At 71.2% G+C, this 56,198-nt stretch carries 55 protein-coding genes (2 of these 55 only partly in view); 18 read left to right on the top strand and 37 right to left on the bottom strand.

Translation table 11 applies throughout. The annotated features are described in order from the left end of the window. The 3 genes from JHN45_RS03655 to JHN45_RS03645 form a co-directional block, all read right to left on the bottom strand. Positions 1 to 116, bottom strand: partial view of a hypothetical protein gene (locus JHN45_RS03655; RefSeq protein ID WP_026178689.1) — the beginning only. It extends 136 nt beyond the left edge of the window; only the first 116 of its 252 coding nucleotides appear in the window; its start codon is at positions 114 to 116; its stop codon lies beyond the left edge, outside the window. Between the two features lie 107 nt (positions 117 to 223). Continuing rightward, positions 224 to 1,438, bottom strand: coding sequence for an ROK family protein (locus JHN45_RS03650; protein ID WP_200713014.1), 1,215 nt, complete (start codon positions 1,436 to 1,438; stop codon positions 224 to 226). Between the two features lie 139 nt (positions 1,439 to 1,577). Next, positions 1,578 to 2,219 carry an alpha-ketoglutarate-dependent dioxygenase AlkB gene (locus tag JHN45_RS03645; RefSeq protein ID WP_201047969.1) on the bottom strand — a complete coding sequence of 214 codons (642 nt, stop codon included), beginning with the start codon at positions 2,217 to 2,219 and terminating at the stop codon, positions 1,578 to 1,580. A gap of 78 nt (positions 2,220 to 2,297) precedes the next feature. Here JHN45_RS03645 and JHN45_RS03640 point away from each other — a divergent pair, with 78 nt between their 5' ends. Further along, a complete protein-coding gene (locus JHN45_RS03640; RefSeq protein ID WP_200713028.1) occupies positions 2,298 to 3,431 on the top strand; it encodes a methyltransferase in 1,134 nt (377 codons plus the stop codon). On the opposite strand, the gene JHN45_RS03635 is transcribed toward JHN45_RS03640, so the two are convergent. Both JHN45_RS03635 and JHN45_RS03630 read right to left on the bottom strand, forming a co-directional pair. After that, complete coding sequence (locus JHN45_RS03635) at positions 3,421 to 4,287, bottom strand: class II fructose-bisphosphate aldolase (protein WP_201047968.1); 867 nt, start codon at positions 4,285 to 4,287, stop codon at positions 3,421 to 3,423. The two genes, JHN45_RS03640 and JHN45_RS03635, sit on opposite strands and share 11 nt — an antisense overlap. A gap of 16 nt (positions 4,288 to 4,303) precedes the next feature. Next, complete coding sequence (locus JHN45_RS03630; protein WP_200713011.1) at positions 4,304 to 5,185, bottom strand: SIS domain-containing protein; 882 nt, start codon at positions 5,183 to 5,185, stop codon at positions 4,304 to 4,306. 123 nt (positions 5,186 to 5,308) lie between these two features. On the opposite strand from JHN45_RS03630, the gene JHN45_RS03625 reads away from it, so the two are divergent. Then, the gene (locus JHN45_RS03625; RefSeq protein ID WP_201047967.1) at positions 5,309 to 6,097 is read left to right on the top strand and encodes a DeoR/GlpR family DNA-binding transcription regulator; all 789 of its coding nucleotides are present in this window, start codon (positions 5,309 to 5,311) and stop codon (positions 6,095 to 6,097) included. A 75-nt stretch (positions 6,098 to 6,172) separates the two neighbouring features. Here the strand turns inward: JHN45_RS03625 and JHN45_RS03620 are convergent, their stop codons facing one another. Beyond that, positions 6,173 to 6,625, bottom strand: a complete 453-nt coding sequence (locus tag JHN45_RS03620) for a phospholipase (protein WP_200713009.1) — start codon at positions 6,623 to 6,625, stop codon at positions 6,173 to 6,175. A 242-nt stretch (positions 6,626 to 6,867) separates the two neighbouring features. Between JHN45_RS03620 and JHN45_RS03615 the strand changes: the two genes are divergently transcribed. Beyond that, positions 6,868 to 7,839 carry an ATP-binding cassette domain-containing protein gene (locus JHN45_RS03615; protein WP_200713008.1) on the top strand — a complete coding sequence of 324 codons (972 nt, stop codon included), beginning with the start codon at positions 6,868 to 6,870 and terminating at the stop codon, positions 7,837 to 7,839. Further along, positions 7,836 to 8,627 (top strand): ABC transporter permease, encoded by a 792-nt coding sequence (locus JHN45_RS03610; protein WP_201047966.1) that lies wholly within the window; start codon positions 7,836 to 7,838, stop codon positions 8,625 to 8,627. The genes JHN45_RS03615 and JHN45_RS03610 overlap by 4 nt, the downstream gene beginning before the upstream one ends. Here JHN45_RS03610 and JHN45_RS03605 read toward each other — a convergent pair. The 3 genes from JHN45_RS03605 to JHN45_RS03595 form a co-directional block, all read right to left on the bottom strand. Then, entirely contained in the window at positions 8,608 to 11,730 is a 3,123-nt protein-coding gene (locus tag JHN45_RS03605) for a BTAD domain-containing putative transcriptional regulator (protein ID WP_201047965.1), read from the bottom strand. The genes JHN45_RS03610 and JHN45_RS03605 overlap by 20 nt on opposite strands. Positions 11,731 to 11,805: 75 nt before the next feature. Continuing rightward, positions 11,806 to 12,531: a TIGR03943 family protein gene (locus JHN45_RS03600; protein ID WP_201047964.1), complete on the bottom strand. Its 726-nt coding sequence runs from the start codon at positions 12,529 to 12,531 to the stop codon at positions 11,806 to 11,808. Continuing rightward, positions 12,528 to 13,574 (bottom strand): permease, encoded by a 1,047-nt coding sequence (locus JHN45_RS03595; protein ID WP_236583267.1) that lies wholly within the window; start codon positions 13,572 to 13,574, stop codon positions 12,528 to 12,530. The genes JHN45_RS03600 and JHN45_RS03595 overlap by 4 nt, the downstream gene beginning before the upstream one ends. Positions 13,575 to 13,623: 49 nt before the next feature. On the opposite strand from JHN45_RS03595, the gene JHN45_RS03590 reads away from it, so the two are divergent. Continuing rightward, entirely contained in the window at positions 13,624 to 14,466 is an 843-nt protein-coding gene (locus tag JHN45_RS03590) for a PhzF family phenazine biosynthesis protein (RefSeq protein ID WP_201047963.1), read from the top strand. On the opposite strand, the gene JHN45_RS03585 is transcribed toward JHN45_RS03590, so the two are convergent. Next, positions 14,463 to 15,143 (bottom strand): FCD domain-containing protein, encoded by a 681-nt coding sequence (locus JHN45_RS03585; protein WP_307783032.1) that lies wholly within the window; start codon positions 15,141 to 15,143, stop codon positions 14,463 to 14,465. The genes JHN45_RS03590 and JHN45_RS03585 overlap by 4 nt on opposite strands. 320 nt (positions 15,144 to 15,463) lie before the next feature. On the opposite strand from JHN45_RS03585, the gene JHN45_RS03580 reads away from it, so the two are divergent. The 7 genes from JHN45_RS03580 to JHN45_RS03550 are packed head-to-tail and all read left to right on the top strand — an operon-like array spanning position 15,464 to position 22,674. After that, positions 15,464 to 16,360, top strand: coding sequence for a proline iminopeptidase-family hydrolase (locus JHN45_RS03580; protein ID WP_201047962.1), 897 nt, complete (start codon positions 15,464 to 15,466; stop codon positions 16,358 to 16,360). 57 nt (positions 16,361 to 16,417) lie between these two features. Then, positions 16,418 to 18,142, top strand: a complete 1,725-nt coding sequence (locus tag JHN45_RS03575; protein ID WP_201047961.1) for an ABC transporter substrate-binding protein — start codon at positions 16,418 to 16,420, stop codon at positions 18,140 to 18,142. Continuing rightward, positions 18,139 to 19,167 (top strand): ABC transporter permease, encoded by a 1,029-nt coding sequence (locus JHN45_RS03570; protein WP_201047960.1) that lies wholly within the window; start codon positions 18,139 to 18,141, stop codon positions 19,165 to 19,167. The genes JHN45_RS03575 and JHN45_RS03570 overlap by 4 nt, the downstream gene beginning before the upstream one ends. Positions 19,168 to 19,172: 5 nt before the next feature. Beyond that, positions 19,173 to 20,138 carry an ABC transporter permease gene (locus JHN45_RS03565; protein WP_201047959.1) on the top strand — a complete coding sequence of 322 codons (966 nt, stop codon included), beginning with the start codon at positions 19,173 to 19,175 and terminating at the stop codon, positions 20,136 to 20,138. Then, positions 20,131 to 21,177 (top strand): ABC transporter ATP-binding protein, encoded by a 1,047-nt coding sequence (locus JHN45_RS03560; RefSeq protein WP_201047958.1) that lies wholly within the window; start codon positions 20,131 to 20,133, stop codon positions 21,175 to 21,177. Before JHN45_RS03565 ends, JHN45_RS03560 begins: the two co-directional genes overlap by 8 nt. Next, entirely contained in the window at positions 21,174 to 22,175 is a 1,002-nt protein-coding gene (locus JHN45_RS03555; RefSeq protein WP_307783031.1) for a dipeptide ABC transporter ATP-binding protein, read from the top strand. The genes JHN45_RS03560 and JHN45_RS03555 overlap by 4 nt, the downstream gene beginning before the upstream one ends. Positions 22,176 to 22,209: 34 nt before the next feature. Continuing rightward, positions 22,210 to 22,674, top strand: a complete 465-nt coding sequence (locus JHN45_RS03550; RefSeq protein ID WP_234467432.1) for a DUF5990 family protein — start codon at positions 22,210 to 22,212, stop codon at positions 22,672 to 22,674. A 7-nt stretch (positions 22,675 to 22,681) separates the two neighbouring features. Here the strand turns inward: JHN45_RS03550 and JHN45_RS03545 are convergent, their stop codons facing one another. The 10 genes from JHN45_RS03545 to JHN45_RS03500 form a co-directional block, all read right to left on the bottom strand. Beyond that, a complete protein-coding gene (locus tag JHN45_RS03545) occupies positions 22,682 to 24,409 on the bottom strand; it encodes an LCP family protein (protein WP_200708611.1) in 1,728 nt (575 codons plus the stop codon). Positions 24,410 to 24,596: 187 nt separating this feature from the next. Beyond that, on the bottom strand, positions 24,597 to 26,351 hold the full coding sequence (locus JHN45_RS03540) for a hypothetical protein (protein WP_201047957.1): 1,755 nt from the start codon (positions 26,349 to 26,351) through the stop codon (positions 24,597 to 24,599). 160 nt (positions 26,352 to 26,511) lie between these two features. Beyond that, positions 26,512 to 28,182, bottom strand: coding sequence for a serine/threonine-protein kinase (locus JHN45_RS03535; RefSeq protein ID WP_236583285.1), 1,671 nt, complete (start codon positions 28,180 to 28,182; stop codon positions 26,512 to 26,514). Positions 28,183 to 28,293: 111 nt separating this feature from the next. Beyond that, positions 28,294 to 29,175: a PhzF family phenazine biosynthesis protein gene (locus JHN45_RS03530; RefSeq protein WP_201047955.1), complete on the bottom strand. Its 882-nt coding sequence runs from the start codon at positions 29,173 to 29,175 to the stop codon at positions 28,294 to 28,296. A gap of 86 nt (positions 29,176 to 29,261) precedes the next feature. Next, positions 29,262 to 29,702, bottom strand: a complete 441-nt coding sequence (locus tag JHN45_RS03525) for a VOC family protein (protein WP_201047954.1) — start codon at positions 29,700 to 29,702, stop codon at positions 29,262 to 29,264. A gap of 132 nt (positions 29,703 to 29,834) precedes the next feature. After that, positions 29,835 to 30,305, bottom strand: a complete 471-nt coding sequence (locus tag JHN45_RS03520) for a VOC family protein (RefSeq protein WP_201047953.1) — start codon at positions 30,303 to 30,305, stop codon at positions 29,835 to 29,837. Positions 30,306 to 30,393: 88 nt separating this feature from the next. After that, on the bottom strand, positions 30,394 to 30,672 hold the full coding sequence (locus tag JHN45_RS03515; RefSeq protein ID WP_201047952.1) for a hypothetical protein: 279 nt from the start codon (positions 30,670 to 30,672) through the stop codon (positions 30,394 to 30,396). After that, positions 30,638 to 31,081 carry an SMI1/KNR4 family protein gene (locus JHN45_RS03510; protein ID WP_236583266.1) on the bottom strand — a complete coding sequence of 148 codons (444 nt, stop codon included), beginning with the start codon at positions 31,079 to 31,081 and terminating at the stop codon, positions 30,638 to 30,640. The genes JHN45_RS03515 and JHN45_RS03510 overlap by 35 nt, the downstream gene beginning before the upstream one ends. A 277-nt stretch (positions 31,082 to 31,358) precedes the next feature. Then, positions 31,359 to 33,125: an esterase gene (locus JHN45_RS03505; protein WP_307783030.1), complete on the bottom strand. Its 1,767-nt coding sequence runs from the start codon at positions 33,123 to 33,125 to the stop codon at positions 31,359 to 31,361. 165 nt (positions 33,126 to 33,290) lie between these two features. Continuing rightward, complete coding sequence (locus JHN45_RS03500) at positions 33,291 to 34,274, bottom strand: hypothetical protein (protein ID WP_201047950.1); 984 nt, start codon at positions 34,272 to 34,274, stop codon at positions 33,291 to 33,293. Between the two features lie 156 nt (positions 34,275 to 34,430). Between JHN45_RS03500 and JHN45_RS03495 the strand changes: the two genes are divergently transcribed. Beyond that, positions 34,431 to 35,234, top strand: a complete 804-nt coding sequence (locus JHN45_RS03495) for an SDR family NAD(P)-dependent oxidoreductase (RefSeq protein ID WP_201047949.1) — start codon at positions 34,431 to 34,433, stop codon at positions 35,232 to 35,234. A gap of 63 nt (positions 35,235 to 35,297) precedes the next feature. Beyond that, positions 35,298 to 36,047, top strand: coding sequence for an SDR family NAD(P)-dependent oxidoreductase (locus JHN45_RS03490; protein ID WP_200708622.1), 750 nt, complete (start codon positions 35,298 to 35,300; stop codon positions 36,045 to 36,047). Between the two features lie 6 nt (positions 36,048 to 36,053). Here JHN45_RS03490 and JHN45_RS03485 read toward each other — a convergent pair whose 3' ends face one another. The 17 genes from JHN45_RS03485 to JHN45_RS03405 all read right to left on the bottom strand — a co-directional run bounded on the left by JHN45_RS03485 (position 36,054) and on the right by JHN45_RS03405 (position 50,802). Continuing rightward, entirely contained in the window at positions 36,054 to 37,106 is a 1,053-nt protein-coding gene (locus JHN45_RS03485; RefSeq protein ID WP_201047948.1) for an MBL fold metallo-hydrolase, read from the bottom strand. After that, positions 37,103 to 38,635, bottom strand: coding sequence for a class I adenylate-forming enzyme family protein (locus JHN45_RS03480; protein ID WP_201047947.1), 1,533 nt, complete (start codon positions 38,633 to 38,635; stop codon positions 37,103 to 37,105). Before JHN45_RS03480 ends, JHN45_RS03485 begins: the two co-directional genes overlap by 4 nt. Before the next feature lie 48 nt (positions 38,636 to 38,683). After that, on the bottom strand, positions 38,684 to 39,034 hold the full coding sequence (locus JHN45_RS03475; RefSeq protein ID WP_201047946.1) for an EthD family reductase: 351 nt from the start codon (positions 39,032 to 39,034) through the stop codon (positions 38,684 to 38,686). 19 nt (positions 39,035 to 39,053) lie between these two features. After that, on the bottom strand, positions 39,054 to 39,434 hold the full coding sequence (locus JHN45_RS03470; protein WP_201047945.1) for a hypothetical protein: 381 nt from the start codon (positions 39,432 to 39,434) through the stop codon (positions 39,054 to 39,056). Beyond that, positions 39,431 to 39,781, bottom strand: coding sequence for a nuclear transport factor 2 family protein (locus JHN45_RS03465; RefSeq protein ID WP_200708627.1), 351 nt, complete (start codon positions 39,779 to 39,781; stop codon positions 39,431 to 39,433). The genes JHN45_RS03470 and JHN45_RS03465 overlap by 4 nt, the downstream gene beginning before the upstream one ends. Before the next feature lie 88 nt (positions 39,782 to 39,869). Further along, entirely contained in the window at positions 39,870 to 40,496 is a 627-nt protein-coding gene (locus JHN45_RS03460; protein ID WP_019069538.1) for a TetR/AcrR family transcriptional regulator, read from the bottom strand. A gap of 123 nt (positions 40,497 to 40,619) precedes the next feature. Next, positions 40,620 to 41,435, bottom strand: a complete 816-nt coding sequence (locus JHN45_RS03455; RefSeq protein WP_201047944.1) for an enoyl-CoA hydratase/isomerase family protein — start codon at positions 41,433 to 41,435, stop codon at positions 40,620 to 40,622. Beyond that, on the bottom strand, positions 41,432 to 42,208 hold the full coding sequence (locus JHN45_RS03450) for an SDR family NAD(P)-dependent oxidoreductase (protein ID WP_201047943.1): 777 nt from the start codon (positions 42,206 to 42,208) through the stop codon (positions 41,432 to 41,434). Before JHN45_RS03450 ends, JHN45_RS03455 begins: the two co-directional genes overlap by 4 nt. Then, positions 42,205 to 42,981, bottom strand: a complete 777-nt coding sequence (locus JHN45_RS03445) for an SDR family oxidoreductase (RefSeq protein WP_200708631.1) — start codon at positions 42,979 to 42,981, stop codon at positions 42,205 to 42,207. The genes JHN45_RS03450 and JHN45_RS03445 overlap by 4 nt, the downstream gene beginning before the upstream one ends. After that, a complete protein-coding gene (locus JHN45_RS03440; RefSeq protein WP_200708632.1) occupies positions 42,978 to 44,192 on the bottom strand; it encodes an acyl-CoA dehydrogenase family protein in 1,215 nt (404 codons plus the stop codon). The genes JHN45_RS03445 and JHN45_RS03440 overlap by 4 nt, the downstream gene beginning before the upstream one ends. Positions 44,193 to 44,204: 12 nt before the next feature. Further along, complete coding sequence (locus JHN45_RS03435; protein WP_201047942.1) at positions 44,205 to 45,176, bottom strand: phosphotransferase family protein; 972 nt, start codon at positions 45,174 to 45,176, stop codon at positions 44,205 to 44,207. Continuing rightward, entirely contained in the window at positions 45,173 to 46,384 is a 1,212-nt protein-coding gene (locus JHN45_RS03430) for an acyl-CoA dehydrogenase family protein (RefSeq protein ID WP_201047941.1), read from the bottom strand. The genes JHN45_RS03435 and JHN45_RS03430 overlap by 4 nt, the downstream gene beginning before the upstream one ends. 35 nt (positions 46,385 to 46,419) lie before the next feature. Beyond that, on the bottom strand, positions 46,420 to 47,568 hold the full coding sequence (locus JHN45_RS03425; RefSeq protein WP_201047940.1) for a thiolase family protein: 1,149 nt from the start codon (positions 47,566 to 47,568) through the stop codon (positions 46,420 to 46,422). Beyond that, the gene (locus JHN45_RS03420; protein ID WP_201047939.1) at positions 47,565 to 47,939 is read right to left on the bottom strand and encodes a Zn-ribbon domain-containing OB-fold protein; all 375 of its coding nucleotides are present in this window, start codon (positions 47,937 to 47,939) and stop codon (positions 47,565 to 47,567) included. The genes JHN45_RS03425 and JHN45_RS03420 overlap by 4 nt, the downstream gene beginning before the upstream one ends. Continuing rightward, positions 47,924 to 48,712 (bottom strand): enoyl-CoA hydratase/isomerase family protein, encoded by a 789-nt coding sequence (locus JHN45_RS03415; RefSeq protein WP_200708637.1) that lies wholly within the window; start codon positions 48,710 to 48,712, stop codon positions 47,924 to 47,926. Before JHN45_RS03415 ends, JHN45_RS03420 begins: the two co-directional genes overlap by 16 nt. A 92-nt stretch (positions 48,713 to 48,804) precedes the next feature. Then, positions 48,805 to 49,812, bottom strand: a complete 1,008-nt coding sequence (locus JHN45_RS03410; protein WP_307783029.1) for an acyl-CoA dehydrogenase family protein — start codon at positions 49,810 to 49,812, stop codon at positions 48,805 to 48,807. Between the two features lie 195 nt (positions 49,813 to 50,007). Beyond that, entirely contained in the window at positions 50,008 to 50,802 is a 795-nt protein-coding gene (locus JHN45_RS03405; RefSeq protein ID WP_201047937.1) for an SDR family NAD(P)-dependent oxidoreductase, read from the bottom strand. A gap of 70 nt (positions 50,803 to 50,872) precedes the next feature. Here JHN45_RS03405 and JHN45_RS03400 point away from each other — a divergent pair, with 70 nt between their 5' ends. The 4 genes from JHN45_RS03400 to JHN45_RS03385 form a co-directional block, all read left to right on the top strand. After that, on the top strand, positions 50,873 to 51,946 hold the full coding sequence (locus tag JHN45_RS03400; RefSeq protein ID WP_201047936.1) for an NAD(P)-dependent alcohol dehydrogenase: 1,074 nt from the start codon (positions 50,873 to 50,875) through the stop codon (positions 51,944 to 51,946). Positions 51,947 to 52,089: 143 nt separating this feature from the next. After that, complete coding sequence (locus tag JHN45_RS03395; protein WP_201047935.1) at positions 52,090 to 53,451, top strand: FAD-dependent oxidoreductase; 1,362 nt, start codon at positions 52,090 to 52,092, stop codon at positions 53,449 to 53,451. A 159-nt stretch (positions 53,452 to 53,610) separates the two neighbouring features. After that, positions 53,611 to 54,480: a branched-chain amino acid ABC transporter permease gene (locus JHN45_RS03390; protein WP_200708642.1), complete on the top strand. Its 870-nt coding sequence runs from the start codon at positions 53,611 to 53,613 to the stop codon at positions 54,478 to 54,480. A 12-nt stretch (positions 54,481 to 54,492) separates the two neighbouring features. Then, positions 54,493 to 56,198, top strand: the 5' portion of a protein-coding gene (locus JHN45_RS03385) for an ATP-binding cassette domain-containing protein (RefSeq protein WP_201047934.1). The gene runs 817 nt beyond the window's last position; the window shows 1,706 of its 2,523 coding nt (coding positions 1-1,706); the start codon lies at positions 54,493 to 54,495; the stop codon falls past the right edge of the window.

Here is a 56,198-nt window from a genome sequence, read left to right as displayed (position 1 = left end):
AGGAAGGTCTCGGAGCCGCCGCGGACGCGCACCAGGATCTCGCCGGGGCCCGCGTTTCCACGGGTTCCGATGATCACCTGCCCCGTGCATCCGATCACGGGCTCATCCTGCGGCATCACCGGCCGCCCTCCATCCTCTGGCCTTAGGTTTCCGACGATAGACCTACTCTGCCCCGGCTCCCAACGGGCTCGTCAATTCCTTGCGTCACGTGCCGTCCGCGCGCTCAGGAAAGGGCCGCCAGCGGGTCGTCCAGCACGGGCTGCCACGCCAACTCGGCGGCGCCCACCAGGCTGTTGTGGTCGAGGGTGCAGGCGAGGATCGGCACGCCCCCGCTCTGCCCCCACAGACTGCGGTCGGCGACGACCGCGCGCAGCCGGTCCGGGTCGGCGTCCAGGAGGGTGCGGTGCAGTCCGCCGAGGATGATCCGGTCGGGATTGAGGATGTTCACCAGCCCCGCGAGACCCAGCCCCAGCCGGTCGATGAGCGTCTCGGCGGCCCTCCGGACGGACGGGTCGTCGGAGTGCCGACGGATCAGGTCGTTGGCCTGCTGGAGCAGGGACACCTCGGGACCGGGCTCCCGACCGGCCGCGGTGAGGAAGGCGAGGGGGTCGGCCTCGACGTCGAGACAGCCGCGGCTGCCGCAGTAGCAGGGGCGGCCCTCGGGGTTGACGGTGAGGTGTCCGACCTCGAGCGCGAGCCCCGAACTCCCCGTGTGCAGACGCCCGTCGAGGACCAGCGCACCACCCACACCCCGGTGCCCGGTCGCCACGCACAGCAGGTCGCGGGCGCCCCGACCCGCGCCGTGCCGGTGCTCGGCGAGCGCGGCGAGGTTGACGTCGTTGCCCGCGAACGCCGGTCCGGCGATGCCGGCCGCGCGCACGCACTCGGCGAAGATCCGCCGCACCGGTGCCCCGGCGGGCCAGGCGAGGTGGAGGGGGTTCAGTGCCAGCCCCTCGGGTTCGGCGACGGCGGACGGCACGGCGAGTCCGGCGCCCACGCAGCGCCGGCCCGTCTCGCGCAGCAGATCCGCGCCCGCCTCCACGACCGAGCCGAGCACCTTCGCCGGGTCGGCGTCCACGGCCTCGCAGCCGGGGGCTGTCACCACGATCTGGCCGCCGAGACCGACCAGCGCGGCGCGGAAGCCGTCGGCGTGCACCTGCGCGGCGAGCACGACGGGTCCGTCCTCGGCGAGGGCCAGCCGGTGGGAGGGGCGGCCCTGCGAGCCTGCCGCCGCGCCGGGCCTCGCGTCGACCCTGATCAGGCCCAGTGCCTCCAGCTCGGCGGCGACCGCGCCGGCCGTCGCGCGGGTCACGCCGAGTTCGGCGGTGAGTACGGCGCGGGTGGGGGCGCGGCCGGTGTGCACGAGCTCCAGTGCGGGGCCGAGGGCTCCGCGTCCTCGGTCCAGCCGCGCTCTTGAGGTTGTCCCTTCGCCGCTCATGAGGGGGAGTCTCCCATGATCCGTATCGAGAGCCGGTGGGGGTTGTGTTCATAGTGCGGGCCGGTGGGGGCTGGTCGCGCCCACGCGGCGGAGCCGCATATCGAAACAGCCCCGCGCCCCTTCAGAGCTTGCCCCCGTCTCAGAAGCCGCTGACCCTCAGCGTCACGTTCAGTCTCCCCCTCAGCCCCAACTCCCCCGGCGCCGTGTCCTCGTACACCCTCGGCACCCCGTGGTACGCCAGCCGCGACGGGCCGCCGAACACGAACAGGTCACCACTCCTCAACTCGACGTCCGTGTACGGCTTTGTACGCGTCTCGGTGTTGCCGAAGCGGAAGACGCAGGTGTCGCCGAGGCTCAGCGACACGACCGGTGCGTCGGACTTCTCGTCGCTGTCGCGGTGCATGCCCATGCGGGCGTCGCCGTCGTAGAAATTGATCAGTGCGATGTCGTACGACGAGGTCGGCGTCCCCAGTGTGTCGGCGACCGCACGCCGCCCCAGCTCGTCGAGCCAAGCGGGGAACGGCTTCACCGGAGTGCCGTCGCCGTCGACGACCGTCTCGGCGTAGGCGTACGGGTACCAGTGCCGGCCCAGGCAGACCTGGCGGGCGGTCATCGTGCCGCCGCTGGGGGTGTGGACCGTGCGCAGGCCGGCGGGTGGGCGGGCCCACTCGCGGCAGGCCGTGAGGAGGTCGCGCTGGCGGGCCGGGTCGAGCCAGTCCGGGACGTGCACCGCGCCGGGCGCGATCTCCGTGCGGGCTCGTGGGAACAGCTCGGCGTCCATGTGCTCCATCCTGCCCCGACCGGCCGTGAGCTGGTACTCGGTTAGCCTTGGCGCACGATGGACGACCATATCGACCGCATGACGACTCCGTGGGGCGACCGCGCCCTGGCCCGCTTCCCCGAGGACCCGCGCGACCGGCTGCGCGCCTGGGACGCCTCCGACGAGTACCTGCTGCGACATCTCGCGGAACAGGACACCCCGCTGTCCGGCACGGTCGTGATCGTGGGCGACCGCTGGGGCGCCCTGGCCACGGCGCTCGCGCAGCACGGCCCGGTTCAGATCACGGACTCGTTCCTCACCCAGGAGGCGACGAGGGCGAACCTGGCCCGGAACGAGGTCGCCGCCGATTCCGTACGGCTGCTCACGACCCAGGATCCGCCGCCCGAGCGCGTCGACGTGCTGCTCGTGCGGGTGCCGAAGAGTCTCGCGCTGCTGGAGGACCAGTTGCTGCGGCTGGCGCCCGCGGTGCACGCCGGCACGGTGGTCGTGGGCACCGGGATGGTGAAGGAGATCCACACCTCGACGCTGAAGCTGTTCGAGCGGATCCTCGGCCCGACCCGGACCTCGCTGGCCGAGAAGAAGGCCCGGTTGATCCACTGCACACCCCGGTCGTCGGGTACGCGTGCCACCAATCCGTGGCCGCACAGCTACGCCCTGCCCGACGGCATCGGTGTGGTGTCGGGGCGGACCGTGGTCAATCACGCGGGCGTGTTCTGCGCCGAGCGCCTCGACATCGGCACCCGTTTCCTGCTCCAGCACCTGCCCTCAAGTCGCGGGCTGCGCCGGGTCGTTGACCTCGGGTGCGGGAACGGTGTCGTCGGTACGGCGGTGTCGCTGGCCGATCCGGAGGCCGAAGTCCTGTTCGTGGACGAGTCGTTCCAGGCTGTCGCCTCCGCCGAGGCCACGTACAAGGCCAACGGGGTGCCGGGGCAGGCCGAGTTCAGAGTCGGGGACGGGCTGACCGGGGTCCCGGCCGAGAGTGTGGACCTCGTGCTGAACAATCCCCCGTTCCACTCCCACCAGGCGACGACCGACGCGACGGCCTGGCGGATGTTCAGCGACGCGAAGCGTGCGCTGCGGCCGGGCGGAGAGCTCCACGTGATCGGCAACCGACATCTCGCCTATCACGTGAAGCTGAAGCGGTTGTTCGGCAACAGTCAACTGGTCGCCAGCGACCCGAAGTTCGTGGTGCTGAAGGCCGTCAAACGCTAGGGCCTCGCGCGGAGAGCACGCCGATGATGCGGGCCACCGCCCCGGTCATCGCCGCCCGCCCCACGCTCAGGTACTTGCGGGGGTCGACCGCCTCGGGGTGCTCGGCGAGGTAGGCGCGGATCGCGCCGGTCATCGCGAGGTTGAGGGCCGTGCCCACGTTGACCTTGGTGATGCCGCCGGCTACGGCCGCGATCAGCTCGTCGTCAGGAACTCCCGAGGAGCCGTGCAGGACGAGGGGGACGTCCAGGGTGGCGGTGAGCCGCTTGAGGAGGTCGTGGTCGAGGGTGGCCGTACGGGTGGTCATGGCGTGGGAGCTGCCTATGGCGACGGCGAGGGCGTCGACGCCGGAGTGGGTGACGAAGGTGCGGGCCTGGGCGGGGTCGGTGCGGGCGCCGGGTGCGTGGGCGTCGAGCGGCGGCTCGCCGTTCTTGCCGCCGACCTCTCCCAACTCGGCCTCGATCCACAGACCTTGGGCGTGTGCCCAGTCGGCGGCGGCGCGGGTCGCGGCGAGGTTGTCGGCGTAGGGCAGGCGGGCGGCGTCGTACATGACGGAGCTGAATCCGGCGCCGGGTGCCTGGCGCAGCAGGTCGTCGTCCTGGACGTGGTCGAGGTGCAACGCGACGGGTACGGAGGCCCGTTCGGCGGCGGCGACGGCCGCGCGGGCGAGCGGGAGGAGCCGGCCGTGGCGGAACTTGACGGCGTTCTCGCTGACTTGGAGGACGACGGGGCTGTCGGTGGACTCGGCGCCTGCGATGACGGCCTCGATGTGTTCCAGCGTGATGATGTTGAAGGCGGCCACGGCGGAGCGGGCCTCGGCGGCGCGGGTGACGAGTTCGCCGGTGGTGACGAGGGGCACGGCCTGTCCTGTCCTTTCAGGGGGCGAGGATCACCGAGCGGGTGAGGTGGCGCGGGCGGTCGGGGTCGAGGTCCCGGTGTGCGGCGACGGCGACGGCGAGGCGCTGGGCATGGACGAGTTCGGCGAGCGGGTCGAGGCCGCCCTCGATCCACAACCCGCCGGTGGCGCGTACCTGTTGGGCGAGTCCCTCGGGTGCCTCGCCGAGCATCCAGGTGGCGGTGCCGTGGGTGGTGATGCTGATCGGGCCGTGCCGGTACTCCATCGCCGGGTAGGCCTCGGTCCAGGACAGTGAGGCCTCGCGCATCTTCAGCCCGGCCTCGTTGGCGAGCCCTACGGTCCAGCCGCGCCCGAGAAAGGTGAACTGGGTGCAGGCGACGAGCTGTTGGGGCAGTTCCGCGGCGAGTGCGGTACGAGCGTCTGCGACGGCGGTGTCGGTGTGCAGGCCGAGGTGGGCGCGGAGCAGGGTGACCGCGGTGGTCGCGAACCGGGTCTGCACGACGGAGCGTTCGTCGGCGAAATCGAGGACCACTATGTCGTCGGCGGCCGTCATGACGGGGGTGTGCGGGTCGGCGGTGATCGCGGTGGTGCGGGTGCGGCCCTTCAACTGCCCCAGGAGTTCCAGCACTTCGGTGGTGGTGCCGGAACGGGTGAGGGCCAGGACCCGGTCGTACGGGCGGCCGTACGGGAACTCGGAGGCGGCGAAGGCGTCGGTCTCGCCCTGGCCCGCTCCCTCGCGCAGCGCGGCGACGGCCTGCGCCATGAAGTACGAGGTGCCGCAGCCGACGATCGCGACCCGCTCCCCCGGCGCCGGCAGCACGTCCCGGTACCCGGCCGCCTCCGACGCGGCGCGTGTCCAGCACTCAGGCTGACTCTTCAGCTCGTCCTCGACATGGGTCATGCCGTACCCCTCCCCAGAGATGCTCGTTCCTGCAAGATATAGCGAGCTTTCGAGCACAATCAAGCAAACGAACCAAGGGGACGTGCGTTAAGGTCGCGGAGAATCGAGGAACGGAGAGTGCGGATGTCGCGCGACGCCCGCTGGAAGGCGCTGCTGGAGCTGCTCGTGGAGCGCGGGCGGCTCGACGTCGAGGAGGCGGCCGCCGATCTCGCGGTGTCGGCCGCCACGATCCGCCGCGACTTCGACCAGCTCGCCGAGCAGCAGATGCTGGTGCGCACCCGGGGCGGCGCCGTGGTGCACGGGGTGTCGTACGAACTGCCGTTGCGCTACAAGACCGCCCGGCACGCCTCCGAGAAGCAGCGCATCGCCAAGGCGGTCGCGGAACTCGTCGCGCCGGGCGAGGCGGTGGGCCTGACCGGCGGCACGACGACCACGGAGGTGGCCCGCGCCCTGGCCGTGCGCGGCGACTTCACTTCCGGAACCTCCGGATCCCCCGCGCTGACGATCGTGACCAACGCGCTCAACATCGCCAACGAGCTTGCCGTACGGCCCCAGTTCAAGATCGTGCTGACCGGTGGGGTCGCGCGCCCGCAGTCGTACGAACTCGTCGGGCCGCTCGCGGACGGGGTGCTCTCGCAGATCACCGTCGATGTGGCGGTGCTCGGTGTGGTGGCCTTCGACGTGACGCACGGTACGGCGGCCCATGACGAGGCGGAGGCCGCGATCAACCGGCTGTTGTGCGAGCGCGCCGAGCGGGTGGTCGTCGCGGCCGACTCCAGCAAGCTCGGGCAGCGGGCCTTCGCCCGGATCTGTTCGGCCGAGTCGGTGGACACGCTGGTGACGGACTCGGCGGTGGCGCCGGAGATGGCAAGGCGGTTCGAGGAGGCGGGGGTTCGGGTCGTCGCGGTGTGAACCCGCCTCGCCTGAGCCGGAGTTGCGGGACGCCGGACGTCGACGTCCCGTACCGGCCGAGCGGGTGACGATGTGTCAGCCGAAGACCTTGACGGCCTGGTAGTACGTCCATGCCGTGCTGTTGCAGGCGGTCGCGGTGGCGCCGCTGTAGGCGGTGCAGACGCGCTTGAGGTCCTCGTAGAAGGCACTGTCGAGGCGCGACTTGTTGGCGTCGAAGCCGCCGGCGGCCTTGTAGTTGCGGTAGCCGAAGTCGTGGCGGGCGCAGGATGTGGCGAAGGGGAAGCCGAAGGGGTTGTCGGGCGAGTCGGAGCAGTAGTCGGTGGACCAGTCGAACTCGTAGGCGGACCAGGCGGTTTGGTTGGCGCGAGCCGCGGCCCAGAGGTTGTAGCTCGACGCGCTGGTCTGCGTCCAGCTGGAGAGAACCTGGGGCTTGTCGGCGGGTACGGCGGTGGCGGCTGTCGCGGTGGCGACGACGGCGACCAGGGCCAGGGTCGAGGCGGCGAGACCGGTGGCGAGTCTGCGGTGCATCCAACACCTCCATGAGACCGCGATCCGCCCGTCGGATCGCAGGTTCATGACAAGATGATTTCCGGCTCGACCCCGCCTTCACACCGCATGTGCCCCAATGACCCGTTAACTCTCGGATGTGGCGGGAGATCGGGACATGAACCCCACGGGAGACATCGGCGGCGGGGCTCGGGCGACCGGTTCCGGGGCAGTGAAACCGTCGTGAAACCGCGCTGAATGCGGCCTGCCGCACGCTCTGCGGCATGACGACAACGACATCGCACTCACTCGGCATCGCGGCCAAGGGGCTGCGCAAGGCCTACGGGGACAAGACGGTCCTCGACGGCATCGACCTCGCGGTACCGGCCGGCACGGTGTTCGCCCTGCTCGGTCCGAACGGCGCCGGCAAGACCACCGCCGTCAAGATCCTCTCCACCCTCATCGCCGCCGACGCCGGCGAACTGCGCGTCGCCGGCCACGACTTGGCCGTGGATCCACAGGCCGTACGGGCCGCGATCGGCGTCACCGGGCAGTTCTCCGCCGTCGACGGACTGATCACCGGCGAGGAGAACATGCTCCTCATGGCCGATCTGCACCACCTGCCGAGGAAGGAGGGGCGGCGGGTGGCCGCCGAACTGCTGGCGCGCTTCGACCTCACCGAGGCCGCGAAGAAGCCCGCCTCCACCTACTCCGGCGGCATGAAGCGCCGCCTCGACATCGCCATGACGCTCGTCGGCAGCCCGCGGATCATCTTCCTCGACGAGCCGACCACCGGCCTCGACCCGCGCTCCCGCCACACCATGTGGGGCATCATCCGCACCCTGGTCGCCGACGGGGTCACCGTCTTCCTCACCACCCAGTACCTGGACGAGGCCGACGAACTCGCCGACCGCATCGCGGTGTTGAACGACGGCAGGATCGCCGCCGAGGGCAGCGCCGAGGAACTCAAGCGGCTCATCCCCGGCGGACATGTCCGGCTCCGCTTCACCGACCCGGCCGCCTACCAGGCCGCCGCCACGGAGCTGCGCGAGGTCACCCGCGACGACGAGGCGCTGGCACTGCAGATCCCCAGCGACGGCAGCCAGCGCGAACTGCGCGCCGTACTCGACTGGTTGGACGCCGCAGGCGTCGAGGCCGACGAGCTGACCGTGCACACCCCCGACCTCGACGACGTGTTCTTCGCCCTCACCGGCGACAGCAAGGTCCCCAACCAGTCGAAGGAGAACGCCCGATGAGTACCCTCGCCCTCGCCCTGCGCGACTCGAACACGATGCTGCGCCGCAACCTGCTGCACGCCTGGCGCTACCCGTCCGGCACCCTGAACCTGCTGCTCACCCCGATCATGCTGCTGCTCCTCTTCGTCTACATCTTCGGTGACGTGATGAGCGCGGGCATCGGTGGCGGCGACGCGGACCGCTCCGACTACATCGCCTACATCGTCCCGGGCATCCTCATGATGACCATCGGCGGCACGGTGATCGGGGCCGCCGTGCATGTCTCCATGGACATGAACGAAGGCCTCATCGCCCGCTTCCGGACCATGGCGATCTACCGCGGGTCGATGCTCATCGGACACGTCGTGGGCAGCGTGCTGCAGTGCGTCGCCAGCGTGGTCCTCGTCGGCGCCGTCGGCGTGGCCATCGGCTTCCGGTCCACGGACGCCACCCCACTGGAGTGGCTGGCGGCGTTCGGGCTGCTCGTCCTGTTCTCCCTCGCGCTCACCTGGATCGCGGTCGCCATGGGAATGGCGAGCCCGAACGCCGAGGCGGCGGCCAACAGCGCCCAGCCGCTGATCCTCCTGCCCCTCATCTCCAGCGCGTTCATCCCGGCCGACACGATGCCGGGCTGGTTCCAGCCCATCGCCGAGTACCAGCCCTTCACCCCGGCCATCGAGACCCTGCGTGGACTGCTGCTCGGCACGGAGATCGGCAACAACTGGTGGATCGCGGTCGCCTGGTGCGTCGCGCTGATCGCACTCGGCTACCGCTGGGCGATGGCGTCGTTCAAGAACGACCCGAAGTAACCGCCATGACAGCGCGGGCCGCCTCCCGCAACTCGTCCCGCCCCAGGGCGGCGTACTCCGACACGGCGTCGGCGTACGCCGCCCTGTCGGCGTCCTCGGCCGCCTCACGGGCGCGCTCCGCGGACATCGTCGGGTGGAACTCCCGCATCACCCGCAGCCGTTCGGCCAGCGCGAGCATCCGTACGGCACCGGTGTCGCCGGACGCGAGCCCGACCATGCCGAGGGCGTGCAACATCGTCCCGAACATGGGGAGTTCGGCGGGCGAGCCGACCGGCTCCGAGAGCAACTCCCCCAGCCGCAGCCGCAGTCGGGCGATCAGCTCCGCGACCGGTGCGAGGCGGCCGGCGTGGGCGTGCGCCGTCACCGCCACCGCCTGGATCACCAACGCCCAAGGGTCGAACAGTGCTTCGCCTCCGTGCGCGGAGCCGGCCGCGAGCATCCGCTCCACGACCCCGCGCCACAGACCGAGCCCGACCTCCGTCAGTCCACGGGTGAGCGCGATCTCGGCACGACCGCAGAGATCTGGCCGGTAGAAGTCGTCCTGGCGCGGGGAGTTGTCGCTCTCCGCCCGCCGCAGCCACTCCTCCGCCTCCTCCAACTCGCCGCGCTGCAGACAGGCGAAGACGAGGAGCGGGCGGATGCCGATGTGGTCGTGCCCGTCGCCGAGCCGCGGCAGGACGGCGAGCGACGCCTTGAGATGTTCGTACGCTTCCTCGCCCCTGCCCGTGCGCAGGCACAGCTCGCTCAGCCGGGAGTGCACCATGAGCTGTACGGACGGGTTGTCGACCGGTGCCAGTCCGGTGACCGCCCGGCGGGCCGAGACGAGCGCGCGGTCGATGTCGTGCTCGAACTCCCAGACGTAGCAGGCGACGCACTCGGCGATGCCGGAGAGCAGCGGCTGTTCACTGGCGCAGAGTGCGCGCAGCACGTCGTAGTCGGGCGGCCGTATCTCGGGGATCGCGCTGAGCACGAGGGCGGTGGCGCGCATCAGGGTGTCCGGCGGGCCCGGGGGCAGCCGGCGGAGGACGGCGAGCTGGCGTACGGCGCGTGGGCCGGGGCCCATGAACACGGTCGCGGTGCCCAACACCGCGGCGGTGCGCACGACTTCGACGTACGCGGGCTCGGGGCGGTAGTGCGAGAGCGGCGGGCCGGTGTCCTCGGCGAGCGCGGTGAGGCGGGGGTAGTTGGTGCCGGTGGACCACAGTGCGGCGAGGACGGCGGTGACGGCGGCGGTCGCGGGACCGTCCGCGCGGGCCATGGCGTGCCGCAGGGCGAGGACGAGGTTGTCCTGCTCGGCCTTGATGCGCTCCCAGGCGGTCTGCGAGTCCGAGCCGAACAGCACGTCGTGGTGGGCGACCCCGAAGTCCCGTGCCCAGAACAGGAATTGATCTACGGCCGTCTCGTCCTCGCCCGCCTCGGTACGACGGGCCGCGCTGAACTCCCTTACGGTCTCCAGCATGCGGAACCGTACGCCCGCCGGGGTGTCGGCGACGGTGAGCAGGGACTGGTCGGCCAGTTGCTCCAGGAGGAACAGCGGGTCCTCACCGAGGACTTGCTCCGCCGCCTCGGCCAGGAAGCCGCCGGGGAAGACGGAGAGGGTGCGCAGCGCCGCCCAGGCGTCCTCCGCGAGGAGGTTCCAGCTCCACTCCACGACCGCGTGCAGCGTGCGGTGCCGCTCGGGTGCGTCGCGTGCACCGCCGCGCAGCAGGGCGAACCGGTCGCCGAGACGCCGGGCGATGTCCGGCACCGAGAGGACCCGGACCCGCGCCGCGGCCAACTCCACGGCGAGCGGCAGCCCGTCGAGGTGGCGGCAGAGTTCGGTCACCGCGTCCGACGGCAGCTCCACACCGGGACGGGCGGCGCGCGCCCGCTGGGTGAACAGTTCGACGGAGGTGGCGAGGCCCAGCTCCGGGAGCGCGTACACCGCCTCCGAGGTCAGGCCCAGCGGGGCGCGGCTGGTGGCGAGGACCCGCAGGTCCTTGGAGGACGAGACGAGAGCCTGGACGAGGGCTGAAGCGCCCCGGACGATCTGCTCGCAGTTGTCGAGGACGAGCAGCGCGGGCCCGGCGCCGAGGACGCCGAGGATGCCGGCCACCGGGTCGCCGGAGGTGGGGCCGCTCATGCCGCCCGCGCCGAGCGCGGAGGCCACCTCGGCGGCCACGTCCGCGTCGGCCGTGACACCCGCGAGCGGCACGAAGTACACCACGCGCTGTTCGGCCCGGCGGCTGACGGCGTGCGCGAGCCGGGTCTTGCCGAGTCCGCCGGGGCCGACGACGGTGACGGCGCGGGAGGCGTGCAGCGCCCGCTCGACGGCCGCGATGTCCTCGTCCCGGCCGAGGAGGGGGTTCGGTTCGTGCGGCACTCCGTGTCTGACCACCGGCGCCTCACCGCGCAGCAACTCCTTGTGCACGGCCTTGAGTCCGGCGCCGGGGTCGGTGCCGAGGTCGTCGCGGAGTTCGCGGCGGTACGCCTCGTAGCGCATCAGCGCGGCGGACGGGCCCGCCGACGCGGCCTCGCCGCGCAGCAGTTCGGCGAGCACCTCCTCGTCGCGCGGATGCTCGGCCGCGGCTGCGGCGAGCGGGCCGGCCGCCTCCGCGTGCCGCCCCAGGCGGGCGAGTGCGAGGGCCCGCGCACGGGCGAGCGTGGCGTGGACGGGGGCGCGTTCGGCGCGCAGTACGGCCACCGGGTCGGCGCTGTCGGGGTCGCCGTCCGGAGTGCCCTCCCACAGGGCGAGTCCGGCCTCGGCCGCGGCCAGCGCTGCCGCGTGGTCACCGGCCCTGGACCGGTCGGCGCTGACCGTGGCGTGCAGCAGCAGGGCGGAGCTGTCGACCTGGTCCTCGGCGAGGGTGAGCCGGTAGCCGGTCGGGGTGCTGGCGATGACATCGGCGCCCAGCTGGGCCCGGGCCCGCGAGACCAGCACCTGGACCGCTTTGCCGGGCCGTTCCGGCAACTCGTCCGGCCACAGCCCCGCCACCAGCCGCTCGGTGCTGCAGCCCGTGCGCAGATCGCCGGCGAGCAGCGCGAGGAGGCCGCGCAGCCGGGGCGCGGTGACTTCCTGTCCGCGGTGGGCGACGCGGGACAGCAGGGTCAGGTCGGTGGTCACCCGTGCAGGTTAACCAAGGTCGGGGCGTCGCGACTCCCGCTGCCCCAACGCCCTTGTCCGCAAAGGCGGTTCGTGTCACCGGGAGGGTGTGAGGGGCAGGTCGTCCGTGAAGGCGTTGACGGGTTGGGCGATGGGCCGGGTGCCGTGGACGTCGAGGGCCGCCGCCGCGGACTTCGTGCCGAGGGCGCCCTGGGTGTGCCAGGTTCCGGTGACGGCGAGCCAGGTGTTGGCGGGCGGGGCGGGGGTGCCGTACATCCGGATCTTGACCGTCTGGGCGTCCGCCGCGCAGCAGGTGAAGATGATGCGGGTCAGGTCCCAGCCGCCGTGTCCCGGTGTCACGAAGCCGGTCATTTCGACGGTACGGCCCTTGATGGCGCGTTGCTTGTCCTGCTGGACCCGGGTGGTGAAGTCCGTGAGGGTCATCGGGAGGGGTGAGGTCGCGGGCAGTGCGGCGAACCCCTTCTGCTGTTTGACGGTCTCGCGGCCGGCGTGTGCGGCCGTGTAGGCGCCGAGGGCGGGTGGGGCGTAGAGGAGGAGGCTGAGCGCGGGGAGGAAGAGGAGCCAGGCGATACGGGGTGCGGTGGAGTGGTCGTGGCCGTGGCCGTGGTCCTCCTGCTCACCGGTGTCGTGGTCGAACGCCGCGTGGGCCAGGCCCAGGAGCAGCAGGAGGGCGCCGGAGATGATCAGCAGCGGGCGCAGGCCCTCCTTGACGTAGCGCAGGTAGAGGTCGGTGAAGAGGGCGGTGTGCAGGAGGCCCAGGCCGGTCAGGATCAGGAGCGGGATCTGTGCGGTGCGCTTCACAGCAGGGCGCCTCCGATCAGGACGCTGGCGGCCACGGCCACGACGGTGGTCGCGGTGGAGAAGCGGACCGCGAAGGCGCGGCCGAAGGTGCCGGCCTGGAGGGCGATCAGCTTGAGGTCGACCATGGGGCCGACCACCATGAAAGCCAGCCGGGCTGTGGGTGAGAAACCTGTGAGTGAGGCCGCTACGAAGGCATCGGCCTCGGAGCAGACCGCGAGGACGATGGCGAGCGCGGCCAGGAACAGCACGGACAGCCAGGGCGAGCCGGAGAAGGTGTCGAGGACGGAGCGCGGGACGGTCACGTTGAAGGTGGCCGCGGCCATGGCGCCCAGGACGAGGAAGCCGCCCGCGTGCAGGAAGTCGTGCTGGAAGCCGAGACGGAACTCCGTGAAGCGGCTGTGTCCGTGCTGGTGTCCGGTGTGCCGGACGACCGGGCGCAGCCATTCCGTGCGGCCGAGCCAGAGCCAGAGCCAGCCCATGACGGCGGCGGTGGCGAGCGAGGCGAGCAGCCGGGCCAGCACCATGGCGGGGCTGCCGGGGAAGGCGACGGCGGTGGCGGTGAGCACGATCGGGTTGATCGCGGGCGCCGAGAGCAGGAACGCGAAGGCGGCGGCCGGGGTGACGCCCCGGCGGATCAGGCTGTTGGCGACCGGCACGGACGCGCATTCGCAGCCCGGCAGGACGGCTCCGGCGAGCCCGGCCACGGGGACGGCGAGCACGGCGCGCTTGGGCAGCACCTTGGTGAACAGGTCGGCCGGCACGAAGGCGTTGATGGCCCCGGACAGAGCGGTGCCAAGGAGAAGGAAGGGCAGCGCCTGCACGGTGATGGCCAGGCAGACGGTGCGCCAGGCTGCCACGGCGGGGCCGTTCAGCCACGGTGTGCCCGACAGCAGGAGGGCGCAGGCCGCCAGGCCGAGGGCGGCGACGAGCGCCGTCCTGGGCGGGGGTCTGAGCGGGAGGCGGCGGCGCCGTCGCTCGGGTGGGTGGGCGATGGCCGGGGCCACCACCTCCGTCACATCAAGCAGCTCATCCGCTTTTGGCATATTTGCTCCGAATGTCTGATGTTGCGACAGAACATAGTACGGTTCTCGCGTGATAAGCCGACTGTCCGTCACGATCGTCCGCGCGTGTCTGCGCGAGGGCGTCGGCGGAAGCCCCACGGCGGTGCTGGACGAGGTGCCGTTGAGCGACGACGAGCGGCGTCGGGTGCCGGTCCTCGCGGGGACCTCGCACGCCGTCTTCGTCTCGGTGCGCGGGTCCGGGGTGTCGCTCCGCTTCTTCACCGCCGGGGGCGAACTGCCGGCGTGCGGCCACGGTACGGTCGCCGCCCTGGCGTACCTCGCGGCGCGCGCCCGGGGCGCGGGGTACCGGGGCATGCTGCGCGCCGCGGGGCGCTCGTTCGCCGGCCGGGCGGTACGGGAGGGCACACGGTTCCGTGCCGTCTTCGAGCCGGGTCCCGTCGAGTTGCGCGAGCCGACCCCGGACGAGTACGCGCACGTCCTGCCCCCGTTGGGCGTCACCCCGGACAGGCTCGCGCCAGGCGCCCGTGTGGCCTCGGTCGGGCGAGCGCGCCTGCTCGTCCCGGTCGCCTCGCGCGCCGAACTCGCCGCGCTGGCACCGGACTTCGAGGGGCTCCGCGCGGCCTGCGACCGGTTCGGACTCCTCGGCTGCTACGTCTACTCGGTGCCGGAGCGCTCCGGTCGGATCGCGGCCCGCATGTTCGCGCCGTCGATCGGCGTCCCGGAGGACATCGCGAACGCCAACAGCACCGCGTGCCTCGCCGCCGACCTGGCCGAACGGGGCATCACCGAGATCGCCGTCGACATGGGCGACTCGCAGGGCAGCCCGGCCACGATCACCGCGAGCGCGCGCCCCGTGCTGCGGCTGGGCGGCGTCGCGGAAGTCGCCCCTGTCGTGCGGGAGTTGAGCGTCTAGCGGGCCCGGACCCGCTCCAGTACGTCACGGATCAGGTCCGCGCTGATCGTGAAGTGGCCGCGGGCGATCTCCTCGGCGCGCTCGGGCTCGCCCGCCGCGATGGCCTCGTACAGGGCCTTGTGGTCCTCGCCGCCCTGGTGGAAGTGGGCCTGTTCGCCCCTGCCCCAGGGTTCGACGGGGAAGCCGAGGCTGATGCGGGCCAGCAGGTCCTGGCTGAGCATGACGATCTGGGGGTTGCCCGTGGCGGCGCGGACGGCCTGGTGGAAGGCGCTGTCCGCGGTGTGCGCGTCGCGCGGGGTGCTCGCGGTGAGGTAGGCGGACAGGGCGTCCTTCATGGGGTCGAGGTCCTTGGAGCCCCGGCGCCGGGCGGCCGTCGCGGCCACCATGCCCTCGACCAGGCCGCGCAGGTCGAAGAGTTGCTCGAACTCCTCCCAGCGGGGCAGCAGGGTGTGCCGGACGGCGGCGGCCGTGGACTCGGTCCAGCTGTCGCGGACGTAGGTGCCGCCGTTGCGGCCGCGGCGGATCTCGACGACGCCGACGGCCTGGAGGCGGGCGACCGCCTCGCGCACGGTGGGGCGGCTGACCCGGAGCAGACCGGTGAGTTCGCGCTCGGCGGGCAGCCGTTCGCCCGGCAGGAAGTCGCCGACGGCGATCGCGGTGAGCAGCCGGTCGGACACCTCGTCGACCGCCGAGGCGACCCGGACCGGACGGAGTGCCGAGGACGGGGAGCCGCCGAGGAGGACCCGGTCGAGGACGCGTGAGAACTCGTCCCCGGCCTCGGATGCCTCAGGTACGGATGTCAGTTGTCCTCCCCCTCCAATGCCGCCGCTGTAAACGCGGGCGGGCCACGTGAACTCGCCGTTACGTCTTGCCCAGCCCCCGCTAAAAGGTCTTGTGCGCTGACCTTTTACCCAATCACTATCGCAGCCATCCGTCACATCCTTTTCCGTTTCCGCCACCGGCCGGCTCGCGTCCGGCCCTCCTGGGAGGCCCTCGCGTGGCGATTCCCGAACCGAATCACACCGGCACCGTCGACTTCAACGGCCATTCGACCTGGTACCGGATCACCGGCGAACCCGGCCGGACACCCCTGGTCGTCCTGCACGGCGGCCCCGGCGCCGGTCACAACTACACCCTCAGCATCGCGGGCATCGCCGAGCAGGGACGCCAAGTGGTGCACTACGACCAGCTCGGCATCGGACTGTCCACGCATCTGCCCGACGAGGGCGCCGGCTTCTGGACCGTCCAGCTCTTCCTCGACGAACTGGACAATCTTCTCAAGGAGTTGGGCATCGCCCACTCCTACCACCTCCTCGGCCAGTCCTGGGGCGGCATGCTCGCCGCCGAGCACGCGGTACGCCGGCCGGCCGGGCTGCGCGGGCTGGTCATCGCCAACTCCCCCGCGTCCATGGAGCTGTGGCTCGCGGCGGCGGCCGAACTGCGCGCCCAGCTGCCGCCCGAGGTCCAGCGGACCCTGCTCGCCCACGAGGCGGCCGGAACCACCGACCACCCCGACTACCTCGCCGCCGAGCAGGTCTTCAACGAGCGCCATGTGTGCCGTATGAACCCCAACCCGCCCGAGGTACAGGCGACCTGGGAGAACATCGCGGCCGATCCGACCGTGTACCACACGATGAACGGGCCGAACGAGTTCCATGTCGTCGGCACCATGAAGGACTGGTCCGTGATCGACCGGCTGCATCTCGTCGAGGCGCCGACCCTGCTGGTGTCCGGACGGTACGACGAGGCGACTCCCGACACGCTGCGCCCGTTCGCCGACCACATCCCCGACGTGCGCTGGCACATGTTCGAGCACTCCAGCCACATGCCCCACGTCGAGGAGGAAGAGCTCTACCTCCGGGTCGTCGGCACCTTCCTCGACTCCACCGACTGATCCCCGGCCCATTCCCCGGTCGACCCAACAGCCTTTCCTCCGACGGGAGTTCCCTGGATGTCCCGCAGCACGAGACGGACCGCGTTCGCCGCCGCCACCGTCGCCCTCGCCCTGACCACCGCCGCCTGTTCGTCCTCCGACGACAGTTCCTCCGCCGACGCGACCACGTCCTCGTCGGCGTCCGGCTCCTCCGCCTTCCTGCCGCAGCACAAGGGCGGCACACTGAAGCTGGTCGCCCACGCGGCGGCGGGCAGCTTCGACCCGCAGGTCAACTACACGCTCCAGTACTGGCAGTTGTACCAGTCGATGTACGACGGGTTGCTGTCGTTCAAGAAGGTCGGCGGCCAGGCCTCGTTCACGGTCGTCCCGGACCTGGCCGCGGCGATGCCGAAGGTCACCAACGGCGGGAAGACGTACACCTTCACGCTCCGCAAGGGCATCAGCTTCTCCAACGGCAAGGCGCTGACCACCGACGACGTGGTGGCGTCCTTCCAGCGCATCTTCAAGGTCTCCAGCCCCACCGCGGGCACCTTCTACAACGGCATCGTCGGCGCCACCGCCTGCCTGAAGACTCCCGCGTCCTGCACGCTCAAGGGCGGTGTGACCGGTGACGCGAAGGCGAACACGGTCACGATCAACCTCACCGCGGCGGACTCGGAGTTCCCGTACAAGCTGGCCGTCCCGCACGCCAGCATCGTGCCCAAGGACTCGCCGACGAAGGACGCGGGCACGAAGCCGTTGCCGACGACCGGCCCGTACATGGCGGCCTCCTACGACCCGAACCGTGAGCTGAAGCTGGTGCGCAACCCGCACTTCAAGGAGTGGTCGCGGGAGGCCGAACCGCAGGGGTACCCGGACGAGATCGACTACACCTTCGGGCAGACCGTCGAGTCCGAGGTCACCGCCGTCGAGAACGGCCAGGCGGACTGGATGTACGACCCGCCGCCCGCCGACCGCCTCAACGAGATCGGCACCAAGTACACCGCCCAGGCGCATGTGAACCCGCTGACCGCGTTCTGGTACGCGACGCTGAACGTCAACACGGCCCCGTTCAACAACAAGTTGGCGCGCCAGGCCATCAACTGGGCCGTGGACCGGTCCGCCGTGGTGCGTTTGTACGGCGGCACCAACCTCGCCTCCCCCGCGTGCACGATCCTGCCGCCGGGCTTCCCCGGGCACGTCGACTCCTGCGACTACACCAAGGGCGGCGGCAAGACCTGGACGGCCGCGGACCTCGCCACGGCCAAGGCGCTGGTGAAGCAGTCCGGGACGGCCGGGCAGGAGGTCGGCATCGTCGTGCAGGACGACGACGTGAACAAGTCGATCGGGCAGTACCTGCAGAGCCTGCTCACCCAGCTCGGCTACAAGGCGACGCTCAAGCCGCTGTCGGGGAACATCCAGTTCACCTACATCCAGAACACCAAGAACAAGGTCCAACTCGCCCTGACCTCTTGGTACCAGGACTATCCGGCGGCCTCCGACTTCCTCAACGTGCTGTTCTCCTGCGCCGCGTTCCACCCGGGAAGCGACTCCAGCATCAACATCTCGGGCTTCTGCGACAAGGGCGTCGACGCGAAGATGCAGACCGCGCTGAAGACCGCCCAGACCGACCCGACGGCGGCCAACACGCAGTGGGGCGCGATCGACCAGACGATCATGCGGCAGTCCCCGGTGGTCCCGCTGATCAACCCGAAGATCATCGACTTCACGTCGAAGCGGCTGGGCAACTACCAGTTCAGCAAGCAGTTCTACATGCTCGTCGGCCAGACATGGGTCAAGTGAGCACCGCCGCACCCGAGTTGGCCACCGCGGAGGCCCGGCGCTCGCCGGGCCCCTGGCGGACGGCCGGCGCCGACCTGTTGCACAACAGGTCGGCGCTCGCCGCGGCCGTCGTCCTCTTCCTCGTCGTCCTGGCGACCCTGTGCGGGCCGCTGTACGCGCACCACATCGCGCACACCGACCCCTTCCAGTCGCATGTCTCCGGCACCACGGTCGTCGGCGGGAAGACCGTGCCGGTGCTCACCCCGAGCAGCACCGGCCTCGGCCTCGGCGTCACCCCGATCGGCCCGACCTGGGACCCCGCCCACTACTTCCTCGGCGCCGACAACCAGGGCCGTGACGTGATGGCCCGGCTGCTCTACGGCGGCCGGACGAGCCTGTTCATCGGGTTCACGGCGGCGCTGCTCACCTGCGCCCTCGGTACGGTCGTCGGAGTCGTCGCCGGGTACGCGGGCGGTGTCGTCGACGCCGTCATCTCCCGTGTCCTGGACGTCATTTGGGCCTTCCCGGTGTACCTGCTCGCGATCTGCCTCTCGGTCGTCCTGCTCACCGACGGACTGCACCTCGGACCGCTCACCGTCGAGGCGGGGAGTCTCTGGCTGCCCGTCGCGATCATCGCGGCGATCTATGTGCCGTACATCGCACGGCCGTTGCGCGGTCAGGTACTCGTCCTGCGCAACAAGGAGTACATCCAGGCGGCCATCGGCTCGGGAGCGCCGACCGTGCGCATCCTGCGCCGCGAGGTGCTGCCGAACGTGCTACCCACCGCGATCGTATTCCTGCCGCTGATGACCGCGCTGGCCATGCTCACCGAGTCGGCGCTGTCCTTCCTGTCCGTCGGTGTCCAGCCGCCGGACGCCAGTTGGGGCACGATCATCGAGGACGGACTCGGACTCCTCTACACCCGGCCCGCCGTGACGATCGCGCCCGGCCTGCTGATCGCGCTGACCACAGCGGCCCTCAACGTCCTCGGCGACGGCGTCCGCGACGCGCTCGACCCGGGCGCCCGGCTGCGCGGAGGGGTGTGAGAGCCATGCTCCGGTTCATCGTCAAACGCTTCGCGTCCGCCCTGCTGGTGATGTTCGCGATCAGTGTGCTGGTCTTCCTGATCTTCTTCGCCACACCGGGAGTCGACCCCGCCGCCCGCATCGCCGGGCGCAACGCCGACCCGGCGACGCTCGCCCAGGTCCGGCACTCCTTCGGCCTCGACCGGCCCATGCCCATCCGCTATTTGCTGATGATGCGGCACCTGCTGATCGACCGGGACCTGGAGTCGTTCGTCAACCGCGGCTCCCGCGTGATCCCGCAGATCGTGCAGGCCACCCCGGTGACCCTCTCGCTCGTCGTCGGCGCCGCGCTGATCTGGATGACGGCGGGAATCGTCATGGGCACGGCGGCCGCGGCCCTGCGCGGCAGGGCGGCCGACCCGCTGATCATGCTCGTCGGCGTGGTCGGGGTCTCGCTGCCGGCCTACTGGCTCGGCGAGGTCGTCAACCTCATCACCCAGAAACAGCTGCACGGTTCGCTGTTCTCCTGGGTGCCGCCGCCGGGTTACGTCGGCCTCGGCCACCCCGGCCAGTGGGCCCTGCACCTCCTCTTCCCCTGGCTGACGCTCGCGCTGCTGTACGCCGGGATCTACGCCCGGCTGCTGCGCGGCGAGGTCGTCACCGCCCTGAACGAGGACTACGTCCGCACCGCGCGCGCCAAGGGCCTCTCCGAACGGCGCATCCTGATCCGGCACGCGCTGCGCTGCTCGCTGATCCCGATCGTGTCGCTGTTCGGCCTGGACTTCGGCGCGTTGGTCGGCGGGGCCGCGCTGCTGACCGAGGTGGTCTTCGGCCTCCCCGGCATCGGCAAGCTGACCTTCGACGCCCTCCAGAACCTGGACCTGCCCGTGATCATGGGCACCGTCCTGTACGCGGCGTTCTTCGTCGTCCTGGCCAACGCCCTGGTGGACATCCTGTACGCGCGACTCGACCCGAGGGCCCGCCATGCCTGACCAACCCCTGCTGGACGTACGCGACTTGAGGGTGTCCTTCCGCACCCGCCGAGGCTCCGTCACCGTCGTCGACGGCCTGTCCTTCTCCGTGGACCCCGGCGAGATCCTGGGCGTGGTGGGCGAGTCGGGCTCGGGCAAGAGCGTCTCGATGCTGGCCGTGCTCCGCCTGCTGACGAGTCCCAACGTCACCGTCGAGGGCCAAGTCCGCTTCCGTGGCCGGGACTTGCTCACCCTCCCCGACAAGGAGATGCGGGCGGTACGGGGCCGGGAGATCGCCATGGTCTTCCAGGACCCGATGACCGCGCTCACGCCCGTGTACACCGTGGGATGGCAGATCGCCGAGCAGATCAGGGCGCACGAGAAGGTGTCCCGCAAGGAGGCCCACGCGCGTGCCGTCGGTCTCCTCTCCGACGTGGGCATCCCCGACGCGGCCTCGCGAGCGAACGCCTACCCGCACGAGTTCTCCGGCGGCATGCGGCAGCGCGCGGTCATCGCGATGGCCCTCTCCTGCGGCCCCGCCCTGCTGATCGCCGACGAGCCGACCACCGCCCTCGACGTGACGGTCCAGGCCCAAATCCTCGACCTGATGCGGGAGTTGAACACGGAGGGCTCGGCGGTCGTCCTCATCACGCACGACATGGGCGTGATCTCACAGATCGCCGACCGGGTCCTCGTCATGTACGGCGGCCGGGCGGCCGAGGAGGGCCCGCGCCGGGCGGTGTTCCACGGACCACGGCACCCGTACACCTGGGGACTGCTCGACTCGGTGCCCCGCGTGGGCGGGCCCCGGCTGCGGCGGCTGCCCACCATCGCGGGCATGCCGGTGGCGCCGGGGGACCTGCCGGAGGGGTGCGCGTTCGCGCCCCGGTGCCGGTTGCGGCACGAACGGTGCGAGGAGCGCCCGGAGTTGAGGGACTTCGGTGGCAGCGCGCACCGCGATGCCTGCTGGCTTCCCGAGGACGACCGCGCCGCGCTGCGCCTGACCGCACGGGCCGCGGCGACGGACGTACCGGACCTGGAACGAGAGGCGACACCGTGACCGCGCGAACGACACCGTCAGAGGTGCTGCTGCGCGCCTCCGACGTCACCAAGCACTACCCCCTGCGCGCCGACGGGTTCTCCCGGCACCGCAGGGTGCTGCGGGCCGTGGACGGGGTGTCGCTGGAGGTGCGGACCGGGGAGACGCTCGGCATCGTCGGCGAGTCGGGCTGCGGCAAGTCGACGCTCGGCCGCTGTCTGGTCAGGCTCACCGAACTCACGGGCGGCCGGGTCGAGTTCGACGGCCAGGACATCAGCACGCTGTCCACGCGGCGGCTGCGTCCCGTGCGTCCGGGGATGCAGCTGGTGTTCCAGGACCCGCAGGCCTCGCTGAACCCGCGTCGCCGTGCCGGGGACATCGTGGCGGAGCCGCTGCTCGTCCACCGGTACGGCGACGCCGCCGCCGTACGTCGTCGGGTCGCCGAGCTCTTCGACGTCGTAGGCCTGGCGGCGGCCCATCTGGACCGCTATCCGCACGAGTTCTCCGGCGGGCAGCGGCAACGCATCGGTATCGCAAGGGCGTTGGCGACCAACCCGAAGCTGATCGTCGCCGACGAGCCGGTGTCCGCGCTCGACGTGTCCATCCAGGCACAGGTGTTGAACCTGTTCGCGGATCTCCAGGAGGAGTTCGCGCTCACCTATGTCTTCATCGCGCACGACCTCGGGGTGGTCCGGCACGTGTCCGACCGGATCGCGGTCATGTATCTCGGGGAGATCGTCGAACTCGGCGAGACGGAGGCCCTGTACAAGGAGCCGGCGCATCCGTACACACAGGCGTTGTTGTCGGCGGTCCCGGACATCGACGACGGCGTGGACGCGCCGCGCCGCGAGCGGATCGTGCTGACCGGTGAGGTGCCCAACCCGGTGGACAAGCCAACAGGATGCCCGTTCCGCACCCGCTGCCCCTACGCCCGTGAGCGCTGCGCTCTGGAACGCCCACAGCTGACCGTGACGGCGTCCGGCCGCCGGACCGCCTGCCACTTCCCCTTGATCGACTGAGGGTAGGGAGGGCGGGCGCGGCATGATGGCCCGTATGCACCTCCGCATCGACGCCGTCGACCTGCCCGGCCGTACCTGCCCCGCCCCCGCCGACAAGCCCGTCGCGACGTACGACGACGTCCACGTCGCCGTGCAGCGCCGGGACCGGCCGGCCGAACTCCTCGATCCGCAGCCGGGGGACGCCGCGTCCGCGACCTGGACGCTGGAGTGCGCGGCGGAGGTCACTCCGGACGGCGTCGTGGTCACGGGCCCCTATGTGCAGCACCGGATGGGTCTGCGGTTCGTCTATCTGTCCTGGGGCACGGTCGACGGGGACGGGGTCTTCACGATGTTCCGGCGCGCCAAGCTCATGCTCGACTCCGTGCCCGCCGACGTCCTGGCCGCCGCCGCGAGCGACGGTCTGCTCGTCGGCCGTCTCGGTCTGACCGACGCGAACGGCGGCCCGTTGTGCGCGCGGGTGGATCCCCCGCGCATCACCTGGACCGCCGCCGCCGGTTAGCCGTGGGTCAGGACGCCGAGTCCTTCTTGTTCGTCGCCGCCCGGTACGCCTGGGTCGGGGTCATCGCGACGCCGTTGAGGCTGACCGTCTTGTAGGTGCTGACCTTGGCGCAGGACTTCGACTCGTCCGCGGTCGAGGCCTGGGCGTTGGAGGTGGCCGCCTTGGTGTCGGCCGGGGCCGGGGACGAACTGCCGCCCGGGAGCGTCGTACCGCTGGGCCAGTCCGTGCCGATCACCAGGGTCAGACCGGTGCCGGTGCCCTGCTTGAGATGCGAGGAGCCGAGGCCGATCGCCTTGGCCACGGTCTGGGCCTCGGCCTTCTGCCCGGTGCCGTAGGTGAGGGTGGTCGTGGTCGCGCTGACAGAGGCGTTGCCGGTGGTCGTGTCGGAGCTGAAGCCGCCGTCTATCAGGCCGGTGGCGACGGTGGAGGCGCGGCCGCTGATGCTGGTGCCGTTCTCCACCGTGACGGCGATCTTCGCGGCCGGTACGGCGACTGCCGTGGCGGTCGCGGTGGCCGCCGCCGACTTCTTGCCGGACGAGCTGGTCAGCGACTGGTCGTTGGCGATCGTCGCGAACAGGCTCTTCGCGGCGGCGGCCGGTACGACCCGGTTGGCGTTGGTCGGGTCGGCGCCGGTCTGCATCGTGGTGAACGTCATGCGCTTCGTCGGGACCTTGTCCAGGTCCGCGGCGAGCCCGATGAGCTTCTTGACGGTGCCGAGGCCCGTGTCGACGGTGAGCGCCTTGGTGGCGGCGTCGGCCAGGTTGTAGACCGCCGAAGGGTTGGTGAGGGTGCCCGCGCTCTTGAACTTGCGGATCATCGCGCTGAGGAAGAGGTGCTGGGAGACGGTACGGCCGAGGTCGCTGCCGTCGCCGAAGCCGTGCCGGGAGCGGACGAACTCCAGGGCCGCGGTGCCCTTGAGGGTGTGGGTGCCCTTGGCGAGCTTCAGGTGCGAGTAGGTGTCGTAGACGTCGGCGTCGACGCAGACCGAGACGCCGCCGACCGCGTCGGACATCTTCACCACACCGGAGAAGTCCATCTGCACGAAGTGGTCGATGGTGATGCCGGTGAGCGCGTGCACGGTCTTGACCTGGCACTCCTGCCCGTACTGGAGCGCGCTGTTGATCTGCCCGTAGTAGCCGGACGTCGACTGGCCGCTCTTGGGGTCCTTGCAGGCGGGGACCTGGGTCATGGTGTCGCGCGGGATGCTCATCACGGTGGCGTTGGAACGGTCCGCCGAGATGTGCACCACCATCTCCACGTCCGCGTTGCCGTTCCCGGACTGCACACCGGTCGTCGAACAGCCGCCGCCGAGCTTGCAGTCGGTCGTGCTGGACCGGGCGTCGCTGCCCATCACCAGGAGGTTGATCGGCGTCCGGCCGAAGGCGTCGGCCTTCTCCTTGCCGCCCGCGCCGTCGTCGATCGGGACGCTGTTGATGTTGCCGTTCAGGTGCTCGTAGAACCACCAGCCGGCGCCCGCGGTCACCATGATCACCACCGACAGGGATATCGCGCTGATCTTCAGCACCCGCCTGCCGCGCGGAGCCTGCTTGCGGCGCGAGGCGGCACGACCGGCCGCCCGGGATCCACCGCGCGGCGCCTGGCGGGCCGCGGCGCGGGAGGCGGCCCGGCCACCGGTGGGCAGCGGCTCGTCGGCCCCGCCCTCCCGCGGTCTGGGCACCCCTCGTGTGCGGCTGCGCGTGGCGTGTCCCACGGGGCCGTCCCCGAGGTCGGTCATCTGGCACTCCCACAAAACGGTCGGGCCGTTCAGGCCGTCGGTGCTGCGGCCAGGGGCGCGCGGCCATGTCAGGTCGGACGAGGCGGGGTTCCCGACTCGCTTGCGTGGTTGCGCAATATAACAATCTCAGATGAGAACACCGCAGGGGCTTTCTCATTTACGGACTTTCATTTTGCGTCAAGGTCGGTCAACTGGTCGGAATGCGGGCGCTGGTGATGGTCATCGGAGTACCGGTGACGGCGATGAGAAAAAAGCGCGGATGCGAGCCGCCGGGCACCCGCCGGAGACCGCCGGGCGGCTTCACGACATACGTCGCGGAGGCGTGCGGGGCGAGCGACTCCGGGCCGCCGGAGGCGGTCCACCAGTCGGAGGCGCCCTGTCCGAGGCGGCTGGCGAAGTGGGGGGTGAGCCGGGTGGCGGTCGTGTTGACGACCCGGGCGACGAGCTGCGTGATGTCGCGGTGCCCGGAGCGCTCCACGATGTCCGCCGTGACGTTCATGCGCAGCGGCGGCGGACTGGCCGCGGCGATCGTCACACAGACGACGGCGGGTGCGAGGAGCCCCGCGGCGAGCACGGCCCGCGCCGGGCGTGCGGTCAGGCGCGGGATGCGGGGCTGCCAGGCCGAGGCCAGCGCGGAGGCGGGAACCGTGGCGGCGGCCGCGAGCCACAGCGGGGTCATCATCAGGAAGTAGCCGTCCTGGGACCGGGTGGCCAGGTAGAAGCTCAGCCAGGGCAGCACGGTGATCGCCGGGCCGAGCCGCCGCACGAAGAGCAGCGTGGCGGCGAGCAGGCCGAACAGGAGCAGGAGACTGCCGTAGGAGTAGTAGTCGAGGTGCCTGCTGCCGGCGGTGAAGTAGTACGAGATCCCCATCAGGCCCTGGCCGTGCAGGATCGCCTTCTGGGTGATCGGGAGCAGCAGCCCGTGCAGCCAGCTGGAGAAGTCCTCGGCGGCGAAGTAGGCGTTGATCGCGGCCCAGGTGAGTGCGGCGGTGCCGGTGTAGCGGGCGACCACGCCGAGGGCGAGCCGGGGGCCGAGGTCGCCGCGGCGGACGGCGTAGAGGCCGACGAGGAGGAACGGCGTGAGGAACCAGGCGAGCTGCTGGGTGGCGCAGGCCGCGCCGAGGCAGAGGGCCTGGAGCACTCCGGGGAGTCCGAGCCGGCCGCCGGTTCCGGTGTCGGGCCACCTGACCACCACCGGGATGAGCAGGACCAGGGCGAGGACGGCCGGGTAGCCGGAGTAGGCGTAGCCGGGCAGGAAGCCGAAACCGAGGCACACGGCGGTGGCGGCGGACCGCCAGGGGGCCGGGAGCAGCAGCCACAGCAGGACGGCGCCCGCGAGGAGCGCGCCGGTGGTGACGAGGGTGGCGGCCGCCGTGGAGTGGATCACGGCGTGCACGGGGGCGGCGAGGAGCGCGGTCAGCGGCGGGTAGCCGTAGGTGTAGTCGGCGCTGCCCGCCATGGTCTTGGTGATGCCGACGGACGAGGAGTCGAAGAGCCAGGGCCAGGGCTGGCCGTAGACGGGGTGGCCGTGCAGGATCTGGTTCGCGGCCTGCGCGGTGAGCACGCCCTCGTCGGTGCCGGCGTGGTTGAGCCAGTAGCCGCAGAGCACCAGCACGACGGCGAGCACCAGGACGCCGGCGTCGACCCTGGTCAGGGCGCGGCGGGTGCGGGTGGTGAGGGCGAGGACTCCGGCGACCAGGATCCCGGCGTAGCAGACGGAGATGATCCCGGCGACGGGCGGGCGGGAGGTCATCGCCCTCGTCCAGGCGTCACGGGTGCCGATGAACAGGCTGATCGTGGCGATCAGCGTCATCCCCCGGTGCAGCTGCTGCGGCGCGGCGGGCCCGGTGGTGAGCGGCCGGGTCAGCGGCGGCCCTGCGGTGGCGGGCGCGTCACGGCGCCGCAGTCGGAGACCACCGCCGGCGCGGGGACCGTCATCCATGGCGTCCTTCTCCTCCTCGTTCCGCCCTCGTCGGCCCGCGGTTCATGCCGGGGCAACCTCTACTACATGTTGTAGAGGTGAAAGGAGCCGTCGAGGTTCACCAAGGGAAGGGAAGAGCTGGGCAAGAACCGCGGATCGCATCGGCAGTGACTGACCCCCGTCAACTCGTCGGCAGCTCCGACGCGATGAAGCGCTCGAAGCCCGCGTGGAAGGCCGTCCCCTTTGGGTCGGTCGCGCTGTAGTGGAAGGCCGCCAACCCGCAGCCGCGCGCGTTGAAGGCGACGCCGGTGTACGAGGCGACCCGGGTGCCGTTGACGGCGAGTTCCACCTTGATCCGGCCCGTACCCGCCGAGGAACAGGTCATAGACATGTCGACCTGCTGCCCGCTGTCCACCTCCAGACCCAGGTCCGCGAGGTCGACCTCCACGACCCGGTCGTGCTGGAAGGCTCCCTTGTACCTGAACTCGCGCACGATCAGGGCTTCCTGATCCGTCGTCAGATAGGTCGCCCAACGGGAGCCCTTGCGATAGTCCCCCGAGCCGTCGCACCACAGCCCGACCCCGCCCTCACCGCCGTACCACTCCGTCTGGGTGCTCAGCCGTACCGCGAACGACGACGGCTCGAACGGCGCCTGCGGCCAGACCTCCAGCTCGGACTCGGGATCCACCAGCATGGTCCCGCCCTTGTGCGTGATCGTCGCCAGGGTCGGGTCCTTGTACGACCAGTCGCCCGAATCGGTCAAGTCGTCGGTGTACGTGAGGGGTTGGGAGCTGGTGGAACTCCCGGAGCCGTCCGTCCGCGAGCCGTTCTCCGACGCCGATCCCCCCGAGGTCGTGCTGAGCACGACGGCGAGCAGCACGGCCACCGCGGCACTGCCGGCCGCGAAGCCCCACAGGCGTAGGTGCTTGGCGCTTCTGCCGGGGGCGGGAACGGGGTCGGGCCCGGAGTCACTGCTTTCGCCGCCGTCTCCGGGTCGTGGCGTGCTCGTCTCCGTGCGCGCGGAGTCCACCCCCTCCACCCCCTCCACCGCTTCCGCCAACTCCGCGAGCCGGGTGACGAGTTGGGCGGCGGTGGGGCGTTCCGCCGGGTCCTTGCGGAGGCAGTCGGCGATGGCCGAGCGGACCGGTTCCGGTACCGCCGCGAGATCCGCGTCGCGGGTGGACACGGCGACCAGTACCTCGTAGTCGCTCTCCCCTTCGAAGGGATGTCTCCCCGTGGCGGCGAAGTAGAGCGTGCCGCCGAGGGAGAACACGTCGGTGGCGCTGGTGACGCGGAGGGATTTCACCTGCTCGGGTGACATGTACGCGGGTGAGCCGAGCACACTCCCCGGTGTGGTGAGCGCCGACTCCAGCAAGTGGTCGTCGCGGGCGATACCGAAGTCGATGATCCGCGGTCCGTCCGGGGAGAGCAGGATGTTGGACGGTTTGATGTCCCGGTGCACGACACCCGCCCGGTGCACCTGTGCCAGCGCGTGCGCGACGGCGAGCGCCAGGGACTGCAGCCGCCCCGAGGACAGCGGGCCGCCCGCGGCGACATGCTGGTGGATCGTGGGACCCGGGACGAACTCGCTGACGATGTAGGGGTGTCGGCCGGAGAGGTCCGCGTCGAGGACCCGGGCCGTGGCCAGTTCACCGACCCGGCTCGCCGCGCCGAACTCCCGGCGCACCCGGGCGAGTGCGACCTCGTCGTACTCCTTGCCCGGCAGCAGGAACTTCACCACGACCTGCTGCCCGGCCCGGTCCCGCGCGAGCCACACCACGCCCTGTCCGCCGCGGCCCAACTCGCGCTCGCAGACGTACCCGCCCACCGACAACTGCATCCGCGGATCCATGTCCACGCCCCCAGCCCCGCCCCCGACATGGCTGTCGTTCAGCGTATCGGCTCACCGGTCAGCGAACACCGGGGACGGACGGACACGTGCACCGTCATGGCGACCGGCGCCTCAGCCGATGTCGATGCGTGCTCCCGCGCCCGCGACGCGGACACGCGGGTCGCCCGCGCGCAGCGTCACGGTGAGTTCGCCGGGGCGACCCAGATCCTCGCCCTGGTGCAGCGTGAGGACGGAGTCCTCCGGAACCAGGCCGAGTTCACGCGCGTACGCGCCGAACGCGGCAGCCGCGGCGCCCGTCGCCGGGTCCTCGACGACACCTCCGACGGGGAAGGGGTCACGGACGTGGAAGACGGTGGCCGACTCCCGCCACACCAACTGGACAGTGGTCAGGTCCAGTTGGTGCATCAGGGTTTCGAGGCGTCCGAAGTCGTAGGCGAGATCGGCGAGTCGGGCCCGCGTCGCCGCCGCGAGTACGAGATGGCGGGCACCCGCGAAGGCGATACGGGGCGGGAAGGCGGGGTCGAGATCGGATCGCGGCCAGTCGAGCGCGGCGAGCGCCTCGTCGAGGTCGGCGTCGGCGATGTCCTCGATGTGCGGTGCGACGCTGGTGAGGGTGGCGCGGAGCGTCCCGTTCTCCTCGGTCACCTCCACCGGTACGGTGCCCGCGCGCGTCGCGAACACCAGTTCCCCCGTGCCGGTCCGCTCGGCCAGCGCGACGGCGGCCGCGACGGTGGCGTGCCCGCAGAACGGCACCTCGGCCTTGGGGCTGAAGTACCGGATGCGGTACGCCCGCCCGTCCGGACCGCCGAGCCCCTCCGGGGGTGCGGTCAGGAACGCGGACTCCGAGTATCCGAGCTCGGCGGCGATGGCCAGCATGTCGCTGTCCGCCAGGGCGGTGGCGTCCAGCACGACGCCGGCGGGGTTCCCGCCGTCGGGGTCGCTGGAGAAGGCGGTGTAGCGCAACACCTCGGGCCGCGGCGCGTTCGTCGTCATGGTCGTGGCAACGCGGGGCGGGCCCCAGACCATTCCCGGGCGCGGCGAGGGGATCGCAGGTCAGGCGTCCCCTGTCGGATTCGCTCTCAGCCCAGTTGCTCGGCCAGTCCGACGATGATGCCCGCCGGGCCGCGGACGTAGCAGAGCAGGTAGATGTCCTCGAAGCGGGCGATCTCGCCGAGGAGTTCGGCGCCGTGCGGGCGCAGGCGGGCGACGGTGTCCTTGATGTCGTCCACGGCGAACATGACGCGGTGCGTGCCCAGGATGTTGTGCGGCCGGTCGCGCGGCCCGTCGCTGATCGCCTCGGGGCTGCGGTACTTCGCGAGTTCGAGCCGACTGTGGCCGTCCGGGGTCCGGACCATCGCGATGTCGCAGTGGACGCCGTCGAGTCCGGTGCACTGGTCGGCGAAGAGGCCCTGGACCTCTCCCCTGCCCTCCAGCTCCATACCGAGTTCCACGAAGAACGCGACGGCGGCGTCCATGTCCTCGACGACGATGCCGACGTTGTCCATCCGCTGAATCGCCATGGTGGCTTCTCCTTCTTCCTCATGCGGCCAGTAGCGGCCGGTGGCGACCGCTGTTGCCCCCGGGACGGAGTCGGTGGTCCGTTCTCGACATCCGCGGACCACCGACTCCGAAAAGGGTTCGGGCTTCTCGGGTCAGGCCTGCGCGTCGGCGTCCTGTGCGGCGGCCGCGAACTCCTCGGGGCCCTGCTCCGCCGCCGCCGGGTCCATCCACATGACCTGCCAGCCGTGGCCGTCGAGGTCGTAGAAGCTGCGTGAGTACATGAAGCCGTAGTCCTCGGCACCGTCCACCTCGGTGCCGCCCGCCGCGAGCGCGGCGGCGCTGACAGAGTCGACCTCCTCGCGGGAGGACACGCTGAAGCAGTAGAGCGCCAGCGTGTGCGTGGTGGGATCGGCCAGCGGCAGCTTCGCGAACTCCGCGAACTTCTCGCGGGTGAGCAGCATGACGAAGGCCTGCTCGCCGACCAGCATGCAGGTGGCGGTCTCGTCGGTGAACTTCGGGTTGAAGCTGAACCCGAGCTTGGCGAAGAACGCCTTGCTCCGCTCCAGGTCCACCACGGGAATGTTCAGGAACAGCATGCGGCCGGGGTGTGCGGGAGTGGTCATGATGGATCTCCGGTCAGTGGCTCGATGGTGTACGTCCTGGTAGACCGGGGCTGTCGGCAAAACTCATCGGTGCTCGTCGATGCCGCCATCAGACCGCGCCAGCCCGGAGCCGCACGTTACGCCCGTCGATATCGTCCCGCGTGGACGGCGCGATGAGTTCGCCGCCGTTCATGACGCTGTTCTGGGCGAACTCGACGTAGGGGCGCCGGCGTTGCTCGTAGCGCTCGAACGCCGGCGTGTGATCGCCGGCTGCGTCGTCGAGTTCCTCGGCCAGGAAGTGCGCGCCGCTGAGGGCCAGTGAAGTGCCGCGGCCTTGATCGGCTACCGCCGGCTCAGCGCCCCACCCAGCTCGGTTCAGGACGCACACTCGGCAGCCCCCACGGCTCCAGGGCGCCACTGACCAGATCAGCCACGAACTGGACCGCTCCGCCCGTGTAGTGCCACCACCCGCCGTTGCGGGAGGCGACTGTAACCGTCCACTCCCGGGGAGCGGACGGGCCCGTCGTCCAGAGGAAGATGTCGCCTTCGTTGGAAGCCGCCCAAGGCAGCAGACCACCCGCGGCTGGAAATGGCTGGAGCGGGACGGCCAGGTCGGCATCAGCGCACCACTCCGCGACGATCTCCAACTCCTCGCGCGTGCCCTGCACCCACGCCGCCTCCGTGCCGGGCTGAGGTCCGCCGAGAAGCAGGAAGTCTCCCAGCGCGAACGCTGGGAACAGCTCGCAGAGCAGCTTGTAGTCGTCCGGCAGCCCTACGCCGAGATCTGCTTCGGTCATCGCCCAGTCGATGTCTACGGGGGCTGAGCGACGGTGGCCAACCAGCCCTGGCACCGCACGCTCCAGTTCCTCAACGGCATCAACTGGCGCGTGCAGGCGGCGGTGTGGCGCCTGGGTGCCGATGAGATCGTCCACGAGAACAGCCTGCCAGACCGACATGCCGCTCTGCGAGGACGGCCCGGACACCAAGCCAAAGGAAACGCTGTCCAAACGCGGCCGGGTGCCTGACCGACGACGCTCGTCGTCGGTCAGGCACCCGGGGTGTCCGAACTGAGCGTCACTTCTTGACGATCGACTCCACCCAGCTGATGAAGTTCGTCGTCGGGTCACCGGTGCGCTCGGCCATGGTGTGCGCCATGGCCCACACCGTGGCGAAGTCGACGTCGCGGATGCCGTAGTTCCGTAGGGCCAACTGGAGGTTGATCTCAGTGGTGTTGGCCGTGTCGCCCTGCATGATGCCGGTGCGGATGCGCCAGTGCCGCGCCACCTTCGACTGCCGGTAGCCGGCGAAGGCGGGCGAGAGGAAGTACAGCGGGTTGTACGCCTCGCCCCGCCAGGCCATGTCCTTGCCGACGCTGTCCTTCTTCGCGAAGTCGCTGTCGTAGGCAGCGGCACCGTAGGCGGAGTTCCAGTCGGAGTACGTGGCGTACGTCGTCTCGTTCGCCTTGACGACGTCACGCGTGAGCGGCGCGAAGTGCGAGGGGACGCCCAGCCCCATCGCGAAGACGCTGTTCTCACCCTGCCCGCGGGAGACCCCGTCGAACGCGCCGACCGGCTTGTTCGCGTTCTTCTGGCTGTTGACGAAGCCTTCGAGGCCGGACACCGTGGCGGTGTTGGTCGTGGCGTCGTAAGTGACCCATGTGGTGGCGGTGTTGAGGTAGGCGATGTAGTCGTCGACCGTCTCGTACGTCGTCGAGGTCCCCGTCTGGCCCGATCCGGGCGGCCCGCCCATCGTCGTGATCGTGTACGGGAAGGTGTTGTCCGACAGGAAGTTGTTCAGCGAGGTGGTGATCACCTCGATCAGGTGGTCGTAGTAACTGCCCGCCAGGTGAACGCCGTTGGTGGACTCGGTCAGCTCCAGGCGCCTGCCGTGCTCGTCGCGCAGCCCGAGGCGGTTGAGGTACTTGGGCCAGGCCTTCGCGAGGTCGGCCGAGTAGGCGCTGGTCCAGGTGGTGGACGCGCGGGTGCCGGTCGAGGCGAACTGGCCCATGTTCCACTCGTAGGACAGGTTGGCCTCGGCCAGGTTGGTGATCGGGCACCAGGCCATGACGCCGGCGACCGCGTCGCTGAGGGGGCGGCCCTGGGCGTCCTCCATCGCCGCGCCGATCGTGCGCAGGTACGGGTGGTACAGCGGGCTGTCACCGGACGTGCCCGCCACGGTGTCCTGGGCGCCGCCGCCGCTCATGCCGAACAGGACGATGTCGTCCGAACTGCCGGGCAGGACACTCTCGTTGTACCGGAGGAACCGGACCGCGGCCTTCAGGTCGGTCACGCCCCAGGGTGCCGCGTCGGAGCGGGTGGTGGTCGAGCTGTCCCGTCCGCGCAGGCCCGGCCACACGTAGATGAGCCCGGCCTTGAGGTACTGCGACACGGCGGTGTAGCTGTACGACGTGGCCGGCGCCTGCTGGGCGTAGCCGGGGGTGTTGACCGGGATCACGATCGGCGCCGTGCCCCCCGAGTACTGGCCGAGGGTGCCCTTCCGGTTGAGCTTCGCGGTGTACGTGGTGCCGTCGCTGTTGGCGGTCGCCGTCAGATAGGCGCCCGGCACGTAGATCGACAGGTTCTCGTAGTCGCTCGCGGCCGGGTTGGCGACGTACACCTTCCCGAGCTGGTAGTACACGTCGTTCGTCGCGTCGTACGACCAGGCGGTGGGATCGAACTCCAGCGAGTACGCCGAGGACGTGGTCGACGAGTTGTTCGACGAACTGCCCGATGACGAGGTGGCGGCGAAGGCCGTGCCCGCCGTGCCCTCGGCGACTCCGAACGCGGTCATGGCCGCGACGCCCGTGGCGCTCCGGATCACAGTTCTACGGTTGACGTCCACCCGTGGACCTCCTTGAACAGCTGGTTGCGTGGTCACAGCCGTGCGCGCCCGGCGCCTCGGCGAGATCGCGGGCAGGTTGGGCGGCGTGCGGCTCGGTCGCGTCCCAGACTGTCGGTCGGGGGTCGAGGATTGTTAACAATTTCGATGATAATTCTGTTAGAAGTGTTACGGCAGTGCTTCCTCCGCCTCCGCGACCAGTGCGGTGATCGCCGTGCGCAGGGCGGCCAGTTCGGCCGGGGTGGGGTCGGCCGGTTCGTGCGGTACCAGCGCGGCGGGGGTCACCACCGGGGTGGTGCCCTCGGGGCCGGGCGCGGCCGCGGCGCGGGCGAGGAGCGGGCCGTTGTCGGGCGGCGGGGTGCCGAGACCGTCGCCGAGCCTCCGCAGCGCGGCGGCGAGCGAGGGCCGAGGGAAGGGGAAGTCCGCGGGGAGCAGCCCGGCCTGCAGCGTGTGGTCGTCGCCGCGGAAGTCCAGCGTCCAGTCCTCCCAGCCCGGCAACGGCCAGTCGTGAATGCCGGCCACGGTCTGCACCGCCCAGAGCGAGACGGTGCGGGCCCGCGGGTCGAAATGGACGCCGCCGTACGGCATGTCGGTGAGCGCGGGAGTGACCGGCGACGCGGCGAGATGGTCGATCAGGCCGAGGCCGCCCGCGAGGTGTTCGACGGGCTCCCAGTCGCTGCCCCACGCGCGAACGCTTCCGTCGGGCAGGCGCAGGGAGGCGACGGAGTGGGGCTCGCTGTACTCGGTGTGCGCGAACCCGGCCGCTTCGAAGGTTTCGAACCAGCCCGGCGCACGGGTCAACTCCCGCCCCAGGTCCAGGTGTTGAGTCAGATCGCCCATGCCGTCGTGCGCGAAGCGGACGTCCCAGCCGGGCCAGGTCCGGGCCAGTACGGCACGGGCGGCGAGGTGGTCGGCCCAGCTGTCCGGGGAGGCGAACCAGAGCAGGGTCCGGCGGTCGTGGTCGATGAGCGCGGCGCCCTCGCACCACACGTCGTCGAGCCATTCGTCGATCTCCCGGTTGGCGCGGAAGCAGCGTGTCGCCGCCGCCGGACCGGGCAGCAGATCGTCAGCCACCCTGTTGGCGGCCCAGTGCGAGTAGTACCGCTGCCAGGTGCCGTTCTCGACCACCACGTACTGCGCTCGTGCTCCCATGACCGGCGAGGCTAGCGGCGCCGGGCGACGGTCGATGAACCCGGGGTCGGCGGCGGACCCGCCCGGAGCCTTGTCGCCCGTGCCTCGCGAATCTAGACTCACAGAAAATGAAGCTAGTTCAGTTCAGGTTTCGCGATGTGCGCTGGGAGCGGATTCATGACGGGTTCCTTGGACGGCAGGACCTGCCTCGTCACCGGGGCGGGTCAGGGCATCGGGCGGGCGATCGCGGTCCAGATGGCCCGGCAGGGCGCCTCGGCCGTGGCGGTCGCCGACCGGACCGAGGAGACCGCCGCCGAGACCGCGGAACTGGTGCGTGCCGCCGGGGCGCGGGCCGAGGTGATCGTCTGTGACCTGCGGGTCCGCGACAACATCGCCGACATGGTGACGCGCACAGCGGAGCGTTTCGACGGTCTCGACGTCCTCGTCAACAACGCCGGGGTCATCGAGACCGCGTTCACCGCCGAGCCGGACCGTGGCGTCGACACGCTGTCCGAGACAGTCTGGGACGCGGTCTACGAGGTCAACCTCAAGGCGGTGTGGCTGACGACCAAGTTCGCCGCGCCGTATCTGCGCCGCTCGCGGCGCGGGCCCGCCATCGTCAACACGGCCTCCGTGTCCGGCCTCACCGGCTTCCCGAACGCGCCGGCCTACGGCGTCACCAAGGCCGGTGTCATCCATCTGACCAAGGTCACCGCCGTCGACCTGGCCCCGGTGCGCTGCAACTGCTTCTGCCCCGGCGTCATCGACACACCGCTCGCCCAGGACTTCTTCGCCGCCGCGAAGGACCGTGACGCCATGGAACGCGAGCTGACCGCACCGCAGTTGGTGCGGCGGCTCGGCCGCCCGGAGGAGGTCGCGAAACTGGCGTGCTTCCTGGCCTCCGAAGACGCCGCGTTCATCACGGGGTCGTCGTACGTGATCGACGGCGGCGCGCTCGCCTGGCTCGGCGTACGGGACTGAGCCCCACACAAGGCATTCCGTGCACGGTATTTGACACACCATCAGCAAGTGAGAGGGGTTCCGATGCAGTCGAGGCTGGCCGGGAGGACGGCGCTGGTGACCGGTGCGACGGGAGGGATCGGTGACGCCGTCGTACGACGGCTCGCGGCCGAGGGCGCGGCGGTCGTGGTGACCGACCTCGATGCCGAACGCTGCGAGAAGCTCGCCGCGGAGGTCGGGGGCGGCGCCCTCGGCATGGCCCTGGACGTCTCGGACGAGTCGGCGTGGCGTGATGTCGTCGGCGCGGCGACCACCGCCCGGGGTGAGCTGTCCGTGCTGGTCAACAACGCCGGGATCGCCTCGATGAACACGGTCGAGACCGAGACGATGGAGTCCTGGGAGCGGGTTCTGGGCGTGACCCAGACCGGGGTGTGGCTCGGCATGAAGTACGGCGGCCCGTCCATCGAGCGGTCCGGCGGCGGTTCGATCGTCAACGTCGCGTCGATCTTCGGCACGGTCGGCGGCTTCGGCGCCCAGTTCTCGTACCACGCGGCCAAAGGTGCCGTACGGCTGATGACGAAGAACGCCGCGCTGCACTGGGCGCAGCGCGGTGTCAGGGTGAACTCGCTTCACCCCGGCTTCATCGAGACGCCCCGGTCGCGCGAACTGTGGCGCGACACACCCCGGTTGACGGCGATGCTGGAGGGGACGCCGCTCGGCCGGCTGGGCAGGCCCGAGGAGGTGGCCGCCGCCGTCGCGTTCCTCGCCTCCGACGACGCCGGCTTCATGACCGGGTCCGAGCTCTACGTCGACGGAGGCTGGACCGCGCGGTGAGCCGCGCTAACCCACGGTCGCCGTATACCGGTTGACCCCGTCGGACTCCGTGCGCCGGGCCCGGCCGCGGGCCACCTGCACATCCAGGTGGGCCGCCGTCTCGTTGACGGCGAGCATCCGGTCGAAGAGGCCGAGATCCGCGAACGGCACCCTGCGCCGGGTCCAGCCCAGTTCCCGCGCCACCTCGTGCGCGGTGCGCGTACGGTCGCCGAGGGCGGCCCGCGTCTCGGCGAGCCGGTCGTCGTGGTGGGCCAGCAGCTCTCCGACCCGGGCGTGCACGCTGTCGCCCACCGGGCCGTGCGCGGGCAGGAGTTGGGCGTCCGCGAGGGTGGTCATCAGGTGGAGGGAGTCGAGGTAGTCGCCCAACGGCAGTGCGGGACCGCCGAGTTCGAAGCCGATGGACGGGGTGATGTGCGGCAGGACGTGGTCCCCGGAGAACATCAGTCCTCGTTCCTGGTCGAGGTAGACGACATGGCCCTGGGTGTGGCCGGGCGTCGGCACGACCGTCAACCGGACGTCCCCGAAACGGAGTTCCTCCGCAGTGAGCCAACGGTCGGGGGCCTCCCAGACGGTGGCGTCGAACTCGCCGTCGTACATGGCGAGGACCCGCTCGGCGAGGTCGTGGGCCCCGGCCCGGCGCAGCGTCTCCAGCGAGCCGACCGGCGCGTCCGTGCGCAACTCCCCCAGCAGCTCGAGTCCGCGCCGCTCCCCCGCGCCGAGGTGAACACGGGAGCCGAGCAGCCTGCGCAGTTCGACGGCCTGGGTGTAGTGGTCGCGGTGGATGTGGGTGACCAGGATGTGGTCGATCTCGCCGAGGTCGTGGCCGAGTTGGGCCAGGGCGTCCTCAAGTGCCTTGCGGGACTCGGGAATCGACCAGCCCCCGTCGATCAGGACCAGCCCCTCCGTCAGCCCTTCCAGTGCGTAGACGTTGACGGCCCGCAGTCCGTCCTCCGGGAGCGGGAGCGGGATGCGGTGGACCCCGGGTCGTACCGTCTCGGGTCCCGCCTGCGCCCAACGGCCGCGGTCGAGACGGGGAGTGGGGGTCGTGGGGACGGTCATGCATCTCCTTGCCGGTGCTGCTCGGGGTGCGCGGCGATTCCCGCGTGCAGGTCGTGGGCGAGCCTGCGGGCTCCCGAGCGGTCGAGCTTGCCCACGGTGGTCTGTGGCAACTCGCCTACGGTGAAGGCGAATTCGGGCCACTTGGCCTTGGACAGGCCGGTACGGGCGAGGTGCGCCCTGATCTCGTCGAGGCCGAGTTCGCCGGCGCCGTCCTCGACCACGACGAGCACGGCGGCCCGTTCGCCGAGGAGCGGGTCCGGTACGGGGGCCACGCAGGCGCGGGCCACCGCCGGATGGGTGGCGACGGCGCGCTCGATCTCGGTGATGTCGAGGTTGCGCCCGCCGCGGATGATGACGTCCTTCTCCCGGCCCATGATGGTGACCGTGCCGTCCTCGCCGGTCACCAGCAGGTCACCGGTGGGGAAGAAGCCGTCCGGGGTGAGGGCGGGCGGTTCGACCTTGCCGTCACGGGCGTAACCGAGGAAGAGGGACGGGCCGCGGACCTGGGCCCGGCCGGTCGCGCCAGGTCCCAGGACGGTACCGTCCGCGGCGACTGCCCGCAGGTCGGTGCCGGGGAAGGGCCGTCCGTCGCGGCCGAGACGGATCTCCTCGGGGTCGTCGGGCCGGGGCGAGGTGTGCCCGAGACACTCGGACATGCCGAAGACGCGCAGGATCCGGGTCCCCAGGGAGAGTTCGGCACGGGCGAGGGCGCCGCGGTCCATGGGGCCGCCGCCGACGGTGATCGCGCGGACCCCGTCGAGGATCTTCGAACCAGCCGCGGCGGAGCCCATCTGGAGGGCCATGGTGGGCACGCACATGGTCCACCGGACGTCGTGGGCGGCCATCCGGGCGAGTGCCTCCTCGCGGTCCCAGCGGCCGGAGAGGACGAGCGGCCCGCCCAGCATGAGCGCGAGGCAGACGCCGAAGCAGTACGCGGCGGTCGAGGAGAGCGGGACGACGGCGGCCACCGCGTCGCCCTCGCGCAGTCCGTTGACGTCGACCGTGCAGGAGCACGCGTACCGCAGGGCGCTCTCGGACTGGACGACACCCTTGGGCCGGCCGGTGGAGCCGGAGGTGAGACCGATGAGACTGCCGCCGGACCAGCGGGACACATCGCGCGGGCCGAGTCCGGCGCGGACCGTCCAGCCGTCGAGCGCCTCGGCGGTCACCGCGTCCGGCAGGGCGGGGGCGGCGTCCCACTCCTCGATCGCGGACGGCTCGGCGACCAGGACGTCCGGCCGGATGTCCGCCGCCGCGCCGGTGAACTCGGCGCGGGTCGTGTGGCGGTTGACGAGGGCCAGGACACCGCCGGTCAGCCCCACGGCGAGGGTCGCCGCGACGGTGCGCCAGGAGTTGTCGGCCTGGAGGAGCACGGTGCCGCCGGACGTGCCGTTCGGAGTCATCGCGTCGGCCAACTCGTGCGCCCGCCGCAGGAGTTCACGTGCGCCGTGCGGCCCCTGGTCGTCGACGACAGCTGTGAAGTCGGCCTGTTCGGATCGGTCCTGGAACTCCCGTACTGTCTGTCGCATCCGCTTCCTCGCCTCGTTGCGAAGGGGGCGCTCCGGGTCGGCCCCGGGTCATGCCCCGGTGTGGTCGGTCCGCTGCGCCGGGTCCGCGTACAGCTCCGACTCGCCGCCCATGACGGCGATCCGGCGTCCGCGCATGTCGCCGACCTGGGCGACGGCGGCGGCCCACTCCGGACTGTCCAGCGCCTTGCGCAGATCCTCGGCGGTGTCGAAGCCCAGGACGGACAGACCGTCCCAGCCCTCCGAACGCGGTTCGAGGGCCGCGTCGAGATCGGTGTGCCGCCACGACCTCAGTCCGGGCAACTGCCGGGTGAGTTCGGCGTGTTCGCCGCGCCACCACCCGATGAACCGTTGATGGGTCCACTCGGGCGGCCGGGCGGCCAGCAGAACGAGGTTGTACATCGTGTGTCTCCGTGTCTCCTCAGGTGAACAGGACCGCGGGCGAGCGCCCGATCAGCAGGTGCCGCACCCTGCCCGCGTCGTCCAGCCGGGCCGAGGCGACGAAGGTAGCCTCTGGTACCCCCGCTCTGCGCACCTCGCCGAGGTACAGCTCGTCCCGGCCGACGACGGATCCGGTGAGCATGTGGTGGGTGCGCGTGCCCACCTCGCGCTGGGCGAGGTAGCCCTCCATCTCGGCCCGGCCGCCGTGGAAGTCGGTGCCGGCGTCGCCGCCCGTGGAGAACAGGATGGAGAAGGAGAAGTCTGCGCTGATCAGGTCGAGGATGCGGTCGGCGTCGTCGCTGTCCAGGATCCCGAACCAGGTGGTCAGGAACGGCGCGGCGGACGCGGTCGGCGCGCTCACGGCCGGTCCACGAGGTCGAAGTCCGGGGTGAAGAACGACTGGTACCGCGCCATCAGCCCGGCGGGCGACACCTGCGCGGCGGACAGGAAGGCGCCGCTCGTCACACCCTCGTCGACGACGAAGCCGTACGCCGTCTCGACGTCGCCGTCGACCGAGTAGCGCACGATCTCGTGCCTGCGGTCCAGCGCGTTGCGCCCGGCGATGTAGCCGGCGAAGTCCGCGCGGGACGTACCGGTCCGCCCGCCGCCCGGGAGCGCGATCAGGAACCGGAAGTCGGGTTCCAGGAGTTCGAGGGCCTTTTCCGGGTCCTGGCCGTCCATTCTGGCCATGTACTCGCGAAGCACCATTGCCGATCACCCTCCCTAAACAACCTGAGTTCAGTTCAGTTTGACTGTAGGACGACCGCCCCGCCGCCGACAAGGGGCGGGGCGGAGACTATTCGGCGACCATCCGCACCACGCATCCCTCGATCATCTCGCTGATCTCCGAGAGGGGGATCGCACCGGTCGGGCGGTACCACCGCCAGACGCTGACGATCATGCCGAGGACGGAGAGGCCGAGGGTGTGCGCGTCGCGGAGCGGGAAGGCGCCCTTCGACATGCCGCGCATCAGCAGGCTCGTCCAGTCCCGCTCGACCATCTGCACCAGCTGGCGGGCCGCGACGCGCTCGGTCTCCTCGCGCTTGGACTTCCGCGGGGTGGCGAGCAGGGACATGTTGGCCTGGAGGATGCGCATCTGGCGAATCTCCTGCTCGGTGACGGCGAACGCGGACCGCACCGCCGCGCGCACTTCCTCCACCGGGTCCGTCTCGTCCTTCGTGGCCTCGACGAACTGGTCGTGGGAGCGCTGGAGCTCCAGGCGCATGATGGTGAGCAGGCAGTGGGCCTTGGACTCGAAGTAGTGGTAGAGGGCGGTCTGCCCGATGCCGACCCGGTCGGCCACCTCCGACCACTTGGTGTTCTCGTAGCCGTCCTCGCCGAACCGCTCCACGGCTGCCACGAGGATCGCGCCACGCTTCGACCTGGGCCCCTCCTCCGGATCCACGATCCGTGCCCTTGCCATCGTCTCTCCCTCTTCTCCACGGCCGGTACCCGTCGCCGTCCGGTCGTCCGAGAGTAGACCCAAGTTCAAGTCGGGTACGAATCGAAGATCGGCCGGGGATTCCGCGGACTCGGTTCGCGTCGGTCACCGGAGCGCGCGACCCTGAGTTCCCGAACCACGCTCGCACCCCGCGAAGTCGGCCCGGCGCCCCGCCAGGAACGCCGCCACGCCTTCGCGGCCCTCGCCGGACACCGCGGCGGCGGCCAGCCGGCGGGCCTCCTCGTCGAGGTGTTCGTCCAGGCCGGTGGAGTGCGCCCGTCCGACCAGCCGCCGCGTCACCCCGTACGCCGCCGTCGCCCCGCGCGCCAGCGTGCCCGCCGTCCGCACGGCTTCCTCGTTCAGCCGCTCAGGTTCCACGACCCGGCTCACCAGGCCCATGCTCAGCGCCTCGGCCGCCGTCACGCGCCGGTTGGTCAGCAGCAGCTCCATCGCCCGGCGCGGGCCGACGAGCCGGGGCAGGGACCAGCTGACGCCTGCGTCCGGCGTGTACCCGATCGCGGTGTACGCGGCGGTGAAGCCCGCGTCGGTCGCCGCGAGGCCGATGTCCGCCGCCCCCACCAGCCCGAGTCCGGCGCCCGCGACCGCCCCTTGCACGGCGACCACCAGCGGGGCGTCCAGCCCGGACAGGATCCGCAGCGCCGTGTGGAGCGCGTCGGTGACGTCGGTGAGGTGCGCAGCGAGACGCTCCCCGGGCAGCGCGGCGAACTCCTTCAGATCACCGCCGACGCAGAAGGACCGCCCCCGCCCGGTGAGCAGCACCGCCCGGGCCTGCCTCCGCTCGCACTCCAGGGCGGCGTCCCGCAACTCCCTGGCCGTCGCCAGATCGATCGCGTTGCCCGACCCGCGGCACAGTTCGACCCGGGCCAGACCGTCGCCGTCGACCTCGACCGTGACCCTCATCGCGCCGTCCACCCGCCGTCCACGGTGAGCACGTGCCCGGTGCAGTACGAGGACGCGTCGGACGCCAGATAGAGCAACGCCCCGTCCAGTTCGCCCTGTTGACCGCCCCGCCCGAGCATCGTGCCGCGCTCGACCCAGCGCCGGGCGCGCTCGTCGGAGAAGAGTTCGTCGGTCATCTCGGAGCGGAACCAGCCGGGTGCAAGGGAGTTGACCCGTACTCCCGACGGCCCCCACTGTCCGGCCAGTTCACGGGTCAGTCCGACAAGTCCCGCCTTGGACGCGGCGTAGGCCGCGCCACCGAGCGGTGCACCGGAGACCAGCCCCAGGACGGACGAGACGTTCACGATCGACCGGGTCGTACGACCGTGGTCGCGGGCCGGAGCCTCGGCCAGCAGCCGTGCGAGGTGAAAGGGCGCCACCAGATTCACGGCCAGTACGTCCGCGAAGTCGTCGGCGCTCTCCTCCTCGGCGCGCACCGCGCCGGAGACGCCGGCGTTGTTGACCAGCACGTCGACCCGTCCGGTCTCGTCGAGCGCCGTCTCCATCAGCCGTACGCGGTCCTCCTCCCGCGAGACGTCGCAGACGGCGGGATGGATCCGCGGATTCTCGTCGGAGAGGTTCTTGAGCTTCTCCAGCCGCCGGGCGGCCGCGAAGACGGTGGCGCCCGCCGACGCGAGCACCAGGGCGAACCGGGCTCCGAGGCCTGACGAGGCCCCGGTGACCACGGCGGTCCGGCCGTGCAGCGAGAACAGGTCCGCGATCGCGTGGCTCACCCCTCCACCCCGATCGGCAGCACGGTCGCCCCGCCGTCCAGCACCAGCGTCTGCCCCGTCATCCAGGAGGAGGCCCCGGACGCCAGGAAGACGGCCGCGTGCGCCACGTCCTCCACCGTCCCGAGTCTGCGCAGCGGCAGCTTCGCGGTCAGGATCGGCTCCCGCGGCTCCCATACGGCCCGTGCCAGCTCGGTCTTGATCAGTCCCGGTGCGATGGCGTTCACGCGGGCCATCGGGCCGAGTTCGTAGGCGAGTTGGCGGGTCATGTGCAGCATGGCCGCCTTGGTGGCGTTGTACCAGCCGATGTGGGGGTCGACGATCAGCCCGCCGACCGAGGCGATGTTGACGACCGCTCCCCCGTGCTCCCGCAGCCACGCCCGCCAGGCGCACCGGGTCCAGGCGATCATGCCGTACTGGTTGACGCGTACGGTCTTCTCCGCGCGCGGCAGGTCGAGATCGAGGAGATCTCCCATGTAGGGGTTGGTGGCCGCGTTGTTGACCAGGATGTCGAGGCGGCCGAAGCGGGACACGGTCTCCGCGACGCAGCGCTCGGCGTCCTCGGGCTCCCCCGCGTTGGCGACGACCTCGTGGACCTCGCCGTCCCCCTTGGTCCGCAGCAACTCCTCGCGCGCCGCGGCCAGTCCGTCCGGCTTCCGGGCGGCGATGACCACATGGGCGCCCGCCTCCCGGTACGCCTTGGCGATACCGAGGCCGATGCCCCGGGAGCCGCCCGTGATGACGGCGACCCGGCCGTCCAAGACCTGTCCGTTCACTCCGACTCCTCCTGATACTTGGCCAGTTCACGGCGGGCGACCGTCCGCAGATGCACCTCGTCCGGACCGTCCGCGATCCGCAGCGCCCGGGTGATGGCGTACAGCCGTGCCAGTACGGTGTCGTCGCTGACCCCCGCGGCTCCGTGCGCCTGGACGGCCCGGTCGACCACCCGGTGTGCCACCTCCAGCGCGGCCACCTTGATCGCGGCGACTTCGGTACGGGCCGCCGCGTTGCCCTGGGTGTCCATCACCCAGGCCGACTTGAGGACCAGCAGCCGCAGCTGTTCGATCTCGATCCGGCTGCGGGCGATCCACTCGCGGACGACGCCCCGTTCGGCGAGCGGGCCGCCGAAGGCGGTGCGGGTCAGTGTCCGGCGGCACATCAACTCCAGTGCGCGTTCGGCGAATCCGACGGCCCGCATGGCGTAGTGCATGCGGCCGGGGCCCAACCTCCCCTGTGCCAGGGCGAATCCGTCGCCCTCGCCGCCGAGCATCGACGACAGCGGGACCCGTACGTTCTCGAAGAGCACGTCGCCGTGGCCGCAGCGGTCGGTGTAGCCGAACATCGGCAGATCACGCAGCACGGTGATCCCGGGGGTGTCGCGCGGAATCAGCAGCGTGCTCTGCCGCCGGTACGCGGGCGCGTCGGGGTCGGTGACGCCCATCAGGATGATCAGCCGGCAGTCCGGGTCGAGGATGCCGGACGTGTACCACTTGTGGCCGTCGACGACGTACTCGTCGCCGTCGCGCGTGATGCGCGTACGGATGTTGCGGGCGTCCGAACTGGCGACCTCGGGCTCGGTCATGGCGAAGCAGGAGCGGATCTCGGCGGCCAGCAACGGGCGCAGCCAGCGGTCCTGTTGCTCGGGTGTGCCGAACAGGGCGAGGAGTTCCATGTTGCCGGTGTCGGGGGCGGAGCAGTTGAACACCTCGGGGCCGATGATCGAGCGTCCGGCGAGTTCGGCCAGCGGTGCGTATTCGAGGTTGGTGAGACCGGCGCCCATGTCCCCGTGCGCGAGGAACAGGTTCCACAGTCCCTCGGCGCGCGCCTTCTCCTTCAACTCACGCATGACGGGCGGCAGTTCGTGCGGATCGGCCGCCTCGGCGAGCTGCCGGTCGTAGACGTCCTCGGCGGGCAGTACGTACTCCGCCATGAACGCGGCCATGCGCGAGCGGAGTTCGTCGGCCTTCGGCGAGAGTCCGAAATCCATGGTGTCGCTCCTTCAGGACCGTCGGGCGAGGAGGTCGCGCGCGGTGCGGATCATCGCCGCGATCGTCGGAGGCAGCCGTTCCTGGTCGGGGTCGTGGTGCTTGCCCTCGCGGTGTCGGCGCAGGTTGTGGCCCATGATCGCGGCCATCTTGGTGCGGGCCAGGGCGCGGAACCAGTCGAGGTCGGGAGGTTCGGGCCGACCGTCGAGGTAGGCGGCGAGCAGTTCGTCCTCGCCGGGCAGACCGGGGACGGCGCGGCCGAGCAGCGGGAAGTTGCGGTGGTCGGCGAAGAGAAGGAACCAGCCGAGGTCGATGCGCGGATCGCCGTATCCCCAGATCTCCCAGTCGACGACGGCTGCGGGTCGTGAGCCCCGGCACAGGACGTTGCCGAGGCGGAAGTCGCCGTGAGTGAGGGTGGGTTGGATGCTGCCGGGGATCGCGGTGGCGAGGGCGGCGAGCAAGTCCTCCGCGCCTGGGCGGAGTTCTGCCGGGACGGCTCGCATGGTGCGGCTCCAGCGTTCCAACTCGCCTGCGGGGTCGAGAGGTTCAGTGCCCTCCGCCTCGGTCCGATGCAGCTCACTCAGTACGGGAGCCAGGGCCAGCATCCGTTCGCGGCACAGTCCCGGATCGAGCCGGTGGTCGTCGAGGACGGGCTCGATGGCCTCGCCGTCGACGAACTCCATGGCGAACCAGGCCGGTTCGGCTTCGTCGACGGCGACCACACCCGGCACGGGCACCGGGGATCCGGCGAGCGCGCGCAGCACGCGGGCCTGGCGGAGCACGTCGTTGCGGCCGACGGCCCGCTGCCTCGGCGGCACCGCCTTCACGACGTACGAGACCGGTCCCGCGGCGATGCGGTAGGTGAGGCCCGAGTGGCCGCCGGGCAGTGTGCGCAACTCCCCCACATGCACCCCAGGATGACGTTCCGTCAGACGTTGGCGCACCCGGGCCGCGAGTGCGGCGGTCGTCTCGGCCGTGGTGGTCAACGTCCCGCCCCCTTCGGTTCCTTGGGCAGGCCCAGCACGCGTTCGGCGAGGATGTTGCGCTGGATCTCGTCGCTGCCGCCGGCGATGCGGTAGCCGGGTGCGCCGAGCAGGTGCTCGGTCCAGGCGAAGGTGCCCCACTCCCCGGTGTCCGCGGCCAGGCTCGGGCCGAGGAGTTGCTGGACCAGGTCGGTGGTGGCGCGCATGGTCGCGGTGGCGTGGAGCTTGCCGACCGATGCCTCGGCGCCGGGTTCACGGCCGGCGGCCAGGGCGGCCGTGACGCGGAGTGCGATGAGCCGCTGGACCAGGGCACGGACGAACAGGTCGGCCGCCTGCTGCTGTTCGCCGCCGGTGAGCGGGCGGGGCAGGTGCCGGGCGAGGTCGAGGGCCCGGTCGGCGTTGTCGAGTCCGAGCCCGCCGGAGTCGAGGCGCTCGGCGGCCAGCACGGTGAGGGTCACCCGCCAGCCCTCGCCGACGGGCCCGAGCCGGTCGGTGTCGGGCACGCGGACGTCGTCCAGATAGACCTCGTTGAAGCTGGAGCCGCCGGTCATCTGCCGGATGGGCCGTACGGTCACGCCCGGCGCGTCCATGCGGACGAGGAAGACCGTGATGCCCGCGTGCTTGGGCGCGTCGGAGTCGGTGCGGCACACGGCGACACCCCAAGTGGCAACCCTGGCACCGGAGGTCCAGATCTTGTGGCCGTTGATGATCCAGCCCTCGCCGTCCCGCGCGGCCCGGGTGCGGACGGCGGCGAGGTCGGAGCCCGCCTCCGTCTCGGAGAACAGCTGGCAGGCGAGTTCGTCGGTGCGCAGCATGGGGCGCAGCCAGCGCCGTTTCTGTTCCGCGGTGCCCCAGATCCGGATCGCGGGTGCCACGAGCTGCTGGGTGACCGGGAAGATCTCGGTACGGCGCGGGACGTCGAAGCCGGACTCCTCGGCACGGTACAACTGCTCGTAGTACGTGGGCAGTTCGCGTCCTCCGTATTCCGGAGGCCAGCCGATCGCGCCCCAGCCCTGGTCGTACCGGGTGCGCTCCCAGTCCCGTGTCCGATCGGTGTGGGCGCGTTCCTCGGCCTCGGTCCAGTTCTCGAAGACGGCCACCGAGTCGTCGCCGCGGCCCTGTTCCCGGTGCGCGGCGCGCGCTGTCGCCGCGCCCTTCAGCCAACTCCGTGCATCGGCACGGAATTCGTCGGGGCCGGGTATGTCCTCCATGGCGCTCCTTCCTCCTTTCAGTGGGACAGTGCGGTTCAGCGGGTCAGCACGGTGCAGGCGCTCACGCCGGGTGCCCCGTAGACGTGGGTGAAGCCGGTCGCGGGATCGCCGGGCACCTGCCGCTCACCGGCCCGGCCGCGCAACTGCTGGACGATCTCGTGGACTTGGCGCAGTCCGGAGGCGCCGATGGGCTCGCCGTTGGCGATGCAGCCGCCGTCGGTGTTGACCGGCAGCGAGCCGCCGATGCCGGTCGCCCCGAACGGGATGAGCGACTCCTGGTCGCCGTGCGCGCAGAACCCGCACTCGGCCATGTGCATCACCTCGGCACCGCTCTCGGTGTCCTGCAGCTGGCACACGTCGATGTCGCCCGGCCCCAACCCGGCCTCCTCGAAGGCGAGTTGCGCGGCATCGGCGGTCACGCTCGTCGGTGTCCCGATCGGCGCCCAGGGGCTGAACACCTCGAAGGAGCCGAACCGCCGGGTCCGTACGACGGCCGCGCGCAACGCCACGGCCGTGCCGCCGAGTTGGCGGGCCACCGCACGACTGCACAGCACGAGGGCGACCGCACCCTGCCCCGGCGAGCAGAACATGTACCGGGTGAGAGGGTCGTTGACCATGCCGGACGCGAGGATCTCGGCCGCGTCGAGCGGTTTGCGGCGCCAGGCATGAGGGTTCAACACCCCGTTCGCGTACGCCTTCTCGGCGACGAGGGCGAGGGTGCGCGGGCTGATGCCGTAGTCGTGCATGTACCGCTGGATCTTCATGGCGAAGAACTGGGTGGTGACCATCAACCCGTCGTGGCCGTAGGCCTCGTCGAGCCCCCAGTCGGCGGGCCGCGGGTCGAAGGCGCCGCGCGGATGCTTGTCGAAGCCGACGGCGAGGGCCACGTCCGCCGCCCCGGACCGGATCGCGTTGACGGCCGAGACGAGGGCGCTGCCGCCGGTGGCGCAGCCGTTGCGCACATTGGTGAACGGGACGCCGGTCAGGCCGAGTTCGGCGACCAGGGTGTCGGCGTTCCCGGCCGCGTCGCTGCCGCCGTAGGCCGCGCGCACCCGGGCCCACGGCAGTCCGGCATCGGCCAGCGCGTCCCGCACGGCCCGCACGGCGAGCTGCCGGCCGCTCTCCTCCGTACGGGCGAAGGAGGTGATCCCGGCCCCGCAGACGACGACGTCCTCGGCGGTCATACGACGGCTCCTGTGGCCCTGGGCACCCCGTCCCCCGCCGCGATCGCCATCGGCATGCCGATCTCCGCGTCCTCGGGCCGGATGTCGAGGACCGCCAACACCCTTACGCCTTCGGCCAGTTCGACGTAGCCGACGGTGAACGGCGCGAATCCGGCGGCGGGCGGGACATACGGCGGCGACTTGGGCGCGTACCGCTGCACGGTCCAGGTCCACAGCGTGCCCGTACCGGAGAGCACGACCGGCTCAGCAGGGCCGCCGCAGCGCGGGCACGCCGGGTCGGCCGGGTAGGTGGCCACCGAGCAGTCGGCGCACCGGGAGCCGTGCAGCCGGCCCCCGGCCCGCGACGGCACGGCGCTCAGCGCCCCTTCCACTGCGGCTCCCGCTTCTCCAGGAAGGCGGCCACGCCCTCCGCCGCGTCCTCGGAGTTCAGCATCACGCCGACCGCGAGGTGTTCCATGACCATCAGCGACTGGATGTCGGCGTCGAGGCTGCGGTCGATGGTCATCTTGGTGATCCACATGGTGAACGGGCTCTTGTCGACGAGCTGGTCGGCGAACTCCTCGACCGTGGCGTCCAACTTGTCGGCGGGCGCAGAGGAGTTGATGAGCCCGAACTCGGCGGCCTCGACCCCGGTGAGCAGCTTGCCGGTGAGCATCAGCTCCTTGGTCTTGCGGACGCCGATCATGCGCGGCACGCGGTAGATGGGACCGGCGCCGCCGAACAGGGCGCGACGGATGTGGAAGTCGCCGATGAGGGCGTCGTCCGCGGCGATCGCGAAGTCGCAGGAGATCATCAACTCGAAGCCGCCCGCGGTGACATGACCTTCGAGGACGGCGATGGACGGGGTCCTCATCGAGTAGAGCCGGTCGCAGACCTTCGCCGACAGCACGGCGACGTCGATCGCGTTGGACCTGCCCACGAAGTCGGCCTTGAGGCTGTCCAGGTCGAACCCGGAGCAGAAGGTGTTCCCGCGCCCGCGCAGCACCAGCACGCGCAGTTCGGGGTCGGCGTCGACCTCGGTGATGATCTCGTCCAGCCGGTCGAGGATCGGCACGGTCACGCAGTTCTTCTTGTGCGGGCGGTTCAGCCAGACCCGCGCGACCTGTCCGTCGCGCTCGAACTGGATCTCGTCTTCGACTGCCATGAGCTCCTCCAAACTGAACTGAATTGAGTTCGATTCTGTGGGTGGACGGATGCCCCTGTCAATGGATCGGGAGGCGATCCACCGGCAAGCGATCAGCGGGCGAGGCCGAGCAGTCCGGCCAGACGCACCCGATGGTCGTCACCGGTGCCGAACAGCGCCTCGTCGGCCCGCGCCCGGCGCAGATACAGATGGGCAGGGTGCTCCCAGGTGAAGCCGATCCCGCCGTGGAGCTGCACGTATTCCGTCGTCGCGAGCCGGTAGGCACCGGTGCACGCGACCGCCGCGGCGCTCGCGGCGAGCGGGAGTTCCGGCGCACCCGCGGCAAGGCAGGCGCTCGCGTACGCCGAGGCCGACCGCGCCCCCTCGATCTCGACGAGCAGATCCGCCAGCCGGTGCTTGACCGCCTGGAACGAGCCGATGGCCCGCCCGAACTGGGTCCGCCCCGAGACATGGTCGAGCACGGCGTCCAGGGCGTGCGCACTGCCGCCGACATGCTCGGCCGCCAGGGCCACCCGGCCGGCGTCGAGCACGGCGTCGACAACCGCCGCCGCCCACCCGGGCTCACCGACCGGCTCGGCCCGCGCTCCGCGGAATCCCACGCGTGCCTGCCGCCGCGTGGGATCGAGGACCCGCCGAGCCGTACGGTCACAGGTCGCACCGTCCGGCTCACAGGCGAACACCCGCTCCCCGTCAGGCGCGCGGGCTTTGACCAGCAGCAGATCCGCACCCTCTCCGCCGGGTACGAAGTCGGCATCTCCGCGCAACACCCAGCCGCTGGGGCCCCGTTCGGCGGTGACGTCGGCTGCGTGCACGAACCCAGCGACCGTGGCCGTGAGTTCGCCGGACGCGATGCCCGGGAGCCATCGCGCACAGGCCTGTTGATCACCGCTCACCAACAGGGCATGCCCGGCGAGAACAACAGTGGTGAGCAGGGGCGCGGAACACAGCACCCGCCCCAACTCCTCGAAAGCGACGCCAAGTTCGGCGTACGTGTACCCAGCCCCGCCATACTCCTCGGGCAACGCGAGCCCGTGCACCCCGATCTCACCGGCGAGCCGCTCCCAGAGCACCTGGTCGGATCCACGGAATTCGCCGAGCAAGTCCCGTAGAACCGAACGTAGTTGGCGCTGCTCATCAGTCTCCGCCAGCGTTGCGGGATCAATATCGAGCCGAAACATCCCAACCTCCCTAGCTCGAACCCCCGAAGGGGCGCGGGGCTGTATCGATTTGCGGCTCCGCCGCGTGGGCGCCACCAGCCACGACGAACCCGCAGCCGCCCACAACCGATTGAGCCCTCACACCGTGAACCGCCCCCCATTCGCAAGCACCACCGCCCCCACCAGATTCGCCGCCTCCTCACTCACCAGGAACAAAGCGACGTCGGCGATCTCCTCCGGCGTCGCATAGCCACGCACCCCGGGCTCAGCGAACCCCCGCCGAAGCGCCGCAGGCGTCCGCGCCGCCATCCCCGTCTCCGTGGGCCCCGGCGCCACCGTGTTGACGCGAACGCCGAACGCGATCGCCTCCTTGGCCACGGACTGGCTCACCGCGTGCGCACCGGCCTTCGAGGCCGCGTAGTGCGGATAACCGGCCTGGGTGTCGAAGACCGAGGACGAACCAACCGTGACGACGGCCCCGGACCGGCGAGGCGCCATGACCCGCAGAGCCGCACGCAGCACATGGAACGTGCCGTCCAGATTGACGCGCATGACGCGCCGCCACGCGTCGTCGCCGAGCCGCCCCGTAACGTCCGGGGACCGCCCCGCGACCAGCGCCTCGGCGATCCACTCCTTGGCCACGGGATCGTCGACGCCGGCCGCGTGCACCACGACATCGAGCCGCCCGTGCCGCCGTAGAACCTCGTCGAAAGCGCTGTCGACCTGCGCCGGTTCGGCCACGTCGAGGGTCAGCGGGTGTGCTCGCGGCAGGTCCGCGGCGACGGCCTCGGCGGTCGGGCCGTCGACGTCCGTGGCGAAGACGTCGGCCCCCTGCGCGGCGAGTCGCCGGGCGACCGCCGCGCCGATGCCGGATCCCGCGCCGGTGACGAGCGCGATCCGCCCGTCGAAGCGCCCCGCATGCTCACCGCCCATGCACAGTCACCACCCCACTCCACCCCACTCCATCTCCTGAACTGACTTCATTTTTGTTACTGTCCCACGTATGTCAACAGGCGCAGCGAGAGCGGTCCGACTGACCCACTGGGGCGGCCCACCGGTCCTCACCGAGGTGGCACGACCCACTCCCACGAACGAGGAGGTTTTGATCGAGGTGGAGGCGGCCGGCCTCTGCCGGTCGGACCTCCATGTCATCGACGCCCGGCCGGGAGCCCTCCCCTACGGGCTCCCGTTCACCCTCGGACACGAGGTCGCGGGCCGGGTGCTGCACCGCGGCCCACTGGCGACGGGACCGGCCGTCGGCGAGCGCGTGATCGTCTACGGCCCCTGGGGCTGCGGGAGTTGTGCTCGCTGCGCGGCCGGGGCGGAGAACTACTGCGACCGGCGCCCGGCACTGGACACCGGCCGCGTCGGCACAGGAGCCGGGCTCGGGCGCGACGGCGGGATGGCGGACCTGCTGCTCGTCCCGTCCGGGCGGCTGCTGGTCCCGGTGGGCGACCTGGACCCCGTCCAGGCGGCGCCCCTGTCGGACGCCGGGCTGACCGCGTACCACGCCGTGACGATGGTCCGGCACGCCCTGAGCGAGGGCGCCGAAGCCCATGTGGTGATCATCGGCATCGGCGGCCTGGGGCATCTGGCCGTGCAGATCCTGCGCGCCACGACGGCCGCGCGGATCCTGGCCGTGGACGTGCGCGAGGAGGCGCTCGCCCTTGCCGTCGAGTGCGGTGCGCACTTCGGGACGCTGTCGCGGGCCGACACCGCGCGGGTCCTGCGGGACCGGACGGGCGGCGTCGGGGCGGTGGCGGTGCTCGACTTCGTCGGCAGCCGGTCCAGCCTGGAGCTCGCGGTGGCGGTGCTGCGGGCGGGCGGCGAACTGGCCGTGGTGGGCAGCGGCGGCGGCGAGTTGGCCGTACGCAAACCCGGCGCACTCCCACCCGGAGCGCGGATCTCGCTGCCGTTCTGGGGGACGCTGCCGGAACTGGAAGCGGTCAGCGCCCTGGCACGCGAGGGCGCGCTGAAGGTCGGCGTCGAGCGGTTCGCGCTGTCGAGCGCGGCGGAGGCGATCGAGCGGCTTCGGTCCGGCACCGTACGGGGGCGCGCGGTCCTCGTACCCGACTGACGCGCCGGACCCACGTATCCGACCGAGGGCCCACGCGGCCGAAACCCGCACCACCCGCATCCCCCGTCGTCCATCCTCTCGACTACAGAAGTGAGTTCAATTAGCGTCACATTCCAGTCAGCGACACAGAGGCGGTGGGACCCGTGACGGACGCGGAGACAGTGGATCTGCTGGTGATCGGCGGTGGCATGGCCGGGCTCTCGGCCGCCGCCCGGGTGGCCGCGGAGGGCGGCTCGGTGGTGCTGGTGGAGAAGGCGGAGCGTACCGGCGGCTCCGCCCGCTTCGCCGGATTCGTGTGGACGACCCCGACCGTCGAGCAGATGCGTCGGGTCAACCCGGACGGCGACCCGGAGCTGGCCGCCGCCCTCCTGGACGGGTTCGCCGACGGCGTGGCGTGGATCCGGTCGCTCGGCGTGGACTGCCGTCCGCCGGTGCCGGTGCTCGGCTTCGGCCGGGGGCACCAGCTCGACACGAACCACTACCTCGACACGTGTGAGCGGCTGATCCGCGACCGGGGCCAGGAGGTACTGACCGACACCTGGACCACGTCCCTCGTGACGGAGAACGGGGTGGTGAGGGGCGCGGACGTCCTGCTCCCGGACGGAACTCCGCGCCGTATCGAGGCCACCTGGACGCTGCTCGCCACCGGCGGCTTCCAGGGCGATGCGGACCTGCGCGCCGAGCACATCCACCCCCGGGCCGCCGGCATCGGGCTGCGGGCCAACCCGCACAGCCGCGGCGACGGCCTCACTCTCGGGCGCACCGCGGGCGCGGCGTTCGGCAAGAAGGACGCGGGTTTCTACGGCCACCTGATGCCGGCGGGCGTCTCACTGGCCGACCCGGCGCGCTTCGTCGACCTGGCGCTCTACTACAGCGAGCACGCCCTGCTGTTCGACACGACGGGCGAGCGCTTCGTCGACGAGACGGTCGGGGACCACCTGACCGCGATGGCGCTGCTCGAACGGCCGGAGGCGCGCGGCCTGTTGGTGGCCGACGCGCGGGTGCACCGGGAGCGGATCAGCGCCTCGTACGTGGAGGGCATCCCCGGCGTGGACAAGTTCCAGCTGTGCCATCGGGCCGGTGCCCGGTGTGCCGTGGCGGACAGCCTGGACGACTTCGCGTCGATGCCCGAGGAGTGGGGTTATCCCGGCGCGACGATCCGTGACCGGATCGCGGAGTTCAACACCACCGCGAGCGCGAAGGGCAGCCCGACGCCCGGCCGCGCCCTCGACCAACACCCCCTGGACGAACCGCCGTTCTACGTCGTCGAGGCGGCCCCGGCGATCACGTTCACCTTCGGCGGTCTGCTGATCGACGCCGGGGCGCACGCCCTGTCGGCGGCCTCGGACGGACGGGTGCCGGTCCCGGGCCTGCTCGCGGCCGGCGCCGACGCGGGCGGCCTGTACCGGCGCGCCTACGCGGGCGGTCTCGCCCCCGCGCTGGTCTTCGGTCTGGCGGCGGCACGCACCGCGCTCGCCGAGTCACCGTCGGCCACCGGGCACTGACTCCGCTCGGGGCGCCCGGCACAAATCCGGTGCACGAGGCTTGCCCCTCCGGCGCGACAGTGCCTAGCTTACTGAAGTGAGTTCACTTTGACTCTCTTGTGAGGCGATCATGCTTCCCGCACATGTGGCGCGAACGCGCTCTTCCCCGAAGGAGGGACTGTGAGTCAGTTCCTGCTCGTCCTGGTGAGCGGTGTGGCCAGTGGAGCCGTCTACGGCCTCATGGGTCTCGGGCTGGTCATCATCTACCGGGCCACGGACGTCGTGAACTTCGCGATGGCGTCGCTCGCGACCCTGGGCCTGTACGTGGCGCTCTCGCTGCACGACCGCGGTGTGGCCACACTCCTCGGCGTCCTCGCCGCCGTCGTGATCACGGTCGTGGCGGGCCTGCTCGTACGGGAGACGGTGATCCGGCCGCTGGGACAGGGCCAGTTGTTCTCCGCGCTCGTCGTGACGATGGGGGTGTCCCTGGTCGCGGAGAACGTCGCCGGGTCCGTCTGGGGCGACCAGCCCAAGGCCTTTCCCAGCCTGGTCGACGGGACGGTGCGCTGGTCGGGGGCGGCGGTGCCGGCCCAGAGCCTGCTGACGATCGCCGTGGCCGCCGTGGCGATGGCCCTGGTCGGCTATCTCTTCGCCCGCACCACGCTCGGCTCGGCGATGCGCGCCGCGGCCGAGTCGGCGGAGACCGCCCGCGTGGTCGGCCTGAGTTCGCAGCGGCTGGCCCGGATCTCCTGGGCACTCGGCCTGGGCCTCGCCGCACTCGCCGCCTGCTTGTACGCACCGCGCTCCGGTCTGGTGCCCACCGCGCTGGTCGCGCCCCTCTTCCGCGCCTTCGCCGGAATCTTCCTGGGCGGCCTGACCAGCATGTACGGCGCCGTCCTCGGCGGGCTGACGATCGGCGTCCTGGACAACCTGGCGGCGAACTACGTCTCCGCCAGCTTCCGGGACACGTTCGTCTTCTCCTTCACCGTGCTGGTGCTGCTGATCCGCCCGCAGGGCATGTTCGGCACCCGCACCTTCCAACGGGTCTGAGGGGTCGCATCCATGGTCTTCAACCGTTCCCTCCTGGCACGGGCCGCCCTCGGTCCGGTGGCCGGCGCGGTGCTCATCGCGTTCATGGCCTCCGGCGCGATCCCCGCGTACCAGATGTACTCGGTGGGGCTCGCGGCCGTGTACACGATCGTCATCCTGTCGGTCGGCCTGCTCGCCGGCTGGTCCGGCATCTGGTCGGTGGGCCACCCCGCGTTCTTCGCCATCGGCGCCTACTTCGCCGCGTACGGCAGCGGTCACGGCTGGTCGCTGGAGACGGTGGTCCTCGGCGCGGTCGCCGCCGGTGCCGCGCTGGGCGCCTTCCTGGGGTACGCGGGGGCCCGGTTCTCGGTGCTCTACATCGCCCTGCTGACCCTCGCGTTCACCACGGTGACCCTGGAACTGATCAACCGCTGGAGCAGCGTGACCGGCGGCGACCAGGGAGTACCGGTGGTCCAGTTGCGCAGCGCCCTCGGCCTCGGCACTCTCGCGGGCGGCGGCACCGAGACCCAGTACCTCGCGGTCGGCGCCGCGGCCGTCGTCCTCGCGCTGGCCGTACCGGCCGCCGCCTCCGGGCTGCGGATGCGCCTGGTGGCCGCCAAGTCGCATCCCCTGGCGGCCCGTACGATCGGCATCGCGCCGGAGGCGCAGTCGGCGCTGTCGTTCGCGGTGAGCGGGGCGTGCGCCTGCTTCGCGGGCGTGCTGCTCGGACTGCTCACCGGGTTCGTGAGCCCGGATCCCTTCTCGCTGACGTTCGGCATCTCGCTGATCGCGGCCTGTGTGCTCGGCGGGGTCGGCACGATCGTCGGCGCGGTGGCCGGTGGCGTCTACCTGACCTGGAACCCCTCGCTCTCCTCCGCCGTGGGACTGCCCCAGCCGGTCGTGCAGGGCCTCGTGCTGATCGCGGTGCTGCTCTTCCTGCCGGGCGGGGTCGTGCCGTTCCTCGGCGGGCTCGTGCGCCGAGTCCTGCGCCGGTCGAGTGCTCAACTCACCTCGCTGTCCGAGGAGTTGACGGAGCCCATGCCTTCGCCGCCCCCGTCCGAAACGGTCGGCGACGGACCCGAACTGCTGCGCCTGGAGCACGTGTCGGTCTCCTACGGCGGGCTGAAGGCCTTGGAGGACGCCTCTCTGACGCTCCGTCGGAACGAGATCCTGGCGGTCATCGGGCCCAACGGGGCCGGAAAGACGACCCTGTTGAACGTCCTATCCGGGCTCACCGGCAACGGCCGGGTGAGCGGGACCGCAGGCTTCGCCGGGCAGCCGTTGCTGGGAGCGAGGGCGACCGCGCGGCGGCGGCTGGGGATCGGCCGTACGTTCCAGCACGCGGAGGTGTTCTCCGAACTCACCGTCGCGGAGAACGTGTTGTGCACCCGCCGGCGGATCACCGCCGGGCACCGGGCCGACGTCACGCGGCTGCTGCGCTCCGTCGGTCTCGCGGAGGTGGCCGAACGGCGCCCGAAGGAGCTGCCGTTCGGTCTCCAGAAGCGCCTCGACCTGGCGCGTGCGATGGCCGAGCGGCCCGAACTCCTGATCCTGGACGAGCCGTTCGGCGGGCTCGACGCGGGTGAACGCGCGCTGCTGGCAGGGCACATCAGGCGGCTGCACGCCGACGGCACCTCTGTGGTGATCATCGACCACGTCCTCGACGACCTGTTCGCCGTCGCGCACCGCGTCCTCGCGTTCGACTTCGGCCGCACGATCGGCGAGGGCACCCCGGACAC

The sequence above is a fragment of the Streptomyces sp. MBT53 genome, from assembly GCF_016654115.1.
Classification (GTDB): Bacteria; Actinomycetota; Actinomycetes; order Streptomycetales; family Streptomycetaceae; genus Streptomyces.
The sequence above is the reverse complement of the archived record's forward strand: the minus strand, read 5'-3'. Positions and strand labels throughout refer to the sequence as shown.

Bases quoted from the DNA above. Each gene is read 5' to 3' on its own strand.
- JHN45_RS03650 (WP_200713014.1), bottom strand. From the start codon at position 1,438: ATGAGCGGCGAAGGGACAACCTCAAGAGCGCGGCTGGACCGAGGACGC.
- JHN45_RS03645 (WP_201047969.1), bottom strand. From the start codon at position 2,219: ATGGACGCCGAGCTGTTCCCACGAGCCCGCACGGAGATCGCGCCCGGC.
- JHN45_RS03640 (WP_200713028.1), top strand. From the start codon at position 2,298: ATGACGACTCCGTGGGGCGACCGCGCCCTGGCCCGCTTCCCCGAGGAC.
- JHN45_RS03630 (WP_200713011.1), bottom strand. From the start codon at position 5,185: ATGACCCATGTCGAGGACGAGCTGAAGAGTCAGCCTGAGTGCTGGACA.
- JHN45_RS03625 (WP_201047967.1), top strand. From the start codon at position 5,309: ATGTCGCGCGACGCCCGCTGGAAGGCGCTGCTGGAGCTGCTCGTGGAG.
- JHN45_RS03620 (WP_200713009.1), bottom strand. From the start codon at position 6,625: ATGCACCGCAGACTCGCCACCGGTCTCGCCGCCTCGACCCTGGCCCTG.
- JHN45_RS03615 (WP_200713008.1), top strand. From the start codon at position 6,868: ATGACGACAACGACATCGCACTCACTCGGCATCGCGGCCAAGGGGCTG.
- JHN45_RS03610 (WP_201047966.1), top strand. From the start codon at position 7,836: ATGAGTACCCTCGCCCTCGCCCTGCGCGACTCGAACACGATGCTGCGC.
- JHN45_RS03595 (WP_236583267.1), bottom strand. From the start codon at position 13,574: ATGCCAAAAGCGGATGAGCTGCTTGATGTGACGGAGGTGGTGGCCCCG.
- JHN45_RS03575 (WP_201047961.1), top strand. From the start codon at position 16,418: ATGTCCCGCAGCACGAGACGGACCGCGTTCGCCGCCGCCACCGTCGCC.
- JHN45_RS03565 (WP_201047959.1), top strand. From the start codon at position 19,173: ATGCTCCGGTTCATCGTCAAACGCTTCGCGTCCGCCCTGCTGGTGATG.
- JHN45_RS03560 (WP_201047958.1), top strand. From the start codon at position 20,131: ATGCCTGACCAACCCCTGCTGGACGTACGCGACTTGAGGGTGTCCTTC.
- JHN45_RS03550 (WP_234467432.1), top strand. From the start codon at position 22,210: ATGCACCTCCGCATCGACGCCGTCGACCTGCCCGGCCGTACCTGCCCC.
- JHN45_RS03545 (WP_200708611.1), bottom strand. From the start codon at position 24,409: ATGACCGACCTCGGGGACGGCCCCGTGGGACACGCCACGCGCAGCCGC.
- JHN45_RS03540 (WP_201047957.1), bottom strand. From the start codon at position 26,351: ATGGATGACGGTCCCCGCGCCGGCGGTGGTCTCCGACTGCGGCGCCGT.
- JHN45_RS03535 (WP_236583285.1), bottom strand. From the start codon at position 28,182: ATGGATCCGCGGATGCAGTTGTCGGTGGGCGGGTACGTCTGCGAGCGC.
- JHN45_RS03530 (WP_201047955.1), bottom strand. From the start codon at position 29,175: ATGACGACGAACGCGCCGCGGCCCGAGGTGTTGCGCTACACCGCCTTC.
- JHN45_RS03525 (WP_201047954.1), bottom strand. From the start codon at position 29,702: ATGGCGATTCAGCGGATGGACAACGTCGGCATCGTCGTCGAGGACATG.
- JHN45_RS03520 (WP_201047953.1), bottom strand. From the start codon at position 30,305: ATGACCACTCCCGCACACCCCGGCCGCATGCTGTTCCTGAACATTCCC.
- JHN45_RS03510 (WP_236583266.1), bottom strand. From the start codon at position 31,081: ATGACCGAAGCAGATCTCGGCGTAGGGCTGCCGGACGACTACAAGCTG.
- JHN45_RS03500 (WP_201047950.1), bottom strand. From the start codon at position 34,274: ATGGGAGCACGAGCGCAGTACGTGGTGGTCGAGAACGGCACCTGGCAG.
- JHN45_RS03495 (WP_201047949.1), top strand. From the start codon at position 34,431: ATGACGGGTTCCTTGGACGGCAGGACCTGCCTCGTCACCGGGGCGGGT.
- JHN45_RS03490 (WP_200708622.1), top strand. From the start codon at position 35,298: ATGCAGTCGAGGCTGGCCGGGAGGACGGCGCTGGTGACCGGTGCGACG.
- JHN45_RS03485 (WP_201047948.1), bottom strand. From the start codon at position 37,106: ATGACCGTCCCCACGACCCCCACTCCCCGTCTCGACCGCGGCCGTTGG.
- JHN45_RS03480 (WP_201047947.1), bottom strand. From the start codon at position 38,635: ATGCGACAGACAGTACGGGAGTTCCAGGACCGATCCGAACAGGCCGAC.
- JHN45_RS03475 (WP_201047946.1), bottom strand. From the start codon at position 39,034: ATGTACAACCTCGTTCTGCTGGCCGCCCGGCCGCCCGAGTGGACCCAT.
- JHN45_RS03465 (WP_200708627.1), bottom strand. From the start codon at position 39,781: ATGGTGCTTCGCGAGTACATGGCCAGAATGGACGGCCAGGACCCGGAA.
- JHN45_RS03460 (WP_019069538.1), bottom strand. From the start codon at position 40,496: ATGGCAAGGGCACGGATCGTGGATCCGGAGGAGGGGCCCAGGTCGAAG.
- JHN45_RS03455 (WP_201047944.1), bottom strand. From the start codon at position 41,435: ATGAGGGTCACGGTCGAGGTCGACGGCGACGGTCTGGCCCGGGTCGAA.
- JHN45_RS03440 (WP_200708632.1), bottom strand. From the start codon at position 44,192: ATGGATTTCGGACTCTCGCCGAAGGCCGACGAACTCCGCTCGCGCATG.
- JHN45_RS03430 (WP_201047941.1), bottom strand. From the start codon at position 46,384: ATGGAGGACATACCCGGCCCCGACGAATTCCGTGCCGATGCACGGAGT.
- JHN45_RS03425 (WP_201047940.1), bottom strand. From the start codon at position 47,568: ATGACCGCCGAGGACGTCGTCGTCTGCGGGGCCGGGATCACCTCCTTC.
- JHN45_RS03415 (WP_200708637.1), bottom strand. From the start codon at position 48,712: ATGGCAGTCGAAGACGAGATCCAGTTCGAGCGCGACGGACAGGTCGCG.
- JHN45_RS03405 (WP_201047937.1), bottom strand. From the start codon at position 50,802: ATGGGCGGTGAGCATGCGGGGCGCTTCGACGGGCGGATCGCGCTCGTC.
- JHN45_RS03400 (WP_201047936.1), top strand. From the start codon at position 50,873: ATGTCAACAGGCGCAGCGAGAGCGGTCCGACTGACCCACTGGGGCGGC.